This is a genomic window from Novosphingobium mangrovisedimenti (assembly GCF_025153475.1).
Taxonomy (GTDB): Bacteria; Pseudomonadota; Alphaproteobacteria; order Sphingomonadales; family Sphingomonadaceae; genus Novosphingobium; species Novosphingobium mangrovi_A.
Genome location: NZ_JANZXA010000003.1, coordinates 168,965 through 223,075 on the forward strand (window position 1 = coordinate 168,965; position 54,111 = coordinate 223,075).

Annotated in this window: 63 protein-coding genes (2 of these 63 only partly in view); 31 read left to right on the top strand and 32 right to left on the bottom strand. The window is 66.9% G+C overall.

The features are described from left to right. The 8 genes from pheT to NZK81_RS06475 all read left to right on the top strand — a co-directional run. Positions 1–601 carry the 3' portion of a phenylalanine--tRNA ligase subunit beta gene (gene pheT, locus NZK81_RS06440; RefSeq protein ID WP_260045037.1) on the top strand. Its footprint begins 1,838 nt before the window's first position, so 601 of the gene's 2,439 nt are visible here — the last part of the coding sequence; its start codon lies off the left edge, out of view; the stop codon is at positions 599–601. Between the two features lie 32 nt (positions 602–633). Next, positions 634–1,512, top strand: a complete 879-nt coding sequence (locus NZK81_RS06445) for an aldose 1-epimerase family protein (protein WP_260045333.1) — start codon at positions 634–636, stop codon at positions 1,510–1,512. Positions 1,513–1,523: 11 nt separating this feature from the next. Next, positions 1,524–2,273 carry an SDR family NAD(P)-dependent oxidoreductase gene (locus tag NZK81_RS06450; RefSeq protein ID WP_260045039.1) on the top strand — a complete coding sequence of 250 codons (750 nt, stop codon included), beginning with the start codon at positions 1,524–1,526 and terminating at the stop codon, positions 2,271–2,273. Between the two features lie 161 nt (positions 2,274–2,434). Continuing rightward, positions 2,435–3,958: a peptide chain release factor 3 gene (locus tag NZK81_RS06455; protein WP_260045041.1), complete on the top strand. Its 1,524-nt coding sequence runs from the start codon at positions 2,435–2,437 to the stop codon at positions 3,956–3,958. 91 nt (positions 3,959–4,049) lie between these two features. After that, positions 4,050–4,757 carry an endonuclease/exonuclease/phosphatase family protein gene (locus NZK81_RS06460; RefSeq protein ID WP_260045043.1) on the top strand — a complete coding sequence of 236 codons (708 nt, stop codon included), beginning with the start codon at positions 4,050–4,052 and terminating at the stop codon, positions 4,755–4,757. A gap of 151 nt (positions 4,758–4,908) precedes the next feature. Then, positions 4,909–5,247 carry a P-II family nitrogen regulator gene (locus NZK81_RS06465; RefSeq protein ID WP_008832047.1) on the top strand — a complete coding sequence of 113 codons (339 nt, stop codon included), beginning with the start codon at positions 4,909–4,911 and terminating at the stop codon, positions 5,245–5,247. 14 nt (positions 5,248–5,261) lie between these two features. Beyond that, entirely contained in the window at positions 5,262–6,590 is a 1,329-nt protein-coding gene (locus tag NZK81_RS06470) for an ammonium transporter (RefSeq protein ID WP_260045056.1), read from the top strand. A gap of 246 nt (positions 6,591–6,836) precedes the next feature. Further along, positions 6,837–7,175 (top strand): P-II family nitrogen regulator, encoded by a 339-nt coding sequence (locus NZK81_RS06475; protein WP_260045058.1) that lies wholly within the window; start codon positions 6,837–6,839, stop codon positions 7,173–7,175. Positions 7,176–7,216: 41 nt separating this feature from the next. Here NZK81_RS06475 and NZK81_RS06480 read toward each other — a convergent pair whose 3' ends face one another. Beyond that, positions 7,217–7,645 (bottom strand): protein tyrosine phosphatase family protein, encoded by a 429-nt coding sequence (locus NZK81_RS06480; RefSeq protein WP_260045069.1) that lies wholly within the window; start codon positions 7,643–7,645, stop codon positions 7,217–7,219. A gap of 285 nt (positions 7,646–7,930) precedes the next feature. On the opposite strand from NZK81_RS06480, the gene NZK81_RS21610 reads away from it, so the two are divergent. The 6 genes from NZK81_RS21610 to queC all read left to right on the top strand — a co-directional run bounded on the left by NZK81_RS21610 (position 7,931) and on the right by queC (position 13,103). Continuing rightward, the gene (locus tag NZK81_RS21610) at positions 7,931–8,692 is read left to right on the top strand and encodes a cold-shock protein (protein WP_311202069.1); all 762 of its coding nucleotides are present in this window, start codon (positions 7,931–7,933) and stop codon (positions 8,690–8,692) included. 142 nt (positions 8,693–8,834) lie between these two features. Next, positions 8,835–10,025 (top strand): aspartate aminotransferase family protein, encoded by a 1,191-nt coding sequence (locus NZK81_RS06495; RefSeq protein WP_260045071.1) that lies wholly within the window; start codon positions 8,835–8,837, stop codon positions 10,023–10,025. Further along, positions 10,025–10,951: an ornithine carbamoyltransferase gene (gene argF, locus NZK81_RS06500; protein ID WP_260045073.1), complete on the top strand. Its 927-nt coding sequence runs from the start codon at positions 10,025–10,027 to the stop codon at positions 10,949–10,951. Before NZK81_RS06495 ends, argF begins: the two co-directional genes overlap by 1 nt. After that, entirely contained in the window at positions 10,948–11,856 is a 909-nt protein-coding gene (gene hslO, locus NZK81_RS06505) for an Hsp33 family molecular chaperone HslO (protein WP_260045075.1), read from the top strand. The genes argF and hslO overlap by 4 nt, the downstream gene beginning before the upstream one ends. A gap of 122 nt (positions 11,857–11,978) precedes the next feature. Further along, complete coding sequence (locus NZK81_RS06510; RefSeq protein WP_260045077.1) at positions 11,979–12,356, top strand: hypothetical protein; 378 nt, start codon at positions 11,979–11,981, stop codon at positions 12,354–12,356. Positions 12,357–12,407: 51 nt separating this feature from the next. After that, on the top strand, positions 12,408–13,103 hold the full coding sequence (gene queC / locus NZK81_RS06515) for a 7-cyano-7-deazaguanine synthase QueC (RefSeq protein ID WP_260045079.1): 696 nt from the start codon (positions 12,408–12,410) through the stop codon (positions 13,101–13,103). Positions 13,104–13,240: 137 nt separating this feature from the next. Here queC and NZK81_RS06520 read toward each other — a convergent pair whose 3' ends face one another. From NZK81_RS06520 to NZK81_RS06610, 19 genes are all read right to left on the bottom strand, one after another. After that, complete coding sequence (locus NZK81_RS06520; protein WP_260045081.1) at positions 13,241–14,263, bottom strand: OmpA family protein; 1,023 nt, start codon at positions 14,261–14,263, stop codon at positions 13,241–13,243. Between the two features lie 192 nt (positions 14,264–14,455). Next, the gene (locus NZK81_RS06525; protein WP_260045083.1) at positions 14,456–14,914 is read right to left on the bottom strand and encodes a DUF2793 domain-containing protein; all 459 of its coding nucleotides are present in this window, start codon (positions 14,912–14,914) and stop codon (positions 14,456–14,458) included. A gap of 25 nt (positions 14,915–14,939) precedes the next feature. Next, complete coding sequence (locus tag NZK81_RS06530; protein ID WP_260045086.1) at positions 14,940–17,135, bottom strand: phage tail protein; 2,196 nt, start codon at positions 17,133–17,135, stop codon at positions 14,940–14,942. A 1-nt stretch (position 17,136) separates the two neighbouring features. After that, on the bottom strand, positions 17,137–17,547 hold the full coding sequence (locus NZK81_RS06535) for a hypothetical protein (RefSeq protein WP_260045088.1): 411 nt from the start codon (positions 17,545–17,547) through the stop codon (positions 17,137–17,139). After that, a complete protein-coding gene (locus NZK81_RS06540; protein ID WP_260045089.1) occupies positions 17,544–18,368 on the bottom strand; it encodes a DUF2163 domain-containing protein in 825 nt (274 codons plus the stop codon). The genes NZK81_RS06535 and NZK81_RS06540 overlap by 4 nt, the downstream gene beginning before the upstream one ends. Continuing rightward, positions 18,365–20,698, bottom strand: a complete 2,334-nt coding sequence (locus tag NZK81_RS06545) for a DUF2460 domain-containing protein (protein ID WP_260045092.1) — start codon at positions 20,696–20,698, stop codon at positions 18,365–18,367. Before NZK81_RS06545 ends, NZK81_RS06540 begins: the two co-directional genes overlap by 4 nt. A gap of 32 nt (positions 20,699–20,730) precedes the next feature. Beyond that, positions 20,731–21,297 (bottom strand): tail tape measure protein, encoded by a 567-nt coding sequence (locus NZK81_RS06550; protein WP_260045094.1) that lies wholly within the window; start codon positions 21,295–21,297, stop codon positions 20,731–20,733. Then, a complete protein-coding gene (locus NZK81_RS06555) occupies positions 21,287–21,490 on the bottom strand; it encodes a phage tail assembly chaperone (RefSeq protein ID WP_260045096.1) in 204 nt (67 codons plus the stop codon). Before NZK81_RS06555 ends, NZK81_RS06550 begins: the two co-directional genes overlap by 11 nt. Further along, on the bottom strand, positions 21,487–21,798 hold the full coding sequence (locus tag NZK81_RS06560) for a gene transfer agent family protein (RefSeq protein WP_260045099.1): 312 nt from the start codon (positions 21,796–21,798) through the stop codon (positions 21,487–21,489). The genes NZK81_RS06555 and NZK81_RS06560 overlap by 4 nt, the downstream gene beginning before the upstream one ends. After that, the gene (locus NZK81_RS06565) at positions 21,795–22,202 is read right to left on the bottom strand and encodes a phage major tail protein, TP901-1 family (protein WP_260045102.1); all 408 of its coding nucleotides are present in this window, start codon (positions 22,200–22,202) and stop codon (positions 21,795–21,797) included. The genes NZK81_RS06560 and NZK81_RS06565 overlap by 4 nt, the downstream gene beginning before the upstream one ends. A 121-nt stretch (positions 22,203–22,323) precedes the next feature. Continuing rightward, a complete protein-coding gene (locus NZK81_RS06570) occupies positions 22,324–22,713 on the bottom strand; it encodes a DUF3168 domain-containing protein (RefSeq protein ID WP_260045104.1) in 390 nt (129 codons plus the stop codon). Positions 22,714–22,716: 3 nt separating this feature from the next. Beyond that, positions 22,717–22,893, bottom strand: a complete 177-nt coding sequence (locus tag NZK81_RS06575; protein WP_260045105.1) for a hypothetical protein — start codon at positions 22,891–22,893, stop codon at positions 22,717–22,719. Beyond that, on the bottom strand, positions 22,890–23,432 hold the full coding sequence (locus NZK81_RS06580) for a head-tail connector protein (RefSeq protein ID WP_260045107.1): 543 nt from the start codon (positions 23,430–23,432) through the stop codon (positions 22,890–22,892). The genes NZK81_RS06575 and NZK81_RS06580 overlap by 4 nt, the downstream gene beginning before the upstream one ends. 79 nt (positions 23,433–23,511) lie before the next feature. Beyond that, positions 23,512–24,648 (bottom strand): phage major capsid protein, encoded by a 1,137-nt coding sequence (locus tag NZK81_RS06585; RefSeq protein WP_419181657.1) that lies wholly within the window; start codon positions 24,646–24,648, stop codon positions 23,512–23,514. 124 nt (positions 24,649–24,772) lie between these two features. Beyond that, positions 24,773–25,195, bottom strand: coding sequence for an HK97 family phage prohead protease (locus NZK81_RS06590; protein WP_260045337.1), 423 nt, complete (start codon positions 25,193–25,195; stop codon positions 24,773–24,775). Positions 25,196–25,197: 2 nt separating this feature from the next. Then, the gene (locus tag NZK81_RS06595; protein ID WP_260045111.1) at positions 25,198–25,506 is read right to left on the bottom strand and encodes a DUF6127 family protein; all 309 of its coding nucleotides are present in this window, start codon (positions 25,504–25,506) and stop codon (positions 25,198–25,200) included. Further along, positions 25,503–26,660: a phage portal protein gene (locus NZK81_RS06600; RefSeq protein WP_260045113.1), complete on the bottom strand. Its 1,158-nt coding sequence runs from the start codon at positions 26,658–26,660 to the stop codon at positions 25,503–25,505. The genes NZK81_RS06595 and NZK81_RS06600 overlap by 4 nt, the downstream gene beginning before the upstream one ends. A 162-nt stretch (positions 26,661–26,822) precedes the next feature. Then, the gene (locus NZK81_RS06605) at positions 26,823–28,118 is read right to left on the bottom strand and encodes a DNA-packaging protein (RefSeq protein ID WP_260045339.1); all 1,296 of its coding nucleotides are present in this window, start codon (positions 28,116–28,118) and stop codon (positions 26,823–26,825) included. 182 nt (positions 28,119–28,300) lie between these two features. Beyond that, entirely contained in the window at positions 28,301–28,771 is a 471-nt protein-coding gene (locus tag NZK81_RS06610) for a hypothetical protein (RefSeq protein ID WP_260045115.1), read from the bottom strand. A gap of 335 nt (positions 28,772–29,106) precedes the next feature. Here NZK81_RS06610 and NZK81_RS06615 point away from each other — a divergent pair, with 335 nt between their 5' ends. Then, positions 29,107–29,745 (top strand): YqaA family protein, encoded by a 639-nt coding sequence (locus NZK81_RS06615; RefSeq protein ID WP_260045117.1) that lies wholly within the window; start codon positions 29,107–29,109, stop codon positions 29,743–29,745. Here the strand turns inward: NZK81_RS06615 and NZK81_RS06620 are convergent. Beyond that, positions 29,738–30,460: an IclR family transcriptional regulator gene (locus NZK81_RS06620; RefSeq protein ID WP_260045119.1), complete on the bottom strand. Its 723-nt coding sequence runs from the start codon at positions 30,458–30,460 to the stop codon at positions 29,738–29,740. The two genes, NZK81_RS06615 and NZK81_RS06620, sit on opposite strands and share 8 nt — an antisense overlap. Before the next feature lie 83 nt (positions 30,461–30,543). On the opposite strand from NZK81_RS06620, the gene NZK81_RS06625 reads away from it, so the two are divergent. From NZK81_RS06625 to NZK81_RS06640, 4 genes are all read left to right on the top strand, one after another. Then, entirely contained in the window at positions 30,544–31,503 is a 960-nt protein-coding gene (locus NZK81_RS06625) for a TauD/TfdA dioxygenase family protein (protein ID WP_260045121.1), read from the top strand. 86 nt (positions 31,504–31,589) lie between these two features. Continuing rightward, a complete protein-coding gene (locus NZK81_RS06630; RefSeq protein ID WP_260045123.1) occupies positions 31,590–32,456 on the top strand; it encodes an alpha/beta fold hydrolase in 867 nt (288 codons plus the stop codon). Positions 32,457–32,458: 2 nt separating this feature from the next. After that, a complete protein-coding gene (locus NZK81_RS06635; RefSeq protein ID WP_260045125.1) occupies positions 32,459–33,010 on the top strand; it encodes a nuclear transport factor 2 family protein in 552 nt (183 codons plus the stop codon). A 115-nt stretch (positions 33,011–33,125) separates the two neighbouring features. Further along, entirely contained in the window at positions 33,126–33,431 is a 306-nt protein-coding gene (locus NZK81_RS06640) for an usg protein (protein ID WP_260045127.1), read from the top strand. Between the two features lie 22 nt (positions 33,432–33,453). Here NZK81_RS06640 and NZK81_RS06645 read toward each other — a convergent pair whose 3' ends face one another. The 4 genes from NZK81_RS06645 to NZK81_RS06660 all read right to left on the bottom strand — a co-directional run bounded on the left by NZK81_RS06645 (position 33,454) and on the right by NZK81_RS06660 (position 36,223). Continuing rightward, complete coding sequence (locus tag NZK81_RS06645) at positions 33,454–34,227, bottom strand: GDSL-type esterase/lipase family protein (protein ID WP_260045129.1); 774 nt, start codon at positions 34,225–34,227, stop codon at positions 33,454–33,456. A gap of 6 nt (positions 34,228–34,233) precedes the next feature. Then, the gene (spt, locus tag NZK81_RS06650; protein WP_260045131.1) at positions 34,234–35,472 is read right to left on the bottom strand and encodes a serine palmitoyltransferase; all 1,239 of its coding nucleotides are present in this window, start codon (positions 35,470–35,472) and stop codon (positions 34,234–34,236) included. Positions 35,473–35,495: 23 nt separating this feature from the next. Further along, positions 35,496–35,735: an acyl carrier protein gene (locus NZK81_RS06655; protein ID WP_260045133.1), complete on the bottom strand. Its 240-nt coding sequence runs from the start codon at positions 35,733–35,735 to the stop codon at positions 35,496–35,498. A gap of 125 nt (positions 35,736–35,860) precedes the next feature. Then, positions 35,861–36,223: a response regulator gene (locus NZK81_RS06660; RefSeq protein WP_260045134.1), complete on the bottom strand. Its 363-nt coding sequence runs from the start codon at positions 36,221–36,223 to the stop codon at positions 35,861–35,863. Positions 36,224–36,350: 127 nt separating this feature from the next. On the opposite strand from NZK81_RS06660, the gene NZK81_RS06665 reads away from it, so the two are divergent. From NZK81_RS06665 to NZK81_RS06685, 5 genes are read left to right on the top strand one after another with little or no spacing between them, the layout of a single operon-like run. After that, positions 36,351–36,560, top strand: a complete 210-nt coding sequence (locus NZK81_RS06665) for a DUF3572 family protein (protein ID WP_419181658.1) — start codon at positions 36,351–36,353, stop codon at positions 36,558–36,560. Beyond that, a complete protein-coding gene (locus tag NZK81_RS06670) occupies positions 36,557–37,204 on the top strand; it encodes an HAD family hydrolase (protein WP_260045139.1) in 648 nt (215 codons plus the stop codon). The genes NZK81_RS06665 and NZK81_RS06670 overlap by 4 nt, the downstream gene beginning before the upstream one ends. Further along, complete coding sequence (locus NZK81_RS06675) at positions 37,197–37,661, top strand: RidA family protein (protein ID WP_260045141.1); 465 nt, start codon at positions 37,197–37,199, stop codon at positions 37,659–37,661. Before NZK81_RS06670 ends, NZK81_RS06675 begins: the two co-directional genes overlap by 8 nt. Continuing rightward, on the top strand, positions 37,642–38,436 hold the full coding sequence (locus NZK81_RS06680; RefSeq protein WP_260045143.1) for a glycerophosphodiester phosphodiesterase family protein: 795 nt from the start codon (positions 37,642–37,644) through the stop codon (positions 38,434–38,436). Before NZK81_RS06675 ends, NZK81_RS06680 begins: the two co-directional genes overlap by 20 nt. Further along, complete coding sequence (locus NZK81_RS06685; RefSeq protein WP_260045145.1) at positions 38,433–39,575, top strand: GNAT family N-acetyltransferase; 1,143 nt, start codon at positions 38,433–38,435, stop codon at positions 39,573–39,575. Before NZK81_RS06680 ends, NZK81_RS06685 begins: the two co-directional genes overlap by 4 nt. A gap of 18 nt (positions 39,576–39,593) precedes the next feature. On the opposite strand, the gene NZK81_RS06690 is transcribed toward NZK81_RS06685, so the two are convergent. Next, positions 39,594–39,932, bottom strand: a complete 339-nt coding sequence (locus NZK81_RS06690; RefSeq protein ID WP_260045146.1) for a hypothetical protein — start codon at positions 39,930–39,932, stop codon at positions 39,594–39,596. A 297-nt stretch (positions 39,933–40,229) separates the two neighbouring features. On the opposite strand from NZK81_RS06690, the gene dksA reads away from it, so the two are divergent. The 5 genes from dksA (at position 40,230) to NZK81_RS06715 (ending at position 43,521) form a co-directional block, all read left to right on the top strand. Next, on the top strand, positions 40,230–40,688 hold the full coding sequence (gene dksA, locus NZK81_RS06695) for an RNA polymerase-binding protein DksA (RefSeq protein ID WP_260045148.1): 459 nt from the start codon (positions 40,230–40,232) through the stop codon (positions 40,686–40,688). Between the two features lie 165 nt (positions 40,689–40,853). After that, entirely contained in the window at positions 40,854–41,219 is a 366-nt protein-coding gene (locus tag NZK81_RS06700; RefSeq protein ID WP_260045150.1) for a PilZ domain-containing protein, read from the top strand. A 67-nt stretch (positions 41,220–41,286) separates the two neighbouring features. After that, a complete protein-coding gene (locus NZK81_RS06705; RefSeq protein WP_260045341.1) occupies positions 41,287–42,822 on the top strand; it encodes an ABC transporter substrate-binding protein in 1,536 nt (511 codons plus the stop codon). 68 nt (positions 42,823–42,890) lie between these two features. Continuing rightward, positions 42,891–43,280 (top strand): DUF4112 domain-containing protein, encoded by a 390-nt coding sequence (locus NZK81_RS06710; RefSeq protein WP_260045152.1) that lies wholly within the window; start codon positions 42,891–42,893, stop codon positions 43,278–43,280. 34 nt (positions 43,281–43,314) lie between these two features. Further along, on the top strand, positions 43,315–43,521 hold the full coding sequence (locus NZK81_RS06715) for a hypothetical protein (protein WP_419181659.1): 207 nt from the start codon (positions 43,315–43,317) through the stop codon (positions 43,519–43,521). Positions 43,522–43,535: 14 nt separating this feature from the next. Here NZK81_RS06715 and arfB read toward each other — a convergent pair whose 3' ends face one another. Genes arfB through pabB form a run of 4 tightly spaced genes read right to left on the bottom strand, consistent with a single transcriptional unit; the run spans position 43,536 to position 47,603 of the window. Continuing rightward, the gene (gene arfB, locus NZK81_RS06720) at positions 43,536–43,952 is read right to left on the bottom strand and encodes an alternative ribosome rescue aminoacyl-tRNA hydrolase ArfB (protein WP_260045155.1); all 417 of its coding nucleotides are present in this window, start codon (positions 43,950–43,952) and stop codon (positions 43,536–43,538) included. Continuing rightward, on the bottom strand, positions 43,949–44,602 hold the full coding sequence (locus NZK81_RS06725) for an RluA family pseudouridine synthase (RefSeq protein ID WP_260045157.1): 654 nt from the start codon (positions 44,600–44,602) through the stop codon (positions 43,949–43,951). Before NZK81_RS06725 ends, arfB begins: the two co-directional genes overlap by 4 nt. Further along, positions 44,602–45,768 carry a pyridoxal phosphate-dependent aminotransferase gene (locus NZK81_RS06730; RefSeq protein ID WP_260045159.1) on the bottom strand — a complete coding sequence of 389 codons (1,167 nt, stop codon included), beginning with the start codon at positions 45,766–45,768 and terminating at the stop codon, positions 44,602–44,604. Before NZK81_RS06730 ends, NZK81_RS06725 begins: the two co-directional genes overlap by 1 nt. After that, positions 45,768–47,603, bottom strand: coding sequence for an aminodeoxychorismate synthase component I (pabB, locus tag NZK81_RS06735; RefSeq protein ID WP_260045161.1), 1,836 nt, complete (start codon positions 47,601–47,603; stop codon positions 45,768–45,770). Before pabB ends, NZK81_RS06730 begins: the two co-directional genes overlap by 1 nt. 127 nt (positions 47,604–47,730) lie before the next feature. On the opposite strand from pabB, the gene NZK81_RS06740 reads away from it, so the two are divergent. Next, positions 47,731–49,329 (top strand): helicase HerA-like domain-containing protein, encoded by a 1,599-nt coding sequence (locus NZK81_RS06740; RefSeq protein ID WP_260045163.1) that lies wholly within the window; start codon positions 47,731–47,733, stop codon positions 49,327–49,329. Positions 49,330–49,408: 79 nt separating this feature from the next. Continuing rightward, positions 49,409–52,018, top strand: coding sequence for a M1 family metallopeptidase (locus tag NZK81_RS06745; RefSeq protein ID WP_260045165.1), 2,610 nt, complete (start codon positions 49,409–49,411; stop codon positions 52,016–52,018). Between the two features lies 1 nt (position 52,019). Here NZK81_RS06745 and NZK81_RS06750 read toward each other — a convergent pair whose 3' ends face one another. Both NZK81_RS06750 and NZK81_RS06755 read right to left on the bottom strand, forming a co-directional pair. Further along, complete coding sequence (locus NZK81_RS06750; RefSeq protein WP_260045168.1) at positions 52,020–53,447, bottom strand: sensor histidine kinase; 1,428 nt, start codon at positions 53,445–53,447, stop codon at positions 52,020–52,022. After that, on the bottom strand, positions 53,444–54,111 hold the 3' portion of the coding sequence (locus NZK81_RS06755) for a response regulator (RefSeq protein ID WP_260045170.1). 67 nt of this gene lie beyond the right edge of the window; 668 of the gene's 735 nt are visible here — the last part of the coding sequence; its start codon lies beyond the right edge, outside the window; the stop codon is at positions 53,444–53,446. Before NZK81_RS06755 ends, NZK81_RS06750 begins: the two co-directional genes overlap by 4 nt.

Here is a 54,111-nt window from a genome sequence, read left to right on the forward strand (position 1 = left end):
GCCTTTCGATGCCTACGACGCCAAGGCCGAGGCGCTGGCGCTGCTGGCCGAAGCCGGCGCGCCGGTCGACAAGCTGCAGGTCATGCCTGTCCTGAGCGAAGCCGAAGGGGGCGAGGCGGGATCGCAGTTCCATCCCGGCCAGTCGGCCACGCTGCGCCTTGGCCCGAAGAACGTGTTGGCGCGCTTCGGCATGCTGCACCCCAGGCTGGCCCAGCAGTTCGACGTCGAAGGCCCGGTGGCGCTGGCCGAGATCTATCTCGACGCCATTCCCGGCAAGAAGGGCGCGACCACTTTCGCGCGCAGTTCCTATTCTCCGCCCGCGCTGCAGGCGGTGACGCGCGACTATGCCTTCCTGGTCCCGGTGGACCTTGCCGCCGGCGAACTGGTGCGCGTGGTGCGCGGCGCGGACAAGGCGAATATTGTCGCCGCCCGCCTCTTCGACGATTTCCGGGGGCAGGGCGTGCCTGAAGGACAGAAGTCGCTGGCCCTTGAAGTTACGCTCCAGCCGCTCGAAAAGAGCTACAGGGATGAAGACCTCAAGGCGATTGCCGACAAGGTGACCGCCGCTGCCGCCAAGCTGGGGGCGGTTCTGCGAGGCTGAACACGGACCACAGGAGATCGCCGGTGTCGGAAATGGAATTCGTGACCATCAGTTCCGGCGATCTCACGGCCCGGATCAATCCTATGGGCGCCGAACTCTGGTCGCTGACCGACAGCCGCGGGCGCGAGTTCATGACGGATGCCGATCCGGCGTTCTGGAGCGGCCATGCGCCGTTGCTGTTTCCGGTCGTCGGCGGCCTCAATGCGAATCGCTACCGGCTGGACGGCGCCGAGTACGAGCTGCCCAGGCACGGCTTCGCGCGCCATTCGGCATTCGAAGTGGTCGAGGTCGGCGAGAACGAGGCGCGCTTCCGCCTGCGCGACAGCGCCGAGACCCGTGCGGTCTTTCCCTTCGCGTTCGAGCTTGAGGTGGTCTACCGCCTGGAAGACGCCACGCTTCACGTGACGGCCACAGTCCGCAATCCCGGAACGGACCCGCTGCCCTTCAGTCTGGGCTATCACCCGGCCTTTGCCTGGCCATTGCCGGGCGGTGCGGACAAGGCGGACCATGTGATCGCCTTCGCCGAGCCGGAACCGGGCCCGATCCGCCGGCTTGATCCTTCGAGCGGCCTGATGGCGGCCGATGCCGTGCCGACGCCGGTCGAGGGGCATCACTTGGCACTCGATGAATCGCTGTTCGAGGCCGATGCCGTGATCTGGGATGCCTTGGCCAGCCGCGCCCTGACCTTCGGGGCGCCGGGCGGTGCACAGCTGGCCATCAGCTTCCCGGATACGCCGATGCTGGGCATCTGGCAGAAGCCCGGCGCGGCCTTCCTGTGCATAGAGCCCTGGCAGGGCCATGCCGACCCCATTGGTTTCACGAACGATTTCCGCGAAAAGCCGGGGATCGTGCAACTGGCTCCGGGTGAGAGCCGCTCGTTCCGTATGGATGTGACCATTCTGACGGCCTGAAGGAGATTGTCATGAAGACCGCCCTCGTTACCGGCGCCACGGCCGGCATAGGCGAAGCCTGCGTTCGCGCTTTCGTCCGTGCCGGCTGGCGTGTGATCGCCACCGGCCGCCGGGCCGGGCGGCTGGACGCGCTGGTGGAGGAACTGGGCGCCGATCGCGTGCACCCCTGCGTGTTCGACGTGCGCGACGATGCCGCGCGCGATGCGGCGCTCGACGCGCTGCCGGAAGGCTTTTCGAAGATCGATTGCCTCGTGAACAATGCCGGTCTCGCGCTGGGTACGGAAAAGGCGCAGGAGGCGGATCTCGCCGGCTGGAAGACCATGATCGACACCAATGTCACCGCGCTGGTCTCGCTTACCCACAAGCTGCTGCCCGCGCTGATCGAGAGCAAGGCAGTGGTCGTGAACCTCTCCTCGGTCGCGGCGACCTATCCCTACACGGGCGGCAACGTCTATGGCGGGACCAAGGCCTTCGTGCGCCAGTTCTCGCTGGGACTGCGCTCGGACCTGTCGGGCACGGGCGTGCGCGTCACGTCGATCGAACCGGGTATGGTCGAGACCGAGTTTACCCTGGTGCGCACCGGCGGAAATCAGGAGGCGTCGGACAGCCTCTATGCCGGGATGCGGCCGCTGGACGGCCCGGATATTGCCGAAGTGGTCCTGTGGGTCGCCAGCCAGCCGCCGCACGTGAACATCAACGCGCTGGAACTGATGCCGGTCGCGCAGTCGTTCGCGGGCTTCCAGGTGGCAAGAGACGCTTGACCTCACATCGTCATTGCGAGCCGCCGAAGGCGGCGTGGCAATCCAGAGCCGTTGACAGCCGCCCTGGATTGCTTCGCTTCGCTCGCAATGCCTAATTCGGCGGAAGGCTGTAAGTCCGCCAGACATTGCGGTAAGCCCTGCCCGCTACTAAAGGCGCGCGGATGAGTAATTCCCGCCGTACCTTCGCTATCATCTCGCACCCCGACGCGGGTAAGACCACGCTGACCGAGAAGCTGCTGCTTCAGGGCGGCGCGATCCACCTTGCCGGCGAGGTGAAGGCGCGCGGGCAGGCGCGGCGCGCGCGTTCGGACTGGATGAAGATCGAGCAGCAGCGCGGCATCTCGGTGACCAGCTCGGTCATGACCTTCGAGCGTGACGGAATCACCTTCAACCTGCTCGACACGCCGGGCCACGAGGACTTTTCCGAAGATACCTACCGCACGCTGACCGCGGTCGATTCGGCGATCATGGTGATCGACGCGGCCAAGGGCATCGAGCCGCAGACCCGCAAGCTGTTCGAGGTCTGCCGCCTGCGCTCGGTGCCGATCATCACCTTCATCAACAAGGTCGACCGCGAGGGCCGTGCCTGCTTCGATCTGCTCGACGAAGTGGCCGATACGCTCGCGCTCGATGTCTGCCCGATGTCCTGGCCGGTCGGCATGGGCGGGCTGTTCCAGGGCATCCTCGACCTCTCCAGCGGCAAGGTCAGCCGTCCGGAAGGGGGCAGCAAGGAATTTCTCGGCAAGGTCGAGGAAAACGTGACGCTGCCCGACGAGGTCGCCGAGGAAGTGGAGCTGGCGCAGGCGGGCTATCCCGAGTTCGATATCGAAGCCTATCGCGCCGGTGACCTCACGCCGGTCTATTTCGGCTCCGCGCTCAAGAACTTCGGTGTCGTCGAGCTGATCGACGCGATCGCGAATTTCGCGCCGCCGCCGCGGCCGCAGCCCACCGAGCAGGGGCCCGTCGAGCCCGAGAACAAGGAAGTGAGCGGCTTCATTTTCAAGGTGCAGGCCAACATGGACCCGATGCACCGTGACCGCATCGCCTTCATGCGGCTGGTCTCGGGCACCTTCAAGCGCGGCATGAAGCTGACGCCGTCAGGGCTGGGCAAGCCGATCGCCATTCACTCGCCCATCCTGTTCTTCGCGCAGGACCGCGAGATTGCCGACAGTGCCGAACCGGGCGACATCATCGGCATTCCCAACCACGGCACGCTGCGCGTGGGGGATACGCTGTCCGAAAAGAACCAGATCCGCTTCACCGGCCTGCCCAACTTCGCGCCGGAAATCCTGCGCCGCGTGGCATTGAAGGACCCGACCAAGACCAAGCAGCTCAGGAAGGCGCTCGACGACCTGTCGGAAGAGGGCGTGATCCAGGTCTTCTATCCGGAGATCGGTGCGCAGTGGATTGTCGGCGTCGTCGGCCAGCTCCAGCTCGACGTGCTGATTTCGCGGCTGGAGGCGGAGTACAAGGTGGAAGCCATGCTCGAAGCCTCGCCCTTCGATACCGCGCGTTGGATCAAGGGCAGCGACAAGGCGCTCGCCGATTTTGCCGAGTTCAACAAGATGAACCTCGCCAAGGACCGCGACGGCGACCCGGTGTTCATGGCCAAGTCGGCTTGGGACGTGGGCTATCAGCAGGAACGCAACCCGGATCTGACCTTCAGCGCCACCAAGGAGCGCTGAAACGGCGGGAAAAGGTTTTCCCGGCCCGCCTTGGCAATCCGCCGGGAGCTCCTAAGTTGATGGCCGCCATCTGATCGGTCGAGGCGCGCGGTTGCAGATCAAGTTTGCCAGCTACAACATCCACAAGGCGGTCGGTCTCGATCGGCGCCGGGATCACGAACGCATCCTGCGCATCCTGCTGGAGATCGACGCCGATGTCGTCGCGCTGCAGGAAGTGGACCGGCGTTTCGGCCGGCGCATGGCCGTGCTGCCGCTCGATGCGATCCATGCTGCGACCGATTATGTGCCGGTTCCGCTCTCGATGAAGCCCGACAGCCTCGGCTGGCACGGCAATGCGCTGCTGGTGCGCAAGGGCATCGACCTGATCGAGGCCGCACCGGTGCCGCTGCCGGTGCTGGAGCCGCGCGGGGCGATCCGGGCCGACCTTGCCGTGGAAGGGCGGCGCATCCGGACGATCGGCATGCATCTCGACCTGTCGGGGCTGCGTCGCCGCCATCAGGTGCGCAGCGTGCTCGCGCATTGCGGGGACTGCGACGACCATGTGCCGACAGTGATGATGGGCGACCTCAACGAATGGTCTCAGCACGGCGGCTGCCTGCGGGAGTTCGATCACAGGACCTGGCAGGTGCTGGCGCCGGGCCGCAGCTTTCCCTCGCGGCGTCCCATCGCCCGTCTCGACCGAATTATTGTTTCGTCGGAGTGGCAGGTTCTGGGAACCAATGTGCACCACAGCCCGCTATCGGCGATAGGTTCTGACCACCTGCCCGCTTTTGCCACGCTCAAGTTGCCTAAAAAATAGGCAGCTGCCCGCGAATCGGGCGATGTAGCGTGCCCATTCTGCGGTGATCGGGGGGTGAGTGCCCTGAATCTTGCCAATAGGTGAACTGGCACGTCTGTTGCTTACCCTCTTTATCGCCGGCGCTGGGGCCGGTGGCTAACAGGGGATAGGCATGAAGTTCATCATAGCCATCATCAAGCCCTTCAAGCTGGACGAGGTGCGTGAAGCGCTGGGTGGGATCGGCGTTGCCGGCATGACCGTGTCCGAGGTGAAGGGCTTCGGCAGGCAAAAGGGCCAGACGGAAATCTATCGTGGGGCCGAGTATTCGACCAACATGTTGCCGAAGGTGAAGATCGAAGTGGCAGCGCCCGACGATCTGGCGCCCAAGATCGTCGAAACGATCCAGCAGGTCGCCAGCACCGAAGCCATCGGCGATGGTAAGATCTTTGTCCTCGACCTTGCTTCGGCCGTGCGCATCCGCACCGGCGAAGCAGGCGACACCGCGCTTTGAGGAGGCTTTCCACGATGAACCGCAAGATTCTCTGCGGCGCCGGCGCTCTGACTGCGTCCCTGTTCGCCGCTGTGCCTGCTTGGGCCGAGGAAGCGGCTGCCGCCGTTCCCAACCCCGGCAACAACGCCTGGATGATGACCTCGACCGTGCTGGTCCTGCTCATGATCCTTCCCGGCCTCGCACTGTTCTACGGCGGTCTGACCCGCTCGAAGAACATGCTTTCGACCATGACGCAGATCGGCGCCGTCGCGGCGCTCGCGATGCTCATCTGGGTCATGTACGGCTACTCGATGGCTTTCGGGCCGGTGACCTCCGAAGGGTTCATCGGCAACTTCGTCAGCAGCGGCAGCCTGTTCCTTTCCTCGGTTACGCCTGACACGACGGCAGCGACGTTCTCGGATGAAGTCATCTCCGAATATGTCTTCGTCTGCTTCCAGATGACCTTCGCCGCGATCACCGTGGCCCTGGTGCTGGGTGCCACGGTCGAGCGTATCAAGTTCTCGGCCGTGATGGCATTCGCTGCCGTGTGGCTCACGATCGTCTACTTCCCGATCGCGCACATGGTCTGGGCCGGTGGCGGTCTGCTGTTCAAGCTCGGCGCCCTCGACTTCGCCGGCGGTACCGTTGTTCACATCAACGCCGGTATCTCCGCGCTGGTCGCTGCCATGATCCTCGGCAAGCGTACCGGCTACCCGAGCGAACCGATGCCGCCGCACTCGCTGACGCTGACCATGGTCGGCACCGGCCTGCTGTGGGTGGGCTGGTTCGGCTTCAACGCCGGTTCGGAACTCGAGGCTGACGGCACCGCCGGTCTCGCCATGATTAACACTTTCGTCGCCACCGCTTCGGCTGGTCTGTTCTGGATGCTCGCCGAGCGTTTCTCGGGCCACAAGGGTTCGGCTCTGGGCTTCTGCTCGGGTATCGTTGCCGGCCTCGTTGCGGTGACGCCTGCCGCCGGTAACTCCGGTCCGTTCGGCGCGATCGTGCTGGGCGCCATTGCCTCGATCGTCTGCTTCATCTTCGTCTCGAAGATCAAGCCGGCCTTCGGCTACGACGACTCGCTCGATGCCTTCGGTGTGCACGGTGTCGGCGGTATCGTCGGCGCCATCGGCACCGGCGTCGTCTATTCGCCGCTGCTCGGTGGCCCCGGCGACGGTTCGGTCGGCATCGGTGCGCAGGTCTGGATCCAGATCCAGGCTGTCATGGTCTCGATCGTCTGGGCCGGGGTCGGCACCGTGATCGCGATCTTCATCGCCAAGATGATCACCGGGCTGCGCGTCACTCCCGAAGTCGAGCAGGAAGGTCTCGACATCGGCGAGCACGGCGAGCGCGCCTACAACTAAGTCTCACGAGTTTGGCGGCGGCGGGTACTTCCTCCTCTCCTCCCATCCGTCGTCGCCAACCGGTGTTCCTCCTGCGAACACAAACTCAATGGGCCGGAGCCAGCCGCTCCGGCCCTTTTTTCTTGCCCGGCCGGTGCCTTGCGCCGGTTTTTCTTTGTCTGTTCGCTCTTGCTGTGAAAGGCTATACCAAGGTGTCGTCCCGGCCGTTGGCCGCGGACGCGCGAAAGCCAGGGAAGCGGGGGCAGCATGAAATTCATCACCGCCATCATCAAGCCGTTCAAGTTCGTCGAGGTGAAGGACGCGCTTGCCGGACTGGGCGTGTCGGGGCTGACGGTCAGCGAAGTCAGCGGCTACGGCCGGCAGAAAGGGCAGACCGAGGTCTATCGCGGCGCGGAATATGTTTCGAGCATGCTGCCCAAGCTCAAGCTGGAAGTGGCCGTTCCCGATGATCTGGCGGATCGCGTGGTGGAAGTGGTGCGCCAGACCGCGAACAATGCGGAGATCGGGGACGGCAAGATATTCGTCGTCGAACTGGCCGATGTCGTGCGTATTCGCACCGGTGAGCACGGCGAATTAGCCCTGTAGGGGCTTCGTTATCCTGAAGCGGGGTGGGGTCCCGGGGCGAATTACTTGCCGGCCGCAAGCATTTCGATCAACTGGCGTACCGGCGTGACATCGTATCCGGCGCCGGCGGCCTTCGAGGCGATGACCGCAGGATTGTCCCCGGCCTTGGCGCGGGCCAGCGCCCACAGCAGTGTCGAGCGCGTGCCGGAGCGGCAATAGGCCAGGACCGGGCCGCCTGCGCTTTCCAGCGCGTCGTGCATGGCATCGACCTGGGCCTGGCTGAAGCCGGCATGGGTCACCGGGATCGCCAGATAGTCGATTCCCGCCTCGCGCGCGGCAGCCTCGATCGTCGCGCCGGGAATTTGGTCGTCGCTTTCCCCTTCGGGGCGGTTGTTGATGATCCGCACGATCCCAAGCGCCTTGGCCTCGGCGATGGCATCGGTGCCGATCTGCGGGCTGGCGAAGACGGTGTCGGTAATCTGGCGGAACATGGCCTGCATTCTCCGTTGGCGGCGGGGCGAAATCTGATCCCGCGTTGTTCAAGACCGGCTCGAACGAACACGCAAGGCAAATCGCAGGTTAAAAACGAATGTCAAAGGGTGTCCGTTTGAAACGGTAACGTATTTCTGTTCGCTATTGGCTAGCGACTCGTGTAAGAGGCATGGTCGCAGGAGAGGGTTGGGCATTGCCCGGCTTCTTACCCTGGCGCCCGGCACGGTCTCGTCCACGTGTCCGGGCGAATGCTTTTGGGGCGCAGCGAAGGTACGTTCGTAAAGATGGGTTTTGATAGAGGTCGTCGCGGAAGGGGACGCGACAAGCGGGATCGGTTCGGCGAGGACGAGTTCGATCCGTTCTTCGGCGGGCAGGATCGTTTCGGTGGTGGTGATCGCTTCGGTGGCGGTGACCGCTTTGGCGGCGGTGGCGACCGTTTCGGTGGCGGAAGCGGCGGCGATGATCGCGGCGGCTTCGGCGGCGGCCCGCGTGGCGGCGGCGGTGGCCGTGGCGGCTTCGGTGGCGGCCCGCGCGGCGGCGGCGGTGGCGGCATGCCTGCGCAGGTCGTCGGCCAGGGCAAGGGCACCGTCAAGTTCTTCAACGGAGCCAAGGGCTTCGGTTTCATTCAGCGCGATGAAGGCGGCGACGATGTGTTCGTGCACATCAGCGCGGTGGAGCGCGCCGGCCTTGAAGGTCTGGCCGAAGGGCAGGAACTGGAATTCCAGCTCGTCGACCGTGGCGGCAAGATTTCCGCCAGCGACCTCGTGGTCGTCGGCGACGTGATCCCTGTCGCCAAGCGCGAGCCCGCTCCCCAGCGCCAGCTCACCGGCGAAAAGGCAACTGGCACCGTCAAGTTCTTCAACTCGATGAAGGGCTTCGGCTTCATCACGCGCGATGATGGCCAGCCCGATGCCTTCGTGCACATCAGCGCTGTCGAGCGTTCGGGGCTTCAGGGCCTCAATGAAGGTGACCGTGTGGAGTTCGATATCGAGGTCGATCGACGAGGCAAGTACTCGGCGGTTAACCTTGTGCCGCTTCAGGGTTAACCAGCCTGCAAGGACCCCGGTCGTTTGACCGGGGCGCTGCAACATCATAAAAGCGCGCAAATGGCGGTCCGGGAAGGGCCGCCATTTGTCGTTTGCGTATAGAGATTTTCGTTTCACTGATTCGTTTCAAGGAATACCGACCATGTCGATCACACCGCTGATGCCCGTGTACCCCCGGTGCGGCGTTCGGCCCGTTCGCGGCGAACACTGTCACCTGATCAGCGACGACGGCCGTCGATTCCTCGACTTCGCGAGCGGTATCGCCGTCAACGCACTCGGCCATTCGCATCCGGGCCTTATCGGCGCGATCCAGAAGCAGGCCGAAACGCTGATGCACGTCTCGAATCTCTACGGCAGCCCGCAGGGCGAGGCGATCGCCCGGCGGCTGGTCGACCTGACCTTCGCGGATACCGTGTTCTTCACCAATTCGGGCGCCGAAGCGGTGGAGTGCGCGATCAAGACGGCGCGCGCCTATCACCAGTCTGCCGGCGACGAAGAGAAGTACGAACTGATCACGTTCAGCAACGCCTTCCACGGGCGCACGATGGCAACGATCAGCGCTTCGAATCAGGAGAAGATGCACAAGGGCTTCATGCCGCTGCTGCCCGGCTTCAAGTACGTCGAGTTCGACGATCTGGAAGCGGCCAAGGCCGCAATCGGCCCCAACACGGCTGGCTTCATGGTCGAGCCAATCCAGGGCGAAGGCGGCATCCGCGTTGCTTCGGATGAGTTTCTGCAGGGGCTGCGCGCGCTGTGCGACGAGCATGACCTGATGCTGATTCTCGACGAGGTGCAGAGCGGCGTCGGCCGCGCCGGAACTTTCTATGCCTATGAGCAATACGGGATCGAGCCCGACATCATGGCGACGGCGAAGGGTATCGGCGGCGGCTTCCCGGTCGGCGCATGCCTTGCCACCGAAAAGGCGGCGCGCGGCATGACTTTCGGCACCCATGGCTCGACTTACGGCGGCAATCCCTTTGCCATGGCCGCGATCGGCGCGATTCTCGACGTCATCCCCGACGAGACCTTCCTCGCCGAGGTGCGCGCCAAGGGCGACCGGCTCATGTCGCGCATCGGGCAGTTCATCGGCAATTACCCCGATCTGTTCGAGGACGTGCACGGTCGCGGGCTGTTTATCGGCATCAAGCTCAAGGTCGAGCCGCGTCCCTTCGTGGCTCACATGCGCGACAATCATCAGGTCCTTACCGTATCCGCGGGCGACAATGTCGTGCGCGTCCTGCCGCCGCTGGTGATCGACGACAGTCACATCGACGAGTTCATGGAAAAGCTTTCGGCGGCAGCGGCAAGCTACCAGCTCGAGGAGGCCGGCTGATGGCACGCGATTTCCTGAATCTTTCCGATGCGGGTGGCGATGTCGTTGCCGCGATGATCAACGACGCGATCGACCGCAAGGCGGCGCGCAAGTCCTGGCCCAAGGCCCGGCCGGACGCCGATGCGCCGCTGACCGGTCATGTGCTGGCGATGATCTTCGAGAAGAACTCCACGCGTACCCGCGTGTCGTTCGACATGGCGATGCGCCAGCTCGGTGGCTCCGCGCTCATCATGGAAGCGGGCAGCACGCAGCTCGGACGTGGTGAAACCGTCGCGGATACCGCGCGCGTGCTCAGCCGCATGGTCGATGCGATCATGATCCGGACCGACGATCACGCCAAGATCGAGGAACTGGCGCACTACGCCGACGTGCCTGTGATCAACGGCCTGACCGACCTTTCGCACCCCTGCCAGATCGTGGCGGACCTGCTGACGGTGGTGGAGCACGGCTTTGCCCTGCCGGGCCTGCAGCTGGCCTGGCTCGGCGATGGCAACAACGTCGCCAACTCGCTGATCGAGGCGGCCGGACTGATGAAGTTCACGATCCGCCTCGCCGTTCCGGCTGGCTATGAGCCCGATCGCGATTTCGTCGAACGGGCGCGTGCGGCGGGCGGGGAAGTGATTCTCACGCAGGACCCGCGCGAGGCGGCGGCTGGGGCGCAAGTGGTCGTGACCGATACCTGGGTTTCCATGGGCCAGGAAGGCGGCGAGCAGCGCATTGCCGCGCTGGAGCCGTATCAGGTCAATGCCGGGCTGATGGCCGCGGCAGCGCCGGGCGCGAAGTTCCTGCATTGCCTGCCCGCGCACCGCAACGAGGAAGTGACCGACGACGTCATCGACGGTCCGCAGTCGGTGGTCTGGGACGAGGCAGAGAACCGTCTTCACGCACAGAAGTCGGTTCTGCTCTGGGCGCTGGGCAAGCTGTGAGCGAGGACTACCTCCTGCGCACGACCGACACCGGTTTCGACCGCGTGCTCGCTTTCTCCGTGCCTGCGCGCCATGCGCGCGGCCGGATCGTGCGGCTTGGGCCGGTACTCGAGACGGTGCTTTCCGCGCATGACTATCCGCCGCTGATCAAGCACCTGCTGGCCGAGGCCCTGGTACTGACGGCACTGATGGGTTCGCTGTTGAAGGAAGAGGGATCGCAGCTGACGATCCAGGCTCAGTCGGAAGACGCGCCGGTCGACTTGCTCGTTTGCGATTATCGTGACGGGGAAGTGCGCGGCTACGTGCGCCACGATGATGCCGCGGTCGCCGCGCTGGGGGACGATCCGTCGCTCGACGCGCTGTTCGGCAAGGGATACCTTGCGATAACCTTCGACCTCGCGGTGACCAAGGAGCGCTATCAGGGCGTGGTGCCGCTGGAAGGGGCATCGCTGGCCCATGCCTGCGAAAGCTACTTCGCGCGATCCGAGCAGATTCCCTCGCTCATCCGCGTCGCGGTGCGTTCGAACGGTCCGCGCTGCACGGCCGGCGGCATGCTCGTCCAGCACCTGCCGGAGGGCGAGGAAGGCAAGGCCAGGCTGCATGTCGGCGAGGATCATCCGGACTGGGAACATGTCTCGATCCTGGCGGGCAGCGTACAGCGCGAAGAACTTGTCGATCCCGTGCTCACGCTCGAACAGCTGGTCTGGCGCCTGTTCAACGAAGAGAAGGAAGTGCGCGTCGAGCCTCTGGTCCTGCTCCAGCGGGGATGCCGGTGCACGGTCGAGTACTATCAGTCGATTCTTTCGCGTTTTCCCGAAGAGGAACGTGCGGATATGCGTGACGATGACGGGATGATCCCCGTCGACTGCGCCTTTTGTTCGAAAGTGCTTCGAATCCCCGTTTAAGCGCTGCTTCATCCGCGATGTGCTTGAATTGGGCGATCCGGTTACCAATACATGGAAGTGCGTATTCGGAACGGCCGGTATCGCGCTTTTGGGGAACGAAGTTGAGAATTCGGCATGCAGTTTTGGCGATTGCGGTCCTGGGGGCCGTTGCGGTTCCGGCCTATGGCCAGAAGCCCGAACTCGGCATGCTCGATCAGCTCGATCACGGCGAGTGGGTGCTGCGCGAGCGGGGTGATGGCGGAACCACGCATCGTCTTTGCGTGGACAACGGCCGCAAGCTGATCCAGCTCAGGCATCCCGGCCTTGCCTGCAACCGTGTCGTCGTGGTGGATGCGCCGAACCAGGTGACCGTGCAGTATACGTGTCGGGGCCGGGGCTATGGGCGTACCCATATCCGTCGGGAAACCAACGACCTCATTCAGATCGACAGCCAGGGCATCGTTGACGGGCTGCCCTTCTCGTTCGCGGCGGAAGGGCGCAGGGTCGGCGACTGTCGCTGATGCGGCAAGAGGCAGTTGTCAGCGCGGCGCTGGCGGCGTAGCGCATTCTCCATGCAGAAATCTACATCGTCCCAAGCAAGGCAGGCCGTCGTGCTGCTGTCCGGCGGCCTCGATTCGATGGTTTCGGCCGGTCTCGCACGTGAGGCGGGCTTTGCCATCAATGCGCTCACGATCGACTACAACCAGCGCCACCGGCGAGAGATCGAGGCGGCCGGAACGATCGCCCGGCATCTGGGCGCGCTGCGGCACATCGTGCTCCCGCTCGATCTGCGGCAGTTTGGCGGCTCGGCGCTCACCGACGACATCGCTGTTCCCAAGGACGGCGTGGGGCCGGACATTCCGGTGACCTACGTGCCCGCCCGCAATCTCGTGTTCCTGTCGCTGACCTTGGCCTGGGCCGAGGCGCTGGGCGCGAGCGACATTTTCATCGGGGTCAATGCCCTCGACTATTCGGGCTATCCCGATTGCCGTCCTGAATTCATCTCGGCCTTCGAGAACATCGCCGAACTGGCGACCAAGGCCGGGGATCAGGGCCAGCGCATCACCATTCACGCGCCGTTGCAGTACCTCGGCAAGGCCGACATCGCGCGCGAGGCGGATCGCCTGGGCCTCGACGCCGGCATGAGCTGGTCCTGCTACGATCCGCAACCCGACGGGCGGGCCTGCGGCCTGTGCGACAGCTGCCGGCTGCGCAAGGCCGGTTTCGCGGAAGCCGGACTGATCGACCCCACGCCCTACGCGGCCTGAAGCGCCGGGGCTTTCGCCCGGCACCGTGAAGGTGCGCGGCAGGGCTGCACGCGCTTCGCTACCTACTTTTACCGAGAGACAAAAGAAAAGGGGCCCGGATTTCTCCGGGCCCCCAATCTTTACCGTTGCCGGTTCGCTTACATGCCCGAGCCCGGACCGTAAGTGATTTCGACGCGGCGGTTCTGCAGTTCGCGCACACCGTCGGCGGTGGGAACGCGCGGGTTCGCTTCACCGAACGCTTCGCTCGAGATCGCGCCGTCGGGGATCCCGTGACCGGTCAGGTAAGCGCGGACCGAGTCGTTGCGGCGAGCCGACAGGCCGAGGTTGTACTTCACCGTGCCCGAACGGTCGGTGTAGCCAGCCAGCATGATCGGAACGCTGTCGCAGTTGCCATACGCGGTGATCGCGCTGTCAAGAACGGTCGCGGCCTCCGGCGTGATGTCCGACTTATCCCAGTCGAAGAACACGATGTAGGGCCCCTTGTTGCAGACCACCGGCGGCGGCGGCGGCGGGGGCGGCGGGGGAGGCGGCGGCGGGGGAGGCGGCGGCGGCGGCGGGGGCGGCGGCGGAGCAGCCGGTTCGCCGAAGTTGTACGTCAGCGTACCCATCAGCGAGTGCGAGCGCCAGCGCGTGCTCAGGCTTTCGCCCGTCGGCGCGACCAGGTCGACATTGTCGACATTCATGAAGCGGTACTTGAGGCCCGCATCCCAGCGGTCGGTGAGCGGAGCGCGCACACCGGCGATCGCCTGCCATGCGAAGCCGCTGTCGGAATCGTCGAGAGCGGTCGATTCGACGCGACCGACGCCGACGCCGCCACCGACGAAGCCCTGAATGCCGTCATCGGGACCGAAATCGAGCAGGCCGTTGACCATGAACGACAGGTTGCTGCCCTTGCCGCCGGCGTACTTGATGTCTGCTTCGCGATAGCTCGCTTCGGTTTCCAGACGGAAAGGACCGAAGTCGTAGCCAACGACGGCACCGCCATCGAAGCCCTTGCGGAATTCGGTCGTGTCGACGACAGAGCCGTCAACCTTGACGTCGGCATCTTCGACAATCATGCCGCCGAAATCGAGTTCGACATACCAAGCGTCGTCTCGTGCGAAAGCGGGCGTAGCAATGGCTGTAGAAGCCAGCGCCAACCCTATGACGAGTTTCCTCATACGTTTCCCCTAATAATAGAGATATGGAGCCACCGAGTGCATCGGGTGTCTAACTCCTCCGCCAACGGGGTGCAAGCGCACAATGACAGCGACTGTTGCAAGAATGTCGCGTTTTCGTGGGGTTGGGTGCTTGTTTTGACTTGGAAAGACAAGTCGACATTGCCCAAAACACCCCCGTTCATTGCGTGCCCATCATACTGACGGAAAGATACCCAGGCCCCGAAGGGCCATGATCAGATCACCGATCACGGCTCGGGCCTCACTATCAACGGTCGTTCCTCCGATTGGTTCCGAGAGCGATGGCGCTTTTCTCCACGTGCCCAGAAACACCCGGTCCTGGGCCGATGACAGATCGAGTACGCGCAGGCCGTCGCGTGGCGGGATGAAGATCCAGTTTCCCGCCTGGCGGGAGGCCAGTGCCCCTTCATGGCCCGCCCACTCGCCGGTGGCACCGGCGGCCACGAGCCAGTTCTGCCCGTCGGCCGGGGAAGCGGGTGGCGAGGCGGCTTCGCTTTCGATGCTGCAGTGAAGCAAGGCATCCGCGAGGGCGAAGGCCTCGTTCACGAAAGTCTCTTTCTGCGCCTGCCCGGAATAGAGCAGCGGCAGGGCGAATCGCGGGCTGACGCTTGCGAACGTCACGGGATCGGTCATGGAAGTCTCCGGTTTTGAAGGCTTGTCAGGGGAGAGTGCAAAGCAGCAGGGGGGCGGAAAGGCTGTGGGTTCCCTGTTGGCGCACGCGCAGGGCCGTGCCCGGAGCGGTGGCCGAGAGGTCCGAAATTACTTGCGCGGGAATTTCGAGGAGAGGACCGGCGGTGGACCACATCGCGACCGGCGCATCGATGGGACCGAGCGTCACGAGATAGGTTTCGGCCTGTTCGACGAGAGGCATGTCCACGCCGTCCTGCCATTGCCAACCGCCGCGTGCACGGCGTGTCCAGGACAGGCGCCATGTTCCGTCGGCCAGCGTGGCGCAGCGCGGATGGACCGGGGCGAGCGGGCGCAGGGTCACGCCGTCGAGCAGCACGGGTGCCGCGACCGGATCGCTGTCGCCGCGGCCGATCGCGACGACCTGGCGGGCGGGTTCTCTGCCGAGGATGGCGGGATTCAGCGCGACAGGCCGCGCATCCAGCAGGACGAAGGCTTCCCCGGTGCCATGCGTGGCGATCGCCGGCTCCGTGCCGCCCCGTCCGCGCAGGAGGCCTTCCAGTCGCCAGTTTCCGCTCCCGAGCGAGGTCGCCTGCGCGAATTGCAGGATTTCCTCGCCGACGAGAGCCAGATTCGCACCGAAGGCGAGTTGCCGCGTATCGGCCGGGACGAGCTGCATGGCCGGATCGACAAGCGATACGAGGAGTTGCGAGCTGCGGTCGAACAGCAGCGGGCTGGCTGGCGACAGCACCGATGCCGCCGTGCCGATCACGCTGCGTGTCCGGCCGCTCGGACCAAGCGGCAGCAGCGCGCCGTCGCCGCGATCGGCATAGAGCGCGGCACCGCTCCAGTGGGCGCTGGTGCTCGCAACGGCGGCGAAGGGGCGGGGCGCATCGGCTGGCGTACCGGCGGCATCGAGCGGGAGTTCGAAGGCGACAAGGGCGCTCGTGCCCGTCGGATCGTCCGCCGGCGGATTGGCTCGGCCGGGATCGGCGGCGAGGTCGGGCGTGGTATCGGCTCCGGTCGGAAGCATGCGTTCCAGCGACAGTTCCACCCCGCTCTCGCACCATTCCCAGTCGAGGACGCGCCAGTGCCCGGCCACAGCGGGCAGCGTGACGATCGTGCCGGGCGCGACTGCCGGATCGAGTTCGCAGCTTCGCCAGGACATGCGTTCGCGCGCCCAGTCGATGCGGCGCGCGGTCTTCTCGATCAGGGCTCTGGCCGTGGCGGAATCGAGCGCGGCGGGCAGTTCGATCGTGTCCGCGCCGCCCGGGGCTGACCGACCGGAGGCGTGCTGCAGGCTGGGCTGGTAGTCGCGGCCGGTATCGTAATAGCGCAAGGTCGAAGGCGGCCGTTCGGGAGGCGGGGCGCGATGTCGGGTAAAGCCCGACACGGTGCCGAACGCATCGTCGCCGGTCGCCACCGCTGGCTCGGGCAAGGCGATGGTGTCCCCCTGCAGCCGTTCGCGCGCGATCACCAGCGTCTCGGCGCCGGCATCCGCCTGGAGCGGGACGACCTGGCCGAGCGCCTGCAGGCTTTCGAACAGCGGACCATCGCAGGTCCACCCGGCGATGCCCTGGAGGGCAACACCGGCGTCGACGTCTTCCAGGAGATCGCCGATCACGTCCTCGAGGCCGAAGCCCTCGTCGGCGATCACTTCGAAAGTGAGGGCGGGGATGCGGTTGAAGTAGTCCGCCAGGTCGAGATCCTCGAACACGACGTAGGCCAGGTCGCGACAGGCCGGGCAGCTGGCTTCGCCCTCGGCGGAGAGCATCAGCGGATCGGCGGCCTGATCGCCCTCGCCAGTGTGGATTCTCAGGGTGCCGCCCACCTTGAGGTCGCCCGCCTCGCCGCGCAGCAGCTTGCCGTCGGCCCAGATGCGGCCAAGCCCCGAGATCGGCCGGCTGGCGAGCGCGACCGCGAAGCTGGCGGTGTAACTGTAGGCCGTCATGGATGGCGCGCCCTTGCCGCCGCCGCGCGTCTCGCTGTGTTCGACGAGGTCGGCGGCCCAGATGATCGCGCCCGCGACGCGCATGCGGCCGAAATGGCGCGGCAGCAGCTGGCCGTAGCTGGAGGTGGAGACCGCCAGTTCGGTGAGGCGCGGTCCCCGGCGACTGGAGGTGCCGAAAAGCGCGGTGTCGAACTGGCGGCCGAACAGCGACCCGATGGCGCCGCCGATCGGGCCACCCAGGTACGTGCCCACCGCATTGAAGACGATCGTTGCCATGTCAGTTCCTTGGTGAATGCGCGCGCCAGTGGCCGAGGAGGGGCCAGTCGCCGGGGATCGGCCCCTCGACGACGCGGCGCAGGCCTGCGTGGGCGTGGACCATGCGGTCGGGCGCGGTCGCGATGGCGAGGTGGTGCTGGTAGGGCGCCGGCCGCATCAGCAGGACGTGCCCCGCCTCGACCGGCGCCCCGGTTTCCCGCAACCCCGCCTGCGCCGCGAGCCCGGCTGGTAGGGACAGGTCGCGGCAGCGCAGGGCATAGCCGTTGGGAAGGCGCACGGGCGTTCCGCAAGCCGCACAGGCGGCTTCGAGCACGCCGACGCAGTCCAGCCCGGTTCCCGGATCGCGCCCGTGCAGGCGAAAAGGCGTGCCCACCAGTGCCCGCGCGGCGCGCGCCAGTTCGGGCCCGGTCATGACGTGGGGGCGGGGTAGCGCGTAAGCAGGTCGTTGCCGGGCAGGAAGGGCTCGCCCCGGAAATTGACGGCATTGCCGAACCGGGCGGAGCAGGTGCCCAGCGTATGATCGCAGCCCTCGCGCAGCAGGGCGCGGGTGCCGGCGGGGATGCCTGCGTCGAGCGGCGCGTCGAGGACGAGGCCGCTCGCGCCGTCGCCGGCCATCACGCCCATCGCGATCCCGGCTTGTGGTCCGCCGAGCCAGCGCAAGGTACCGCCAGCGTAGAGCGCCGGGTCGGGGCCCCCGGCGAACAGGGCGGAGTTCGCGGTCGTGTCCAGCGAGGACAGCGCGACCTCGCGGGTATGGGCAGCCGGATTGAGATTGCATCCCGGCCCGCAAAAGGGCGCACGACAGGTCGGGCTGGTGCGCGGGACCGGATCGCGCTGCAGCTCGGCCTTGCGTGAGACGAGGTCGGCGGAAAAGCGGCCGTCTTCCTCGGCGACGGTGCCGATGGTGCCGGCGTAGAGTACGTGGCTCTGCAGGGTGTCCCAGTCCACCAGGCCGATGCGCACCTGCGCGCCGTCGAAGCGGCCGGCGGCCAGGTCCTCGCTTGCGATGGAGTCATGCGTCAGCGCTCCGTTCGCTTCGGCGCTGTCCGGCTCGAAGTCTGCGGACTTGCGGATGGAGGAGGGCACCATGCCCGGCGAGGCTCGGTGCAGCACGCCGTCGAACCACAAGTCGCGGTCGTGCGTGGTGAAGCCCAGTGTCACCCCGTCGCGGCGCAATACGCGCCAGAACGTGGCAATGGATTCCAGGTCGTTCGCGAACCAGACCCTGCTCATGACGCTTCCCGGATCTCGACCACGGGCACGCTCGGGGCCTCGCCGGCGGCAAAGGCGGCCCCGGACACTTCGAGCTGGTCCTCGGCAAAGCGCACCGGCACATCGAACAGGAACCCCGCGCGCACCACCGCGCCCGCGGCGGGCGGCGTGTCGAACGCGATCGTGCCGAGATCGCCCGGCGCCCAGTTCCCCGCCTGCATCGCGCCGTCGATGGAAACGAGCAGGGTCGCGACGTCCGGCCGGGTGATCCGGCGGATCTGCGCCGCATTGTCCTCGCCGTATGTCTTTACCAGCGCGAATTCGGTCCTGAGGCCGTCGCCGCTGCCCAGCACCTGATCGAGCGGGGTGGGGCCGCCGGTCATGCCGTTCGAGCTGTGGTCCAAAGGATCGCGTAGCCGGAACCCGCGCGCCGGGCCGCGCCGGGCGCGGTAGAAGGCGATCAGCGTGCCCAGTTCCGCCTCCGATCGCACGCCCGGCCCGACATCGAAGCGCAGCCGCGCGTTGGACCACAGGCTGTTGCGCCGTTCGAACCCGGATGCGGTGACCGCGACGCTGGTCGAGAATTCGGGAATCACGGTCGCGTCCCGCCCCAGGGCCAGGGGATAGGCGATATCGTCGAAGGCCTGCATGGCATCGATTCCTGCGTTGGCGTGGGAAGGGAGGCGGACATATCCATCGCGCGCGATCTGCGGCAGCGCCCAGACCACCACTTCATGCGGGGCGCGGGCCAGTGCCTCGTCGATGCCGGCATCGATGCGCCGCCATTCGTCGCTGTTGACCGGATCGAGCACGAACCCGGCGAGGTAGTCCTGCTCTTCGGGCGGATAACCGAGCCGTTCGTTCACTTCGGCATAGGCCTTGCGGCGCAGGCCGTCGGCCCCGGCGGTTAGCCAGTCGTAGTCCTCCACCTGCAGCCGGTCGAACGCGGGGGAGGCCCAGCCCGTCGGCAGGTTCGCGCGCTTGAGTTCGGGCATGTCGGCGGCCAGCAGCGTGGGTGTGAAGACCAGCGCCAGCGCCTCGACCGGTTCCGGCGCGGCAGCAGCGCGGACCGCATCCACCAGATCGGCGGTCGATTGCGCGAGCACTGCGCCCGCCGCGTCGAGCAGGTCTGTCTGCGCCGTATCGAGCGGTGCGCGCATGTCGGGGATGGCGGGCGGAGCGCCCCCGAAGGCAAGCGTTGCGGCTTCGTCGTAGAGGCAGATGCGCCCGTCGGGGAAGGTCCACCACCACGGCTCGCCGACCTGGAAGCGGACCGGCGCCCCGGCATCGGCCATCAGTTCGGCGAAGGCTGTTGCCACCGATTGCAGCCAGGTCATGGCCTGCGCACTGGCGGGGGAAAGCAGCGTGGAAGGCGGGGCCCATCCGGTCAGCGCCGGATGGCCCAGCCCGTCGCGCTGCTTCCAGTTTTCCGGGCAGTGCTGGTCCAGCAGTTCGTAGGACAGCGAGGCGACGGGGCTGAACCCCATGGCCACGCATTCCGCGAAGAAGGCGCGGTGCCACGCACGGGTTGGGGTATTGAGCGGATCGGCACCCTGCCCGGCCAGATAGGCGCCGGAATCGGCCGTGAGCCGGAAGTAATGACTCATGCCCACATAGTGCACCACCGACCCGCGATAGCCGAGCTGGCGGGTGTTGCGCAGCAGCCGGGCCGGTGTCTGCACGCCTTCGTCGTCGTAGCCGGTGGCGAGAGCGAGGCCGTGCGGGGGCACCAGCAGGTCGCCGATCTCCAGCATGGCGCGGGCGCCGTCGGTGGCAATCCCGCTCATTTCGATCCAGCCTTCCACCTCTGCAGGCAGCGGATCGCCGCTGCCGTCGTAGCCGGGCGGGGCGAAGGAGATGAACATGCGGTCGATGTCGCCGGGCCAGATGGCCTCGCCGGGCAAGGAAAAGCCGGCCTGCAGATCGGAAAAGTTCAGCGTGAGCGCCGCGTCCTCGCCCGTCCCCTGCGCATAGTTCCAGAGCCGCACGTACCAAGTGCGCGCCGCGCCGTGTTCATCGCGCCCCTCGATGGTCAGCGTCGGGCCGTAAACGGCATCGAGCGGAAGCACGCCGCCCGATCGCCAGCGAAAGCGGAACGAGGTGCGGGCGTAGTTGCGGTCGGTCCTGTATGCGAGCAGCGGGTGGTCGAGCCGGTCCTCGCTGGACCAGATCAACCCGCCCAGATCGCCCTTGCGCAGGAAGGACGCATCCACGCGCAGCGAGGCCGGCCCGGTCGAAACGACCGTTGCCACCATCGGGCGGGGGAAGTTCACGGTCCAGAAGCGCGGATCGAAACGCGTGATCCAGTCGCTGGCCTGACCCTGGCGCTTGCTTGCGAGCCAGAATGCCATGGGAATACCTTTTGGTTGAGGGGGCGATGCCTTCAGCCCGAGGTCAGCGCGCGGCGTACCGCGCTGGCTACCTGCCGCGTGGAGCGCCGGAGCGACTGCGGCGTGCTGCTGGTGCGCGGCGCCGTGACGTTGATCGCCACCCGCACGTCGCGGCTGACGGGAGCCGTGCCGGCCTCGACACGCCCTGCGGAGGTGGGCACGAACAGTTCCGGTCCGCGCTCGCCCACTATATAGCCGCGCCCTGGCGAAACATTGCCGCCGGTCGCGCGGCCGGGCAGGCCGAGCACGCTGGAAAACAGCCCGGCGAAATCGAACAGTCCGCCGCCCGGCGTGCTGCCGCCAATGGCCGAAACCAGCGTCTGCGCGGCCTGTGCGGCGATTTCGTCCAGCGTGGAAAGGGCCACGCGTTTGAGATCGTCGAAGCCCAGGCTGCCGCTGCGGATCGCGCTGGCGAGACCTTTCTCCAGCGCGTTGCCCGCCTTGGTGAAGCCGGAGACGAGATCGCCGTCCACCGCGCCGCGCATCGCGGCGATGTCGCGCGCGAAGCCTTCGGTGCTGGCGCGGACGTCCACCAGCAGACTGTCGATTTCATCGGTCATGATCGTGCTCCATCAACCGTTGCAGGGTTTCGCGGTCGAGCCCGGATGGCGCCGCGCCGGGCGTCAGCAGGCCAAGCGCGGCGGCCAGTTCGGCAGGCGTTGCCGCCCAGAACTCGTGCGGGCGCCAGTGCAGCGAGCGGGCCGCGAGCGCGCAAAGCGTCAGCGCGGCCGGGGCGAAGCGCGCCTCGCTCACCCCGTGCCTTTCAGGATCTGCGAGAGCAGCATGCGCAGCGGCGCGGCGCAGGCGGCCAGGCCTTGCGCCATGACCGCCGCGCCCACCGCCTCGCGCGAAACGGCATGGGGATCGGCAAGGCAGTGCCAGAACAGCGCGGCCATCTCGCCGAGGCGCAGTTCGCCCGCGCCCGCCCGCTCGACCAGCGCGAAGAGCGGCCCCAGTTCCTCCTCCGCCGCCGTCAGCGCCGAGAAGCTGGGGCGCAGGACATGGGCCGCGCCTTCGACCACCAGAGTGGCTTCGCCGCGCAGCGGGTTAGGACGGGTCATGCCGCCACCACGGCGCCGGAGCTTTCGAGCTGGAGCGTGTAATTGCGCTCCCCGTTGAAATCGCCCGCATAGTCCAGCCGCTGGACAAGGAACTGGCCATGCAGCTTCTCGCCGTCCTCGAAACTCAGTTCGTAGGCGTCGATCGTCCCGGCCAGGGCATTGGCGCGGATCTGCGCTTCGGCGGCGCTGCCGAGGAAGATCCCCGCCGCGCTCACCGAAACCGCGCGCACGCCCGCGCCCGAAAGCAGCTCGCGCCAGCCGCCGCTGTCCTTGCTGGTGACGACGACCGTCTCGCCCGTCACCGACATCTGCGTGGTCCGCAGCCCGGCGACGGTCTGGTAGGCGGCGGGCGAACCGCCATCGGAAATCTTGAGGAGGAAGGCACTGCCTTTCTGGGCGGTCATGACGGGCTCCTTGGAAATGGGCTTTTACGAGGGGGCTTCGACAAGCTCAGCCTGAGCGGGAACAGGACGCGGGAACATCAACCCCGCTCATCCTGAGCCCGTCGAAGGATGGTTCGCCGCTTCACACCGCCATCAGGCGGAAGCGGTATTCGAGCAGGATCGCGCGGCGGCTTTCGCCGCGCTGTTCCACGCGGGCGCGCAGGAACTGCACGGTGGCCACGGCAAAGCCCGCCTGCGCGCGCGGCAGGCTCTCGATCCGGGCCTCGATGGCCGAAACCAGTGCGGCAGCGGCGTCGGGGGTATCGCCCCGGCACTGCAGTTCGAGCGCCACGCGCACTTCGCGGCCGGCCGAGGTCTTGCAGCTCCAGTCGGCGCTGGCGCTGGCGGAGATCGCGAGCCAGGGCAGGCTGGTGCGCGAGGGTGCTTCCTCGGCGATCGCGTTGAGCTGGCCGGAGAGCGTGGCGTCGGCCGCCAGCCAGCCGAGCAGGGCGGCGCGCAGGGCGATTTCCATGGGCTAACCTTTCGTGAAGAGCGGCCAGAGCAGGCCCGCCCGGCGCCAGCGGGTTTCGTCGTTCCGCGCAGCCAGAGCGCGGGTTTGCAGATGCGCGTTTGCGAGCGTGCGGGCGTGTTGTATCAGCCGCGCGGCGAGGGCGCCGAAATCCGCCGAGGCCTCTATCAGGCCGCCGCTCATGTCAGATGCACCCGCCGCCACGGCCGCCACAGCGCTGCGACCGAGGCGGGCGGCAGCGGTGCCGCGCCCGCGCTTTCACGCTCGCGGTGCTGATGCGCGGCAAGGCGGATCAGCCCGTGGCGCAGCGCTTGGGGCAATGCGTCCCAGTTCGCCGCCAGCCCGGCCGTGAAGCGCACGGCAACGCGGGCATTGCCGCCGGGCAGGCGGATACGCCCGGTGCCATCGGCCTGCAGATCGATGGCATAAGCAACGGCATCGAGTGCGGTGCGGGTGCCGTCAGGCGCGATGGTTTCGGCGGTGCTGATCGCCTGTACCGGGCGCGTGCCGAGCGTGTGCCAGCCCGCCGTGGCGGGGAGCACTTCCTCGCATTCGGCCTCCAGCGGCATCTGCCCGGTAAAACCCTCGCACACGTCGAGCGTGGCGGCGAGCAGCGAAAGCAGCGGTGCGTCGTCCGCCGTGGTGGTGATCCCGAGCCATTGCTTGAGTTCGGCCAGCGCCGTGCCGGGCAGCACCGGCGGGGTAAGGATGACCCGGTTCATGGGCGTCTCCGATGAAGGATGAAAGAAGTGCGCCCGCGTCGCCGAGGGGAAGGGCAACGGCGCGGGCGCAATCGCAGCGTCAGGCCGCGATTTTCAGCAGCTTGATTGCATCCGAATCGAGCACCTGCCCGCCGATCCGCTTGGTAGCGTAGAAGTGGACGAAGGGCTTGTTGGTGAAGGGATCGCGCAGGATCGCGGTCGCGCTGCGTTCGGCGATCAGGTAGCCGGCGCGGAAGTTGCCGAAGGCGATCGGGCACTGCCCGGCGGCGATGTCCGGCATGTCCTCGGCCTCGACCACCGGATAGCCGAGCAGGCGGTCCGGCTGGCCGTCCGTCAGGCCCGGTTGCCACAGGAAGGCGCCGTCGGTGGTCTTGAGCTTGCGCACTTCGGCCAGCGTCGCCGAGTTCATCACCCAGCTCGCACCCTGCCGGTGCCCGGCTTTCAGCGCATGGACAAGGTCGATCAGCACCAGTTCGATCACGTTGCCGAGGCCGGCCGCATTGCCGGAGGCCAGATACTGCAGCGTGCCGAAGGCGCGGGCGGCATCGTCCTCGGCGGTGTTCGCGGCGGCAAGGAAACCCTTGGGCTGGTTCGTGCCGTTGCCGTTCACGAAAGCCGCGCCTTCGGCCCGCGCGAATTCCATCGCGATCTCGTCCGCCAGCCAGGACTGCACATCGAACAGGGCATCGTCGAGCATCGCCTGGCTTGCCGCCGGGTTGGCGTAGAGTTCGCCCGAGGGCGGGGCGATCTCGCTGAAGGACGGGGTGGCGGTTTCGGGGCGCCCGGCCGTCTCGCTCACCCAGCCCGATGCGGTGCCGCCGGTGGTGATGAGCTTGCGGTATCCGGCGCTGCCGGTCTGCACCACCTGGGCGATCGCGCGGATCGGGCTGATGCTTTTGAGCCGCGCGGCGATCAGCGCGTCGATTTCCTGCGGCACGGCATAGCCGCCCTCGGCAGGCACGGCGCCGTTCAGGGACTTCAGCTCGGTCTCGCGGCCCCGGCGCAAGTAGCCTTCGACGAAGCCTTTCACTTCGAGGCTGGGCACGGCGCTGCCGTCGAGCGCGGGGCGGGCGGCGGCGCGGCTGACGCGGTCGAGGCGGGCCTTCACGTCGTCGACGTCGCCGCGCAGCGCCTCGACTGCCTGCTCGGTGGCGTCCTGCCGGGTGACGAGATCGAACGAGGCGTCGAGCGGCTGGGTAGGGGTATCCATGGGCATAGACCTTTCGTGTGGGAAGAGGAGAAATCCTCCCCCGTCGGGGGAGAGGGACCGCCCGCGAAGCGGGTGGTGGAGCGGAGTCTCGGCACGGCGCGAGGCTGCGTGAGGCGGAGAATCCCCTCCGTCAGCCCTGCGGGCTGCCACCTCCCCGAAACGGGGAGGACAGGAGGTGCACCCGGGCGCCGTGCTGCATCGGGTGAGTGACGAGACTGACTTCGAACAGATCGACCGCGATCAGCTCGCGCCCCTCGGCCGTGCGCAGACTGTCCCGCGCGCGGTAGCCGAACGAGAGGCCGCTCACGTCGCCGCGCGTCAGGGCCAGGCCCGCCGCGCCTTCGGGATTGTCGACAGAGGCGATCACCCTGAGGCCGCGTTCGTCCTCGGCCACGGTTTCCACCCAGCCCACGCGCAAGTCCGCGCGGTGCTGCCAGAACAGCGGCAGCGGATCGCGGCGCTCGGCTAGCGTGCGGGCGAAGGCGCCGGGCCGGATCACGTCGCGCCCGGCATCGCGCTGGCCGAACAGGGCGGCGTACCCGGCGAAGCGCAGGTTCACCGCAACAGTTCCGTCGCGCCCAGCCGTACGGCGAGGCCCAGCAGCAGCAGCGCCAGCAGCGCGCGCACGATCCAGCCGATCGCGGCGGCCTGCGCGCTCGCCTTGGCATCGCGCCAGGCCTGCAGCAGCTCGCGCAGTTCGGAGAGGTCCTGATGCGCGGTCTCGTCGTCGAGGCCGATGCGTTCGAGCGTGCGCGCCGCGCCCAGTTCGCTCGCTTCCTCGACGATCGCGCGCAGCGTGACGAGATCGCCGCTCTCGCCCATCGCCTGGGCCAGAAGCCCGGCGAGCATATCATCAGTGTTCATGAAATGTTCCCTTCGTTTTTCGCGGGAAGGCCGAGCAGAGCGCGCTTTTCCTGCGGATCGAGGAAGTCCGCCGCGCTCACTTGCGCCCAGAGCCGCTCGCGGTCCTCGGCGAGCGCGGGCACGCGGTCGAGGTCGATGGCAAGCGCGGCATCGGGAAACCACGGGGCCAGTCCCTCGCCCAACGCGGCGAAGATCTTCGCGGCCAGCGGCAGCAGCGTGAGCCGCCAGAGCGCGCGGTTGGCCTCGCGGTAATTGGCGTAAGTCGAATCGCCCGGCAGGCCGAGCAGCATCGGCGGCACCCCGAAGGCGAGCGCGATGTCGCGCGCGGCAGCGGCTTTGAGCGTGGCGAAGTCCATGTCCGCCGGGGTCAGCGCCATGGCCTGCCATTTCAGCCCACCTTCCAGCAGCATCGGCCGTCCCGCATTGCCCGAGCCTGCAAAGGCGCTCGTCAGTTCCTCGCGCAGCCGGTCGAACTGGTCGCTGGTGAGGCCGTTGCCGTCCCCGGTTTCGTAAACCAGCGCGCCGGAGGGCCGCGCCGCGTTTTCGAGGAGCTGGCGGTTCCAGTTCGCGGCGGCGTTGTGGGTGGCGACGGCCTGATCGGCGGCGGCGAGACACCCCGCGCCATAGTGATCGTCCGCCGGGTGGAAATGGCGGATGTGAATCAGATGGGGCGAGGCGTCCTCGTCCAGCAGCGGGATCGAGAGGCGCCGCCCGGCCACGTCATAGGCATAGGCGGCGGGCCAGCCGTCCTCGCCCGCGATCACCGAGACCCGCTCGGGCCGGAGGGCGAACAATTCGGCGGGGCGCCCGCGTGCGTCTTTCAGCACCTGCACATAGGCATTGCCGTGCAGCAGCAGATGCGCGGCGAGCGTTTCCAGCAGCGATTGCCCGGCGCTGGTTTCGGTGACGAGCGCGGTGAGCGCCGCGTCCGCTGGCTTCAGGGGCGCGCCGCCGATTCCTTCGGCCACCAGCCGCACCGCGCGCTGCGCCACCGGGTTCTCCAGATAGGCGCGGCGCACGGCGGTGTTGTAATCGAACGGCGCCCGCCCGCCTCCGCTATCGGCGAAGAACCAGGGCGAAGCCGGTCCGCGCGCCAGCGGCACACGGGCACTCGCGCCCTTGAAGGCGGCGAGGAGCGATTGGATGAAGGACATGGGGTTCCTTTCGTGTTCAGTCCTCCCCGGCACGGGGAGGGGGACCGCCGGGACGGCGGTGGAGGGGATTCTCGCCCCGGCGCAGCGTCGCGAGAGGACGCGAATCCCCTCCGTCACGCCCTTCGTGCGCGCCACCTCCCCGAACCGGGGAGGACAGGGGGCTTACGTCATGCGAATCTTCGGCTCGGCGCTCCGGCCCAGCATCAGCTCGCTCAAGGCCCAGACCAGGGCATCGGCCCGGTCCGGCGAGCGGCCCGGGCCCTGATAGGCCCCGCCCGCCACCAGCCCGCACAGCTCGTCCTCCAGCGCGGGAAAGGTCCCGGCGTGGCGCACGCGCCCGGTCTCGTAGAGCGCGGCGACGGGTTCGGCGCGGGCCGCCTTGCCCCGGCTGGCGTGGACCAGCTTGAGCGGCAGGGCCAGTTCGGCGGCGCGCAGCACGCTTGCCACCATGGCTCCGCCCTGATTGGCCTCCGCCACCACTTTGTCCGCGTGCCACAGCCCGGCGGCGCGGGCGGCGGCGCGGGCCCAGCGTTCGGGGCTGGCCCGCTCCACCGAGGCATCGGCGAGGATGTGGGCAGAGCCGTCCTCGGCCCGTCCGGCGACCACGATCCCGCAGGCATCGCCATGGCTCGACGCGGGCGGATCGACGGCGACGACCACGCGCACGAGTTCGGGCGCTTCGGTCTCGCGGCATTGCTCGATCAGTGTGCGGGTCCACAGCGCGCCTTCCACGTCCTCCAGCAATTCGCCGTCGAGTTCCTGACGGCCCAGCAGCGACTGGCCGAACTGGCGGCGGATATCGCGCAGGAAGCGTTCGGGCAGGTTCGCGGTATTGTCCTCGGTCCGGCCGCGGGTCAGGGCCAGATCGTCTCCGGCCTCCTCCAGCAGGCGCCGCAGCAGCGGCACCGCGCGCGGCGTGGTGGTGGCCATCATGCGGGGCCGTTCGCCCAGCCGCAGGCCGAACAGCAAGTTGTCCCAGGCGCGGGCGGCCCGCTGCGAGGCATTGTCCCACTTGGCGATCTCGTCGCACCAGGCGTGGCTGTGCTGGGGGCCGCGCAGCGATTCCGGCTCGCCCGCCGAATAGAGCAGCGCCTGCGCGCCATTGGGCCAGACCACCCGGCGCAGGCTGGGCTCGTAAAGAGGCCGGTGCCGCAGCGGGCAGACGGCGAGCAATCCGCTTTCCCCCTCCACCATCACTGCGCGCACTTCGGGCAGTGATGCGCCAACCAGCGCGATGCGCGCGTCCGGATCGGCATCGGCCACCGCGCGGACCCATTCGGCCCCGGCGCGCGTCTTGCCGAAACCGCGCCCGGCCATGACCAGCCATGTGCGCCAGTCCCCTTCGGGCGCAAGCTGTTCGGGGCGGGCCCAGAGCTTCCAGTGGGTCCGCACTTCCTGCTGCTGTTCCGCCGTCAGCTTGCCGAGACCGGCGAGCAGCTCCGCGCGTGGCAGGCCCATCAGATAGGTCAGGCGTTCGGAGAGGTTCAGTTCGGCGAGGAGCCGGCTGAGCTTGGAAAGCCCCTCCCCTTCAGGGGAGGGGTTGGGGTGGGGCCCCTCGGTTGGCACTGTGCCTGGCGGAGAGCCCCCACCCCTCGATCCCCTCCCCTGAAGGGGACGGGAGGATGCAGTGCTATCCGGCATTATCCGTCCTGCTCCGGCGTGGGTCTGGGCGCGGAGAGGGCCTTGAGGCTGCGTTCGCGCATCTTGTCGATCTGGGCGTCGATCGCCGCCAGGATCGCTTCGGAATTGCGGTTCTCGTAGATCGCGCGCTGGCGGGCTGCCGTTTCGCGGTGGGCGGCGAGCAGGCGCAGGGCGGTGGCATTGTCGAACACGCGCGTGCCGCGTTTGGCGCCGGGCGCGGGCTTGATCTCGCCTTCGCGCAGGCGCTGGAGCAGGCTCATTTCCAGATGGTCGTAGCCCTCGCACAAGGCTTCCTGCCATTCGCGGTAGAATTCGGGATCGGCGCGGCGCAGGGCATAGGCGGTGGATGTGCTGGTCCCGGCCTTGCGTGCGGCGGCCGAGACGTTGGACGTGGCCGCCAGTTCGGCAAGGAACGGCTTGCGCCACTGGCGCTGCGACAGGCGTGCCGGGGCCTGACTCTGCTTGGCCATGGGGATCTCCATGAGACGGGGTTCAGGGCAACGTCCTCCCCGGAACGGGGAGGGGGACCGCCAAAGGCGGCGGAGGGGATTCTCGTTACGAAGCGAGGTCGCGGGAGATTGTTGGTCCCCACGGCCGACGCGTCACGCTGCCACCTCCCCGTGCCGGGGAGAACAGCCTGCGCCTGGCGACTCGGACCTTCGCGATGTTCCTGATATATACCTAAATAGCGTAACGATGTCAACAAAAATAACCAAATGGGTTATTTCTAGTGTCCATGCATGCCGCTTGCCGCGACGCAGCATGCCCGGTAAGCAGCGCGCACAGGGATATTCCGGAGACATCGATGCTGCGCCGCCTCTACGACTGGACCATGGAGAAGGCGGCGCATCGCCACGCGGAATGGTGGCTCGCCGCCTTCGCATTCATGGAAGCGAGTTTCTTCCCGGTTCCGCCGCATCCTCTGCTCGGCCTGATGTGCCTTGCCGAACCGAAGAAGGCGGTCCGCTTCGCCGCGGTCGCCACGTTCGCCTCGGTCGTGGGCGGCATGCTCGGCTATGCGATTGGTCACTTCGCCTACCAGGCCTTCGGCGAGGCGCTGCTGCGCGCGCTGGGGCTGGCCGAGAGTTTCCCGACCGCTGCCTGCTACCTGCGCGAATATGGCGCGGAGATCATCGTGGTGAAGGGCGCGACGCCGATTCCCTTCAAGCTGCTGACGATCACCGCCGGCTTCATTCACATGAACATGCTGGTCTTCATCGGCGCCTCGGTCATCTCGCGCTCTATCAGCTTCATGATCGTGGGCGTGCTGTTCCGCCTGTTCGGTGCCCCGATCAAGGCGGTGATCGACAAGCACCTGGGCAAGGTGACGGCGGCCTTCGCGCTTCTCGTGGTGCTCGGCTTCCTCGCCATCGCCTTCATGGGCGGCGGCGCGGAGAAGACCAACGAGAAGTGTGTTCCGCCGGCGAGCGTCGCGCTCAACTGATCTCCGCGGCGAGCTGGCGCGCGCCCTCGCGCAGCATCGCGCCCATGGCCTCGCGCCGTTCGGGCGTCAGCCGTTCGGCCGGCCCGGTCAGCACCAGCGTTCCCAAGGGCACGCCGCGCGGACCGAGAACCGCCGAGGCCATGGCGACCGCGCCGACCTGGATCTCTTCGTCGTTGACGGTAAAGCCGCGCGCGCGGGTCCGCACGAACTCGCGCTGCGTTTCCGCGTCGGGAACCGTGCCGAGCAGGCGCTGCTGCTCTTCGTCCGGCAGGTAGGGCAGGACCGCGCGGGCGGTGGCGCTGCCTTCCATGGGGATGACGATTCCGATCGCGGGCACCATGCGCAGCAGGTGGTGGCTCTCGGCGGCAGCCATGACGACGAAGTGATCGCTGTCGGGCACCGCCAGATAGGCGGTCTCGCCCGTTTCGGTGCGCAGCCTTTCGAGAATCGGTCCGGCGCGCAGGCGCAGGCTTTCGTTGCTGTGTGGCGGACGGGCGAGCGTGAGGATGTGCGGCGAGAGCTCCCACTGACCCGCAAGGCCCGGCGCGGGCCGGATCCAGCCGGCGTCGGCCAGCGTCATCAGGTCCCGCTGCACGGCGCTCTTGTCCGCTTCCAGTTCCCGGGCGAGCGCGCTGACGCCGACCGGCTGGGTTCGGGCGATCTCCTCGAAGACCGACAGCATCCTTGTCGCGCTGCGGCTACGCTTGACGGCCATGGGTCCCTCGGCATATCATATTACTATGCAATAAGATGTATTACTAAGTAATACAATTTGCAACAGGTTTCGGGAGATTGGATATGCCTCTGACCGACGTCAGGCCCCTTCAGGAGAGACTTCCCTTCGGTATCCGCATCGGCGGCCTCACGCGCGAAATGCTCGAGGACAAGGCGCTGCGCGACGAGATCGACGCCCTCTTTATCAAGCACGGCATGATCGTGTTCGAGGACGTCGAGCAGTCCGATGAAATGCAGCTCGCGCTCAGCAGCTGTTTCGGCCCGCTCAAGGAGCACCCGGTCAAGGGCGTCGCCCGCGTCGATAGCGACCGGCTTCCCGGCGTGATCGAGATCCGCAGCAAGCGCGGGCGCGGCATCGTCGAAGTCGACGGCAAGCAGGTCTCGCACTGGCTGCCCTGGCATTTCGACCATTGCTACAACGATGAACTCAACCGCGCCGGCGTGCTGCGTTCGGTCGAGCGGGTGGAGGATGGCGGCATCACCGGCTTCCTCGACGGCGTGGCGCTCTACAAGGCCTTCCCGAAGGACCTGATCGAACGGATCGAGGGCAAGGAGATCGTCTACCGCCTCGAGACGCAGTACGACGATCTCAAGTTCGGCCGCCCGGCGCAGTACCGAATGATCGAACCCAAGCCGATGCCCGACAGCTTCAAGGAGCAGGTCGCCGCCATGTCGCGCGCGATCCACCCGGCGGTCTGGACGCGCCCGACCGGCGAGAAGTGCCTCCACGTCTCGGCCTACATGGCGAAGGGTATCCTCGGCGACGAAACACCCGAAGGCGACGCGCTGCTCGAAGACGTCTGCCAGGAGATCAACCGCCTGGCGGAGACGTGCAGCTACCATCACAAGTGGAGCCCCAACGACATGGCGATCTGGGACAACCTGCGCATGCTTCACTGCGTCTCGGGCAACAACCCGGACGAGGAACGCCTGATGTATCGCACGACCATCAGCGGCGATTACAAACTCGGCCGCTGGGAAGAGACCCCGCGCGAGGCGGTCAGCGCCGACGCGATGGCTTGAAGTCCATGGTTGCGGCCTGACGGGATTGCCCGCAGGCTGGGCACGATACGCGACGCCTCGGACGAGGCGATGCCGGGGAGAGGCAATTGGCGAAGATCGACGTGAACGGGCTGACGCTCGACTACGAACTCATTGGCGATGAGGGCGCGCCGCCGCTCGTGCTGACGCCGGGCGGCCGCTACCCGCGCGACACTGCCGGCGTGCCCGAGTTGGGCGCGAAGCTGGCCGAGGGCGGATACCGCGTGCTGCTGTGGGACCGCCCGGGCTGCGGCGCCTCCGACATCGCGTTCACGGCACCCAGCGAATCGGTGATGAACTGCGAGGCGCTGGTCGGGCTGGTCGATGCGCTGGGCATGAAGGACGTCACGCTGGCGGGCGGCTCGGCCGGTTCGCGCATCAGCCTGATGGCCGCCGCGCGCATGCCCGACAATGTGCGCAAGATGACGATCTGGTGGATCAGTGGCGGACCGGTCGGACTGGCGGGCCTTGCGTGGTTCTACTGCGGCGACCAGATCGCGGCGGCCTCGAAGGGCGGCATGGAGGCCGTCGTCCAGCTTCCGAGCTGGGCGGACCAGATCTCCCGCAATCCGAAGATCCGCGACATCCTGCTGGCGCAGGACCCGGACGAGTACATCGCCACCATGCAGAAATGGGGTAAGGCTTTCGCCTATTCCGACGACACGCCGGTGCCGGGCATGGACGAGGCCGACTTCGCGAAGCTGACCATGCCGGTCCTCACCTTCCGTTCGGGCAAGAGCGACATGGCGCATACGCGCGAGACTTCGGAATGGGTGCACCGCCTGCTGCCCAATTCGACCATGGTCGAGCCGCCGTGGGGTGATCAGGAATGGAACTACGTCTCCACTTTCCCGGTCGATACCGCCAAGCGCCGCGGCCGCTTCGAGCGCTGGCCGCTGATCGCGCCGATGTTGCTCGATTTCCTGAAGGACTGACCATGAGCCTCGATGCCAGACTGGCCGAACTGGTCGATCGCCACGAGATCCACCAGGTGCTGCTGCGCTATGCCCGCGGGCTCGACCGGCTGGACAATGCGCTGGCCCGGTCGTGCTACTGGGACGACGCGATCGACGACCACGGCCATTTCGTCGGCAAGGCGGACGACTTCATCCCCTGGGCCGACCAGACGACGCTGATGTTCGAATCGACCCAGCACGCGGTCATGAACCACTTTTGCGACCTGCAGGGGGACGAGGCGTTCTGCGAGACCTACTACCAGTTCTCGGGCGTCACGGCCGAGGGGCCGAACTTCGTGTCGACCGGGCGCTACATCGATCACCTCCAGAAGCGCGCCGGAAAGGATGGGCCCGAATGGCGGATCGCCAACCGGGTGACGATCGTGGAGGGGACCTACGATGTTCCCAAGGCGGCGCAGGCGCCCTCGCCGATGACCGCCTATTCGACGGAGGAACCCTGCCAGGCCACGCGCGACGGCAACGATGTGAGCTATCATCGCCCGCCCGTGCCGCGGTGGCCCAGGGCAGGCTGACAGCAGGCACCGCGCCATGGATTTCCCGGCGTCCGCAGGTACTTGACTGCCTTCACCGTTGTGTCATTCTTTCGTTGCTGCACCGCAATATGCGTGCGGTGCCGAAAGGAGGGCTATGGCTGGTCGACTGGACGGAGCATCATCGGATTTCCACGCATCGCCTGATTTCATCAGGCAGATGGAAGGCTACGGCCTCACGACCGTAGAGATCCACTACTTCCTTCCCGACCACCCCAGGCTCCTGCAGCTTTTCGCCTTCCAGCAATACGACGAGGCCCCGGCCTTTCCTGTCCTGCGCAAGTTTCTCGACTACTGGGCCCGCGAAATCGAAGGACCGCTGCATTCGGTACGCGTCGCGCACAAGCGGCTGATCGGACCGCAGGAATGGCGGGCGGTGAACGGCGTTATCTCGATCCATTGAACGGCGCGCCGGTTCGGCGGCGCTATTCCTGCGGAGCCTTGTTCCGGGCCTCGGAAAGGGCCTTGTCGAACACGGCCTGCACGATCTCGTAGCCTTCTGGCGTCAGGTGAATTCCATCACCCAGAAACAGGTCCTTGCGCATCGTGCCGTCGGGCCGGACGAGGGCTGCGTGGTAGTCTGCCAGGATGAGGCCATGGTCGGCTGCCAGCGTGCGCAGGGCGGTGTTGAGCCGGGACAGGGCCGGCGCGGGATCGCTTGGCTTGAAACCGGCGTAATCGCGCATCGGCGGGATCGTGCCGAGGATCACGGTCTCGCCGTGAAACTTCGCCAGTTCCGCCATGTCGAGCACGTTTCCTTCGAACTCTTCGAGGGTGAAGGGACCGCCCAGGCCGATCAGGTCATTGGAGCCGACAAGGATGTGGACGATGCGCGGGCGCAGCGACAGTGCGTCCTGCCGGAAACGCAGGAGCACCTGCGCGCTCGTCTGCCCGCCGGCGCCGCGTTTGACGATGCCGGGGGCACTGTCGGGCCAACGCCCGGTCAGCGAATCGCCGATCATGACGACGTCTGGCCGGGTGCCGGCGGCGGCCAGCCGGCGGTTCTCCTCGCGCCAGGCGCACAGCGCGGCCCAGTCGTCGAAGTCGCTGCCGGTCACGGACCGTCCCTCGGCTGTGCAGGGCCGGTCGTTCAGCCCGACGAGGCCCGCCCGCCGGTGGTCGTTCCAGAACAGGATGCCGATATAGACCGCGAGCGCCAGCGCCAGTCCGGTCAGGACGACGCGGCGGCGTACTGCCACGGGCTCTCAGCCGAGAATGCCGACCGCCTTGCCCGCGCGGGTGAACATGCCGATGATCTGCTGGACCTGCTCGGCCGAGTGTTCGGCGCAGAGCGAGCAGCGCAGCAGCGTCATGTTCGCGGGCGTTGCCGGCGGACGGGCGAGGTTCACGTAGAGCCCTTCATGCAGCAGCGCTTCCCACATGGCGGCGCCGCGCTCCAGATCGGGCATGATCACCGAGATGATCGCGCTCTGCGGCGCGTCGGTGCCGAGCTGGAAGCCCGCGTCCTTGAGGCCCTTGTGCAGCGTGCGCGAATTTTCCCAGAGGTGCGCCCGCTTCTTGCCTGCATGCATCAGCTTGCGCACCGATGTCGCGGCGGTGGCTACGACGCTCGGCGGCAGGCTGGCGGTGAAGACGTAGGGGCGGCAGACCAACCGCATGATCTCGAACTTGGGGTGGTTCGAGACGCAGAAGCCGCCGACCGTGCCGACCGACTTGGAGAAAGTGCCGATGACGAAATCGACCTGGTCGAGGCAGCCCTGATCCTCGGCTACGCCGCGCCCGTTGGGGCCGATGAAGCCCATCGAGTGTGCCTCGTCCACCAGCACCATCGCGCCGTACTTCCTGGCGATCGCGATCATTTCCTTGAGCGGGGCAATGTCGCCCAGCATCGAATAGACGCCTTCGAGCACGACCAGCTTGCCCGCTTCGGCGGGGATGCGGCGCAGGCGGTTTTCCATTGCCACGATGTCGTTGTGCTTGAAGGGCACCACTTCGGCGTCGCCCATCTTGCACCCGTCCCAGATCGAGGCGTGGCTGTCGATGTCGAGGACGATGTAGTCACTCTTGCCGGCGATCGTGGAGATGATGCCGAGGTTGGCCTGATAGCCGGTAGAGAACACCATGGCATGGTCCATGGCGTAGAAGTCGCACAGCGCCTGCTCGACCGCCTTGTGCCCGGCATAGGTGCCGTTGAGCACGCGGCTGCCGGTGGTGCCCGAGCCGAAGTCCTCCAGCGCCTGCTTGCCCGCCTCGATCACGTCGGGATCGAAGGTCATGCCCATGTAGTTGTAGGTGCCCAGCAGGATCGTCTCGCGCCCGTTGCACACCGCGACGGTGGGCGAGAGCACGCGTTCCATGACGAGGTTGAAGGGGTCTTCCACGCCCGAGGCCAGCAGGTTGCGGCGCATTTCGATCAGGGGATCGAACTTGCTGAACAGGTCCACGTGGGCTTCGGTCTCGTTTTCGCTGAGCATGTCGGTCATGGCCGTGTTTCCCTTGCCCGCCTTCAGTCCTGGAGCTTCACGACGGCATCGACGAGCTGCCCGTAGTTTTCGATCTCGGCCTGCTGGTTCATCGAGATGATGATGTCGAATTCGTCCTCGATGGCGGCGACGAAGTCCATCACCGTCAGGCTGTCGAATTCCAGGTCGTCGGTGAAGCGGGTCGCGTCGGTGATCGCCACGCCCTTCTTGTTGAAGGGTTCGATCAGCGCGGCGATGCGGGCCGAAGTCTGTTCGCGATCCATGGTCTTTTCAACTCCGATAGGTACGGACGGCTCTCTGGCCGGGAATTGCGGCGCAAAAGCGGCGGAAGCGTATCATGTCAAGCATGTCGGCACGTTCGGTGGCATGTTCGCGGCCGGACGTGGCATCAGATCAACGCCTTTACCGCCTGCATGAACGGGCCGATCGAAACCGGCTTGGCAAGGTATCCTTCGGCGCCGGCCTCGCGGATCCGTTCCTCGTCGCCCTTGCCGGCATAGGCGGTAACGGCGAGCATGGGAATGGCCCGCAGCACCGGATCGTTCTTGGCCGCCTCGATCAGGTCCAGACCCGAGACATTGGGAAGCTGGATGTCCATGATGACCAGGTTCGGCACGAATTCGCGCGCCCGGTCGAGCGCGTCGAGGCCGTCGGCCACCGGCTCCACCGCGTAGCCCTGGCTCTTGAGCACATCGCAAAAGAGCTTCCGATTGAGGTCGTTGTCCTCGACAACGAGGATTCGCTTTGCCATTCGACGCCCGAGCACCATGTTAGGGTGTGAAACGCTCTATGCCAGGCAAGCGAGACTGACAATTCTTCGAGAGCCCCCATCCCCATCTGCAGATCCCCAGGCTCTGGCCCTGAACGCGCTCGGCTGGGTGCTGGGCGACAGTGACCGGGCCGACCGGTTCCTGTCGCTGACCGGCCTTACCCCCGACGAACTGCGCGTTTCGCTGGGCGAATCGGCCACGCTCGTCGCCGTGATCGATTTCCTTTGCGCGCACGAGCCGGATCTGCTTGCCGCAGCCGATGCCCTTGGCGTCATGCCGAAGGATCTTGCCGACACGCGCGAAAGGCTGGGCGCATGAGCCGGCCGCTGCTGATCACCGACTGCGACGAAGTGCTGCTCTACATGATCTCGCACTTTCGCGACTGGCTTGCCGAGGACGAAGGCATCGTCTTCGACATGACGGGGGGCAACTTCTACAAGTCGATGCGGCACGTCGACACGGGTAAACCGGTTGAGCAGGACGTGATGTGGGCGCTGCTCAACAAGTTCTTCGACGGGCAGATGCACCGACAGACGGCGGTCGAAGGGGCTGCCGCGGCAATCGCGGCGATCCGCGAGCATGCCGATGTCGTCGTTCTCACCAATCTCCTGGATTTTCGGCAGGAGGCCCGCCGCAGGCAACTGGCCGATCACGGCATCGACCTGCCGGTCTTTACCAACCAGGGTCCGAAGGGACCGGCGCTGCAGGCGATTCTCGATGAGTACCGGCCCGGCCGTGCCGTCTTCATCGACGATCTTGCGCACCATCACGGGTCGGTCCTCGAGGTTGCGCCGCAGGTGCGGCGTCTCCATCTTTGCGCCGAACCGCAAATCGCCCCGCACATTCCCTGCGCGCACAAGGCTGGCCACGCCCATGCGCGCATTGACGATTGGGCAAACGCGTTGCCCTGGCTGATCGAGACCCTGACTTGCGAAGAAAAGGACCTGCAAGCGAATGACTGAGATCGATGACCGTATTGCCGCACTCGGCCTGACCTTGCCCGAACCGGCGGCGCCGGTTGCGGCTTATCTTCCGGTCGTCGTCGCGGGCGGGCTCGCGCACGTGTCGGGCCAGCTTCCGTTCGTTGGCGGCAAGCTCGTTACCGGCCGGCTCGGCGAGGATGTCTCGCTGGAGGATGGCGTCGTCGCGGCGCAGGCCTGCGGGGTGATGATCCTGGCCCAGCTCAAGGCCGCGCTGGGCTCGCTCGACCGGGTCGAGCGCGTGGTCAAGCTCGGGGCCTTCGTCAATTCCACCGGGGCCTTCACCGATCAGCCCAAGGTCGCCAACGGCGCATCCGAGCTGATGGTTGCCGTTTTCGGCGAGGCCGGAAAGCATGCCCGCAGCGCCGTCGGCGTGCCGGTGCTGCCGCTCGGCGCCGCTGTCGAAGTGGACGCAGTCGTTGCCGTTCGCCCTGATTGACCGCTGGCTTTCGCCGCCCCCCGATCCGCGCAAGGTCGAATGGGTCGGCGGCCATAGCTATGCCCATCGCGGGCTGCATGGTGCAGGCGTGCCGGAAAACTCGCGCGCGGCCTTTGCCAGGGCCATGGCGGCGGGATGCGGGATCGAGCTCGACGTTCAGCGATCGAGCGACGGCCTGCCGGTGGTCTTCCATGATGGCGTGCTCGACAGGCTGACGGCCGAGACCGGTCCGCTCGATCGGCGCAGTGCCGCGCAACTGGGCGGGATCGCGCTTGCCGGCTCGCGCGAGACGATCCCGACGCTGCGCCAGGTGCTGGCGGACGTCGCGGGCCGCGTGCCGGTACTCATCGAGGTCAAGTCCGAGCGCGATGCGCGCGTGGCGGCGATATGCCTGGCGGTGCGCCGCGTGCTGGAAGGGTACACTGGCCCGCACGCGGTCATGAGTTTCGATCCGCGCGTCGGGCGCTGGTATGCGAAGCATTCGCCGCATACGGTGCGCGGGCTCGTCGTTTCCGAAGGCGAGGACCGGGCACTGCCCGGTGCCGTGCGCCGGCGCCTTGCGCTTTGGCATGCCCGGCCGGACTTCCTCGCCTACGACGTCAGGGACCTGCCCAGCCGCTTTGCCGCCGGGCAGCGCCGCCGGGGCCTGCCCGTCGTGACCTGGACCGTGAAGGACGCCGAGCATCGGCAACGCGCGGCAGACCATGCCGATGCCGGCATTTTCGAAGGTCCCGTCCCGGCAGTCGCGGCAAGAGGAGCAGTCGAGCAGGCGTGAGCGAGGACGCATTCATCGCGAAGATCCACGATTCGGTCGGTGCGCTTCCGGCCGATGAATGGGACGCCCTGACCTCAACCGGCAATCCCTTCGTCAGCCACGCGTTCCTCAAGGCCATGGAGGATTCGGGCAGCGTCGGAGGGCGCAGCGGCTGGACGCCGGTGCCGATCGTGATCGAGGGGCCGGACGGGCGGCTGGCGGCCGCGCTGCCCTCCTACCTCAAGGAGCATTCGCAGGGGGAATACGTCTTCGACCATGCCTGGGCGGACGCTTTCCAGCGTGCCGGCGGGGCCTATTATCCCAAGCTGCAGATTTCGGTGCCGTTCACGCCCGCCACGGGCCCGCGGCTGCTAACTCCCCATCCCGAGCTGGCCTTGCCCCTGCTGCGGGCGGCAGAGACATTATGCCGCGAGCACGGCTTGTCCTCGGCCCATGCGACGTTCATCGAGCCGGAGCAGGTGCCGCTGTTCGAGCAGGCCGGCTGGCTGCTGCGTCAGGACATCCAGTTCCACTGGGAAAATCGCGACTATCCCGGTTTCGACGCGTTCCTGGCGGCGCTTTCCTCGCGCAAGCGCAAGGACTTGCGCAAGGAGCGGGCCCGGGCACAGGAAGGCGTGGAAATCCGGATGCTGCGCGGCAGCGACATCAAACCGGAGCACTGGGATGCCTTCTGGTGGTTCTATCAGGATACCGGCGCCCGCAAGTGGGGCAGGCCCTACCTGACCCGCGAGTCCTTCACGCTGCTGGGCGAAACGATGAGCGACAGCATCCTGCTGGTCATGGCGTTCATGGATGGCGAGCCGGTGGCAGGCGCGCTCAATTTCATCGGTGGCGATGCGCTCTATGGCCGCTACTGGGGCGCGCGCATCGACAAGCCGTTCCTGCACTTCGAACTGTGCTACTATCAGGCGATCGATGCCGCGATCGCGCTCGGTCTCTCGCGTGTCGAGGCGGGGGCGCAGGGCGGGCACAAGCTGGCGCGGGGCTATGAGCCGGTGCGCACGGTCTCTGCGCACTATATCGTCTACGAAGGGTTGCGCGCGGCCATTGCCGATTATCTCGATCAGGAACGGGCCGGGATTGCCCGCGACCAGATCTGGCTTGGCGAGCGGTCGCCGTTCCGCAAGGGCGAGGCCTGAGGCCTCTCGTCCGCAGAGTCAGGCGGCCTTGCGATTCGAGGCGGCCAGCCACTCGCGGGCGCGACGCTGGGCTTCGGAGATTTCGCGCGCGGTCATGTCGTCGGCGACTTCCGAGCGGCAGGTATTGGCTTCCTCGAAGCCCGCGACCGCGGCGAGGTTGAACCACTTGTGCGCCTCGATCAGGTCGCAGGTGGCGCCGTGGCTGCCGGTCGAAAATGCGACGCCGAGGTCGAAATAGGCAGAGCAGTCCCCTTGCGCCGCAGCGGCAAGGCATTCCGCGACAAACATGTCTTCGGCCGTGAAGTCGGCGGCAGTCGCCGGCATTGCGCGGTATTCGTTGTTCCAGGCAGTTCCCATGATCTGTTACCCCCTGTCTTCGAACCGTGTCCTTGGTTTTCCGATGCGGTCACGCTGGGGCAGGTGTGGTCAACAAATGGTTAACGCTCTCCGGAAAACTTTTCGAAACCATGCCGACAACAGGTTGAACCGAAAGCGGGTTCAGGATTTTTGTGGACGGTTGAACATAACGGCTTGTGCCCGGAAATCTGCCGACCTATAGGCCGCCGCAAACCACGGATTGTCGTATGGCTACCGGGAAAATCCGGGGCTGCAGGGCGATGGCAATTCGCGTAGACACGTGCGGAGTTTCTCTGGATGGCAACGGCCCTATCTGACGAAATTGATGTGCTCGCCAAGGCGAAGCGGGCAATTGGCGGCGGTTACGTACCCGCCGGTGACGAACCGTACATGAGCGAAGCGCAGCAGGACTACTTCCGAAAGCTGCTTCAGGCCTGGAAGCGTTCGATCCTCGATGCTGCCGCCGGTACGCTGCAACAGCTTCAGGACGGTCCGATTCGCGAACCGGACCTCAACGACCGTGCCTCCAGCGAAACCGACTGGGGTATCGAACTGCGTACGCGTGATCGCCAGCGCAAGCTCATCGCCAAGATCGATTCGGCGCTGCGCCGCATCGAGGAAGGCGAATACGGCTATTGCGAGGTGACCGGCGAGCCGATCGGCCTCGGTCGTCTCGAGGCGCGTCCGATCGCGACCATGACGGTCGAAGCGCAGGAAGCCCATGAGCGCCGCGAGAAGGTTTCCCGCGACGACTGACGCGAGCGGCCGTTCCGACCCGGATTTGCCTGCGTATTACTGGCCTGTTAAGCATTTGTTTGCCACCACGGTGCTAGGTGCAAGGGGCAGGACGTTTCCACTCGCCCGTTCGCATTTGGCAGGCGTGGATGCGACATGCGCAGGTGCGAACGCCGGACGGAGCTCATGAACGAAGGTGACAATCGGCAGATCGCGCGCGACAGCCTGTTCCTCATGGCTGATCTGCGCGTCGATGGCCTTCAAGACGAATACCGCATCAAGGTCCGCAATCTGTCTCCCGGCGGGATGATGGGCGAAGGATCCGTGCGTGTCGTTCGCGGTACCATCGTTGAGGTGAACATCCGCAATGTCGGCTGGGTCGAAGGCTCGGTGGCCTGGGTTCAGGATACCCGCTTCGGCGTCGCCTTCCGCGACGATATCGATCCCAAGCTGGCCCGCGCTCCGGTCGGGCAGGCAGAGGATCCCTCGCCGCGCTTCACCCGCAATCATCCGGCCTATCAGGCCGGCGGATCGACGCTCCGCAAGATCTGACCCGTTCCTGCGAAAATTTGCATGGCGTGCATTTGCGGCGCTGCGCGAATGGGCTAGTCCCTTGGCCATGCATGCGAAGCGCAAAGTCCTCCAGGTCCTGTCCGTCCTGACCGCGCTTCCGCTCGTCTCGTGCGGCTCGCTCGACAATTCCGCGCTGGATGTTGCCGTCATCGGGACACCCGAGGACCCGTTCCAGAGCGGCATCAGGCTGTCCATGGCGGGCCAGCTTGTTCGCGCGGCGACGGCCGAGGGGCTTGTCGCCTTCGACGAGCAGGGCCGCGTCATTCCGGCGCTGGCCGATCGCTGGATCGTCACCGACGATGGCCAGAGCTATATCTTCCGCCTGCGCGACGGCGATTGGGCCGATGGCGATCCGATCACGGCCGATTCGGCCAGGCGAGCGCTGCAGACGGTGCTCAGGTCGCTCAAGGGAACTGGGCTGGCGCTCGACTTGTCCGGCATCGATGAAATCCGCGTCATGGCCGGACGCGTCATCGAAATCCGCCTGAACCGGCCGATGCCCTATCTGCTGCAGTTGCTCGCCCAGCCCGAACTGGGGCTGTTCCACGACAAGCGCGGCGCGGGGCCGATGGCGCTCGAAAAGGCGGATGCTGTGGCCCGGCTCACCCCGATCGAGCCGTCGACTCTGGGGCTTCCCGCGATAGAGGGCTGGGAACAGCGTACCCGCCAGATCGAGCTTCATGCCCTCGGGGGAGCGGAAGCGGTCGCGAAGTTCAACGATGGCGATGTCGACCTGGTGCTCGGCGGCCGGATTCAGGACTTCATGCTGACGCGGTCGGTGGGCATCCTGCGCGGGACGATCCAGCTCGATCCGGTCGTCGGGCTGTTCGGGCTGCAGGTAATGAACGATCGCGGCTTCCTGGCCGATCCCGCCAATCGCGAGGCGCTGGCCATGGCGATCGACCGCGATGCGCTGATCTCGCCTTTCGGCGTCGGCGGCTGGGCGCCGACCACGCGCATCGTCACCCCCAGTCTCGACGGCGATCTCGGCACGATCGGCGAGCGCTGGGCGGGGCAGTCGCTCGAACAACGGCGGCAGGTCGCTGCGGCGCGCGTGCGCGGCTGGCAGGCCGGCGGGAAAGGGACGGGCGAAGGCGCGAAGGGCCCCGCCAGCGAAAAGGCTGATTCGGCTGATCCGCCCGTCACGGTCCGCCTGCAGGTTTGGTTGCCCGAAGGCGATGGATCGCAAGTGCTGTTCGAGAAGCTGTTGGCGGACTTCGGCACGATCGGCGTCACGCTCGAACGCGCGAAGGACGAGCAGGCGGCCGACCTGACGCTGGTGGACGACGTTGCCCGCTATCCGCGTGCCGCGTGGTTCCTCAATCGCCTGTCCTGCACGGCCCGGCGCGGCCTGTGCTCGCAGGAGGCCGATGACCGGGTGGCCGAAGCGAGCGAGGCACCTACCCCGACCGATCGCGCCGCGCTCCTTACCGAGGCGGAAGCCGAACTGACCACCGCCAATGTCTTCATCCCGTTCGGCACGCCGATCCGCTGGTCGCTGGTGCGCGGCAGCGTCACCGGCTTTGCCGCCAACTCGTGGGACTGGCACCCCTTGATGCCGTTGGCCTGGCTGCCCAAATAGAACGAGGCGACAGACGCCGGCAGCAGTGAGTCAAGGTATTGGTGACAAGTCGGAATTCCGCGCGGCGCATGGATATGGAGTTGCCTCTGGGCAACGATCCGGTGTCGATCCGGCGCCGTGTTGAGGCGATGGAGCGGGTTCTCGAACGCTCGTTTGTCCTGCCGGGAACCAACCAGCAGTTCGGCCTCGATGCGCTTCTGGGGCTGGTGCCCATCGCAGGCGACGTGATCTCCGCGATGCTGGGGCTCTATATCGTGTGGGAAGCGCGCAATCTGGGCATGTCGAAATGGCAGATCGCGCGCATGACCGCCAATGTCGGGTTCGATGCCGTGGTCGGCGCGGTTCCGGTCGCGGGCGATCTGTTCGACTTCGCGTTCCGGTCGAACAGCCGCAACCTCAGGATCATCCGCAAGCACCTCGACAAGCATCACCCCCACACGCGGGTTATCGACGGCTGATCCGTTTGCGCCTAGGTTCGCGCGCATGAAGCGAATGTCCCTTCTTCTCGGCCTGTTGGCGCTCGGAGCCTGCGGCAAGGCGGATACCGATCCGGGTCCGGGCGGCGTCACCGTGGGCGAGGCGCGCGCGCTCGACGAGGCCGCGGCCATGCTGGATGAACGCCGTCCTCCGGCCGAGGCCCTGGCACCGTCGCAGGCACTGGAACCGTCCGCCGATGCAAGCGGGGCGCCGCAGCGGTAGCGGATGGCGCTTCGTCAGTCGAAGTGCACCTTGCCGCGTCCGGCCTTGACCGCGCCGCGCAGCTTCTTTCCCTTGAGCCGCTGCTCCTTGCCGACCCGGTTGAGCCGGCTCTTGGCGCGCTTTTCGGGCAGCTTGTGCGCTTCTTCCAGCAACTGCGCCAAACGCTCCCGCGCATCGGCGCGGTTGGCTTCCTGCGTGCGGAACTTGCGCGCCGTGAAGACGAGTTCCCCGTGCGAGGTCATCCGGCTGCCCGCCAGTTCCTTCAGCCGCGCGAAGACAGGTGGCGCAAGGCGCAGGGCATAGACGTTGAGCCGCAGCTGGACGGCGGTGGCAACCTTGTTGACGTTCTGCCCGCCCGGCCCGGCAGAGGCGATGAAACTTTCGCTGGCAAGGGCCTGGGCGCGGCCGATGATGTCTTCAACCGACGTCATGCATCCGTGAAGCCGAGCGCGGCGAAATCGGCCGGTATCGGGCTCGTGGCAACGATCGGCTCCTTCCCTTCGCGCGGCACGGTGAGCCCGGCGGCGTGGAGCATGGTGCGCGGCGCGCCCTTGCCGGTGCCGTAGACCGGATCGCCCAGCAGCGGCGTGCCGAGCCCCGAGGCAGCGTGCACGCGGATCTGGTGGGTGCGGCCGGTCTCGGGACGGAACTCCACCAGTGTCAGGCCATCGCGGCTGTCGAGCTTGCGCCAGTGCGTTACCGCCGGCTTGCCCTTGCGGGCCGGGATCATTCGCCAGCCGTCCTTCGCGGTGCTCACCTTGGAGAGCGAGAGCGCGATGGTCCCTTCGTCCTCCGCCAGCTCTCCCGCCACGATTCCGAGGTAGCGCTTCTCGACCAGTCGCGCCTCGAAAGCGGCGGCAAAGCGCTTGAGAGCCTTTGGGTTGCGCGCCAGCAACAGGCAGCCCGAGGTGTCGCGATCGAGCCGGTGCACCGGCGCCGGCAGGCGCTGGAAGCCGAGCTTGAGGTTCTCGAGGTGGTCTTCCAGGCACGGCCCGCCCGCACGTGGCCGGTCGAGCGGCAGGCCGCCCGGCTTGTCGATGACGAGGGCTTCGCCGTCTTCGAAGAGGATGTCCAGTTCCATCAGGCCAGCGCCCCCGCGATCCGGCGGCAGGCTTCCGCCAGCTTGGCATCGTCGGCCGCGAAACTGATGCGAAAGCCGTTGCGCCCGCCGAAGGCCGAAGCCGGGACGATGGCCACGCCGTGTTCGAGCAGGTGCAGCGCCAGTGCCTTGTCGTCCTCGAACCGCGCCATCAGCGGCGCGGCATCGACCATGCAGTAGAAGGCGCCGTCGGGCGTCGGCGTGGAGAGGCCGGGGATGGCGTTGATCGCCGAGACCACGAGGTCGCGCCGCACGCGGAAGCGCTCCCGCCATGCGTCGAGGAAATCCTGCGGTCCTTCGAACGCGGCGACGGCGGCGGCCTGGCTGATCGAGCACGGATTGCCCGAGGAATGCGATTGCAGCCGCTCCATCGCCTTGATCAGCCATTCGGGGCCGGCGGCGACGCCGATGCGGAAACCGGTCATCGCATGGCTCTTGGAGACGCCCGAGATGGTGAGGATGCGGTCGGCAAGGTCGGGGCAGAGGTTGGCCAGCGTGGCATGCGGCGCGCCCGTGTAGTTGATCGGCGCGTAGATGTCGTCCGACAGCACCATGATGCGTGGATGGTGGCGCAGCACTTCGCCGATCCCCAGCAGCATGTCCGCCGGATAGCAGGCACCGGTGGGATTGCCGGGGCTGTTGAGCATGACCCACTGGGTGCGCGGCCCGATCTGCGCTTCGAGATCGGCGGCGGTGAAGCGGAAGTTGTCCTTCGCGTGGGTATGCAGCGGGATCACCTTGCCGCCCGCGAAATGGATGATTTCCGGATAGCTCACCCACCAGGGCGAGGGCACGATCACTTCATCGCCTTCGCTCACGGTTGCGAGCATAGCGTGGAAGATTGCCTGCTTGCCCCCGGCGCTGACGGTAACCTGCGAGGCCGGCACTTCGATCCCGAGGTCGCGCGCGAAGTGCAGCGCGGCGGCCTGCTTGAGCCGGGAGGTGCCGCCCACGGGCGTGTACTTCGTCTGGCCCGCATCGAGCGCGGCCTTGGCGGCGGCCACGACTTGCGGCGGCGTATCGAAATCGGGCTCGCCCACCGACAGCGAGATGACGTCGCGGCCTTCCTCGCGCAGCTGGGTGGCGCGGTCGGTCATTGCCGTCGTCTGCGAGGGCGCGATACGGGAAAGGGCAGTGGATATGTGCATCAGGTGAGCAACCGGGCTGGGATCAGGCCGCGCAGGGCATTGCCGATCAGGAAGCCGCCGGCAAGATCCTCGAGGGTGAGTTCGGCTTCGACGGCGCGGCCTTCCTCGATCAGCGAGCGGCGCAGGACGCCGGGGAGAAGGCCGAGATTCGCGGGCGGAGTCAGCAGCCTGCCGTCGCGCTCGACGAACAGGTTGGTGAAAGTGCCTTCGGTCACGAGCCCGTCGTCGCGCAGGAACAGCGCCTCCTGCGCGCCGGCCGCCTTCGCGGCGGCGAGGCCTGCCTCGTAGAACCCGCGGTCGCTGGTCTTGTGCGCAAGCCGCCAGTCGCCGGAATCGACCGGCATGCGCAGCACCGCGACCGTTGCCGGTTCGGGCAGGTCTTCGGGCACGTCCGAGAGCTCGAGAGCATAGGCGCCGCTGCGGGCGACGACGAGACGCAGCTTCGACGGGCGCTCGGCATCGAAGCACAGCGCCTGGATCGCATTGCGCACCGCGTGGCGGTCGAAGCTGAAGCCCAGCGTGGCGGCGCTCGCCTTCATGCGTTCGAGGTGGAATTCGAGCAGCGCGATTCCGTCGTCGGGCGTGAAGCGCATGGTTTCGATCAGATCGAAACTGGCGGGCGAGGCTGCCTCTCCCGATTGCCGCGCTTCCGATTCTCGCACGAAACCCCCTTTGATCAGGCATTCCCGCCACTCGGGAAGTGCTTGTGAATCCGCGACGATGGCCGATCCTACCCCCAGAACGGCTCTGCCGCCGCCATTTCTAGCGTCTGCGTCCCCGCCCGGTGACAGGTGCAGGGTGCGGATTGCCACATTAAACGCAGCATCGCCAGAGGGTTCGATATAGCCGATCGAGCCGCAATAGACGCCGCGCGGCGCGGTTTCGACCGCGGCGATCAGTTCCATCGCCCTGATTTTCGGCGCGCCGGTGATCGAGCCGCAGGGAAACAGGGTGCGCAGCATGTCCACCGCGCCCTTGTCCGGGGACAGGGCGGCATGCACCGAGGACACCATCTGGTGCACGGTGGGATAGGTCTCGATGCTGAACGGCTTGTCCACGTGCACGGAGCCGGCCTCGGCCACGCGCGACAGGTCGTTGCGCATGAGATCGAGGATCATCAGGTTCTCGGCGCGGTCCTTCGCGGAAGTGGCGAGTTCCTCGCGCAGACGCGCATCTTCCACCGGATCGCGGCCACGCGGCCGCGTGCCTTTCATCGGCCGCACCCGCGCCGAACGGCCGCGAAGCGAGAAGAACAGCTCGGGTGAAAAGCTCAGGTGCCAGTGCGCCCCGTCATGGATCATGCCGCCATAGCCGGCCGCCGCGCTGGGCCGGATCGCGGCATAGAGCGCCAGCGGATCGCCGCGCCAGGGGCCTGCCAGCGGGAAGGTCAGGTTGGCCTGATAGATGTCGCCGGCCTTGATGGCGGCACGCAGGGTGTCGAAGGCCTGCGCGTATTCGCCCGTGGAGATCTGGGGTTCCAGCGGGCCGATGGCGGGGCTGCCGGTGCCGGCTTCGGCGGCGAGCCATTGCGGCACCTTCCCGGCGGCGATCCGCTCGCAGTCGGCGAAGGCGCCGAACCAGACAAGCGGGCCGGATGCGCCGGTGCGCGCGGGCAGCAGGCCGGCCAGCCGTGGCTCCAGCGCCAGGCCGGCTTCGTAGGCGATGTATCCGGCAAGGTGATGGCCCTCGCGCGAAAGCGCTTCGATCCGATCCAGCGCGGGCACGACATCTTCCGGGCGCCTGGCGACGACGACCTGCGACGGGTGGCGGTACAGCCGGGCAGGAGCGGGGCCCTGTGTGCGGGCGTCATCGAGGAGGACGAAGGGGTCTGACATGCGTATCGGTTCGAGACCCGCCCCTTAGCGCCATGGAACGCGGCTGGCAAAAACACTCTCGCGCTGCCGGCCCCGCCTCTCTATCAACGTTTGCGGCAGTATCCGAAGACAACGGGACGGGTGGGTGATGAGCGAGATTTACCTGGGGCTGGGCGGCAATGGCGAGAAGCAGGTGCTGCGGCTTGAAAGGGCCAACCGGCACGGGCTGATCGCGGGTGCCACCGGCACCGGCAAGACGGTGACGCTGCAGACCATTGCGGAACAGTTCTCCGCCGCCGGCGTGCCGGTTTTCCTCGCGGACGTGAAGGGGGACCTTTCGGGCATCTCCATGGCGGGAAGCCCGACCTTCAGGAACGCGGACAAGCTGGAGCAGCGGGCCAGGGACATCGGTCTCGATGACTATTCCTATGCCGACAATCCGGCGGTTTTCTGGGACATCTACGGGGAGCAGGGGCATCCCGTGCGCACCACGATCTCGGAGATGGGGCCGCTGCTGCTCGCGCGGCTGCTCGACCTGAACGACACTCAGGAAGGCGTGCTCAACATCGTCTTCCGCTTTGCCGACGAGCAGGGCCTGCTGCTGCTCGATCTCGACGACCTGCAGTCCATGCTCGCCTATGCGGCGGAAAACGCCGCCGATCTTTCGGCGAAATACGGCAACATCACCAAGGCCAGCGTCGGCGCGATCCAGCGCCAGTTGCTCTCCTTCGACAGCCAGGGCGCGGCGCAGTTCTTCGGCGAGCCGGCGCTGGAGATCGAGGATTTCATCACCTGCGACGAACAGGGGCGGGGCTACATCAACGTGCTTGCCGCCGACAAGCTGATGCGCAGCCCCAAGCTCTACGCCACCTTCCTGCTCTGGCTGCTGTCGGAGCTGTTCGAGGTGCTGCCCGAAGTGGGCGATCCGGAAAAGCCCAAGCTCGTGTTCTTCTTCGACGAGGCGCACCTGCTGTTCGACGATGCCCCCAAGGCCTTGCAGGATACGGTCGAGCAGGTCGTGCGTCTGATCCGCTCGAAGGGCGTGGGCGTCTTCTTCGTGACGCAGAACCCGATCGACATTCCCGAGGACATTGCCGGTCAACTCGGCAACCGCGTGCAGCATGCGCTGCGCGCCTTTACGCCTCGCGACAAACGGGCGATCAAGGCGGCGGCCGACACCTTCCGTATCAATCCCGATCTCGACGTCGAGGAGGCGATCACCGAGCTCAAGGTGGGTGAGGCGCTGGTTTCGACGCTCGATGAGGACGGCGCGCCAGGCGTGGTGCAACGCACGCTGATCGCTCCGCCGCGCTCGCGGCTGGGGCCGGTCACGGCCAAGGAGCGCGCGATCATCGGTTCGATCAGCCCGTGCGACGGAAAGTACGATACGCGCATCGACCGCGAGAGCGCGGAGGAAGTGTTGGCGGCCAAGGCCGCCGATGCCGCCGCGACGGCCGAGGAAGTGGCGGAAAAGGGCGAGGAGGAAGTGCGCAAGCGCGAGCGTCTGAACCCCAGCCTTTGGGATAGTCTGGGGGGCAAGGTCGCCAAGGCGGCGGCCAGCGCGGCGGCGGCGAGTGCCGGATCGATTCTCGCGCAGACCATTCAGGGCAAGAAAAGCCGGGCCAATCCCACGGCTTCGGCCGCGAGCGCGGCTGCGGGTACTATCGGCACTACGCTCGGCCGGGCCATCGGAATCCCGGGCCTTGGCCGCTTCGCCCGCAATCTTATCGGGGGGCTGATGCGCTAGGCGGATGGGGCCCCTGCGCCATCTTGTTCTTTTCGCTGTCTTCCTTGCGATATTTCCCGGCATCGGCCGGGCGCAGCAGGTGCCTGCGGCAGATGCCGCACCTTCCGCGGAAATCACTGTCTCGTCCAGTCGGCAGGTTCCGCTGGGGCGTCTGGGCGATGCTGTGCGGCCGCGCGCCTATCGTCTCGATCTGACCGTCGATCCCGCCGCGCCGCGTTTTTTGGGTCACGTCGAGATCGACGTGACGCTGGCAGCCGCGACGGAGACAATCGACCTGCACGGCAGGGGGCTTTCGGTCTCGCGCGTGTTTGCGAAAGCCGGGGGGCGCAGCATCGAGGGGCACTGGCGCGAGAGCGATCCCAGCGGGGTCGCGCGGCTGTCCTTCGACGAGGCCCTGCCAGCAGGCGAGGCAACGCTGGCCTTCGACTACGACGCGGCCTTTGCCGACAGCCCCACGGGCATGTTCCATATCGAAGTCGAGGACGCGTGGTACAGCTGGACCCAGTTCCAGTCGATCGATGCCCGTGCCGCGTTTCCGTGCTTCGACCAGCCCGGTTTCAAGACGCCCTTCACCGTGACGCTGCGTACGCCGCCCGGGCTTGCCGCGATCAGCAATGCCCCCGAGCAGGTGCCCGCGAGGATCGAAGACGGGCTGGCCGTCCACCGTTTCGCGCCTACCCTGCCGCTGCCGACTTACCTCGTCGCCATGATGGTCGGCCCTTTCGCCAGTCTGGAGGGGCAGGCGGCGCCCAATGCGCTCCGGCCGGAACCCTTGCCCGTGCGGATCGATTCCACCCGCCAGAATGCGGGCAAGCTCACCTTTGCGCTCGAAGGCAGCCGGCAGATCGTCGGGCTGCTTGAAGAGTACTTCGGCGAGCCATTTCCCTTTCCCAAGCTCGATCAGGTGACCGCGCCGGTCCTGCCCGGGGCGATGGAAAACGCCGGAGCCGATCTCTACCGCGACGACATTCTCGTTCTCGATGCCAGCTCGCCGGTCATACAGCAGCGCGATTTCGGCACGATCGTCGCCCATGAACTGGGACACCAGTGGTTCGGCGATCTGGTGACGCCGGACTGGTGGGACGATATCTGGCTGAACGAGAGCTTCGCCAACTGGATCGGCTATCGCATCGGAAACGCCTGGCGGCCGGACCTCGGAATCACGGGCGATGCGCTCAATGCCGGCTACCGCGCGATGGAAACCGACGCGTTGCTTGCCGGGCGCCCGGTCCGGCAGGAGATCGACGCGAGCACGCAAGTCGATTCCGCCTTCGATTCGATCACGTACGGCAAGGGCGGGCACGTCGTCGGCATGATTGCCGCCTGGCTGGGCGACGACAAGTTCCGCGAAGGTGTGCGCCGCTACATCGCCGCGCACCGGTTCGGAACCGCGACCAGCGATGATTTCTTCTTGGCACTGGCGGACGTTGCCGGCGATCCCCGGCTGGTGCTGGCGATGCGCAGTTTCGTGGAGGAGCAGGGCGTGCCGCTGCTGGCGATCCGGCAGAGGGGCGAAAAGGTGACGATCACCCAGCTGCGCTACACGACGGCAGGCGTGGCACCGCCGGAATCCTATTGGGTCATCCCCCTGTGCCTGCGTCGCGGAGCCGTGCGCCGGTGCTTTATGATGGACAAGCGGACCGAGACGTTCACGATCGAAGGCGAGGGCGCGGTATTCCCGAACGCGGGCGGAACCGGGTACTACCGCTTCGAGCTTACGGGGCGGCACTGGAACGAGCTGATCGTGGGGGCGAGCAAGCTGCCCGGGGGCGAGGCGCAGGCGCTGGTCGATTCGCTCTGGGCCTCGATCCGGGCGGGACGCGGGACGATCGAAGAAATGGCCAGGCTGGAGCGCAAGCTGATCCGCCATCCCGATCCGCATGCCGCCGATGCACCCGACAAGGCGCTGAGCCGGCTGGTTCGCGAAGGACTGGTCCATGCACAGGGCCGGCGCAGCTTCCGCCGGTTTCGCGAGCAACTCTACGGGCCGCTGCTCAAGCGGTACGGCTTCGATCCGCGTGCCGGGTTCTACGCGCACGAAGCGCCTGCCCGCACGCAGCGCCGGGTGCAGATCGTCGCGGCCATGATCGGCACGGGGCGCGGCCGCGAACTGCGCCGGCAGGTGGGAGAGGCGACCATGGCCTATCTGGCCGGAGACAAGGGTGCTTTGGACCCGGCGTGGTTCGATCACGCATTCGACCTCTACCTGTTCGAGCGCGACGAGGCCGCGGTTCGCGATCTGGTCGAAAAAGCGCTCGAATCGGAGGACCCGGTGTTCCGTCCCGCCGCGCTGGGGGCAGCGGCCCGCAGCGGCGACAAGGCGATGGCGGCCTGGCTGCTCGCACTCGCCGATCCGCGCCTGCGTGAAAGCGAGAAGCGCGATTTCCTGGACGGCATCATGGCGCGCCGGGACACGCGCGAATTCGGGTACGAGTGGGTGGTCGCGCATATCGATCGGCTGCTCGCCAGCAGCGACGGTCAGTTCTTCTCCACACGCCTGCCGCAGGCACTCGGCCATTTCTGCTCGGTCGAATGGGCAGGGCGCATCGCGCGCGACTTCAAGGACAAGCTGGCGGATACGCCCGGTGCGCTGGAACTCGACCGCGCGATCGAGCGCGTGCGCAACTGCGGTCTGCTCGACGACATGATGGGCACGCAGATCGACGCCGAATTCATCAAGCTGCGCTAGGTCACGATGCCTGCACGGGTATCTCCAGCCGCGCGGTCAGCCCTTCCACTTCACCCGTCGCCGAAAGCCGGTTGGTGAGCTTCAGTGCGCCGCCGTGCTGGTCGGCAATCGCGCGTGCCAGGGCGAGGCCCAGGCCGGCGCCGCCGGTTGCCGAATTGCGCGAGGGATCGCCCCGGGTGAACGGGTTCATCATGTCCTCGATCGTATCCGTCGGGATGCCCGGACCGTCGTCGTCGATCAGGACGACGGCGTTCCTCCCTTCGCGTTTCAGCGAGACGCGGGCGCGCTGGCCATAGCGCACGGCATTGCCGATCAGATTGCGCAAGGCCCGCCGCAGCCAGGTCGGCCGCAGTTCGAGCACGATCCGTTCGGTATCGCCCAGTTCCACCGGCTCGCCCATGTCCTCGTATTCCTCGACGACCGATGCGACGAGGGCCGAGAATTCGGTACGTTCGAGCGGGTCTCCCGGCCGGCCGACGCGGGCAAGCGAGAGGATGTCGTCGAGCGTGCGCACGATGTCCTCGATGGTCCCGGCCATGCGCGCCCGCTCGCCTTCGTCCTGTACCGATTCGATGCGGACGCGCAGGGCCGCCAGCGGTGTCTTCAGGTCGTGGCCGATCGCGCCCAGCATCACGTTTTTCTCGTCGAGCATGGCCGCGATGCGGCCTTCCATGGCGTTATGTGCCACGATCAGGCGACGCATATCCTCGGGGCCGGACGGCATGAGCTGGCCATCGGTATCCGCCGTGTTCGCGAAGCGCTCGACGCGCCGCGTCAGCGCCGCCAGCGGCCGGGTGATGCGGCGCAGGATCAGGGCGACGGCGCCCACCAGCACGATGTAGATGAGCAGCGTCTGCAGCACGAGCGGCGTCAGCAGGATGTGCTCGGCCCGCGGCGACCGTACGCGGGCGACCAGCCAGCCTTGCTGGTCCAGCGGGCGCACGCCAACCACCAGCAGGTGGTTGTGCAGCATGTCGTCGATGTCCAGCTTGTTCATCTGGTGGGCCACGGCCCTGCGCAGCGCGTTGTGCCGCGCGACCGGGTCGCCGCCGATCGCACGATGGACTATGACGACTTCCGATTGCGGGAAATTCTGTTCTTCCAGAATGGCTTGCAGGCGACTTTCGGCGCGAGCGTCGCGCGCCTCGCCCTTTTCGACCGGCGACCGGGTGGCGAATTCGAGGGGGAAGGATCGCGGCGGCGGGCTGCCGATCGGTCCTCTCGGCGTGCGCGCGGTTGCGGAGAAGGCGCCGGGCCCGCGCGTGTCGACGATCAGCCGGAACGCGGCGACGTTGAGCATGCCGGCCTCGTAGGCTTCGCGCTGGGCCTTGTAGATGAGGAACGAGCCCAGTCCCTGCACCAGCAACAGTGCCGCTGCCACGGCGAGCAGCATCTGGCCCATCAGGCTGCGGGGTTGCGGGATCTTCATTCGGCTTCGAGCGGAACCCGCTTCACTTCGGTGGCGAGCATGTAGCCGCCGCCCCAGACCGTCTGGATGAGCTGCGGGTTGCGGCTGTCGACCTCGATTTTGCGGCGCAGCCGGCTGACCTGGTTGTCGACCGCGCGGTCGAAGAGATGCGCTTCGCGCCCCTGCACCATGTCGAGCAGGCGGTCGCGGTTGAGGACCTGGCGCGGATGTTCGAGGAAGGCCATGAGCAGCCGGAATTCGACCGAGGAGATGGCCACCACCGCGCCTTCCGGATCGATCAGGCGGCGCTTGAGCGGATCGAGCCGCCAGCCCTCGAACTCGAAGGCCTCGTTCTCGGTCTGCGGGGCTGCGCTGCGCGAAGCGCGGCGCAGCACGCTGCGGATGCGGGCGACCAGCTCGCGCGGTTCGAACGGCTTCACGACATAGTCGTCGGCGCCGATCTCAAGCCCGACGATGCGATCGGTGGCCTCGCCGCGCGCGGTCAGGAAGATGACCGGGATGTCCTGCGTCTCGACGAGGTGGCGGCACAGCGACAGGCCATCCTCGCCGGGCATCATGATGTCGAGAAGGACGAGGTCGAACCTGGTCTCGCGCAGACGGCTGCGGGCCTCCGCTGCGCTCGACGACTGCACCACGTCGAACCCCTGGCGCGAGAGGTATTCGC

Bases quoted from the DNA above. Each gene is read 5' to 3' on its own strand.
- NZK81_RS06445 (WP_260045333.1), top strand. From the start codon at position 634: ATGGAATTCGTGACCATCAGTTCCGGCGATCTCACGGCCCGGATCAAT.
- NZK81_RS06450 (WP_260045039.1), top strand. From the start codon at position 1,524: ATGAAGACCGCCCTCGTTACCGGCGCCACGGCCGGCATAGGCGAAGCC.
- NZK81_RS06455 (WP_260045041.1), top strand. From the start codon at position 2,435: ATGAGTAATTCCCGCCGTACCTTCGCTATCATCTCGCACCCCGACGCG.
- NZK81_RS06465 (WP_008832047.1), top strand. From the start codon at position 4,909: ATGAAGTTCATCATAGCCATCATCAAGCCCTTCAAGCTGGACGAGGTG.
- NZK81_RS06470 (WP_260045056.1), top strand. From the start codon at position 5,262: ATGAACCGCAAGATTCTCTGCGGCGCCGGCGCTCTGACTGCGTCCCTG.
- NZK81_RS06475 (WP_260045058.1), top strand. From the start codon at position 6,837: ATGAAATTCATCACCGCCATCATCAAGCCGTTCAAGTTCGTCGAGGTG.
- NZK81_RS06480 (WP_260045069.1), bottom strand. From the start codon at position 7,645: ATGTTCCGCCAGATTACCGACACCGTCTTCGCCAGCCCGCAGATCGGC.
- NZK81_RS21610 (WP_311202069.1), top strand. From the start codon at position 7,931: ATGGGTTTTGATAGAGGTCGTCGCGGAAGGGGACGCGACAAGCGGGAT.
- NZK81_RS06495 (WP_260045071.1), top strand. From the start codon at position 8,835: ATGTCGATCACACCGCTGATGCCCGTGTACCCCCGGTGCGGCGTTCGG.
- argF (WP_260045073.1), top strand. From the start codon at position 10,025: ATGGCACGCGATTTCCTGAATCTTTCCGATGCGGGTGGCGATGTCGTT.
- queC (WP_260045079.1), top strand. From the start codon at position 12,408: ATGCAGAAATCTACATCGTCCCAAGCAAGGCAGGCCGTCGTGCTGCTG.
- NZK81_RS06520 (WP_260045081.1), bottom strand. From the start codon at position 14,263: ATGAGGAAACTCGTCATAGGGTTGGCGCTGGCTTCTACAGCCATTGCT.
- NZK81_RS06525 (WP_260045083.1), bottom strand. From the start codon at position 14,914: ATGACCGATCCCGTGACGTTCGCAAGCGTCAGCCCGCGATTCGCCCTG.
- NZK81_RS06530 (WP_260045086.1), bottom strand. From the start codon at position 17,135: ATGGCAACGATCGTCTTCAATGCGGTGGGCACGTACCTGGGTGGCCCG.
- NZK81_RS06535 (WP_260045088.1), bottom strand. From the start codon at position 17,547: ATGACCGGGCCCGAACTGGCGCGCGCCGCGCGGGCACTGGTGGGCACG.
- NZK81_RS06540 (WP_260045089.1), bottom strand. From the start codon at position 18,368: ATGAGCAGGGTCTGGTTCGCGAACGACCTGGAATCCATTGCCACGTTC.
- NZK81_RS06545 (WP_260045092.1), bottom strand. From the start codon at position 20,698: ATGGCATTCTGGCTCGCAAGCAAGCGCCAGGGTCAGGCCAGCGACTGG.
- NZK81_RS06550 (WP_260045094.1), bottom strand. From the start codon at position 21,297: ATGACCGATGAAATCGACAGTCTGCTGGTGGACGTCCGCGCCAGCACC.
- NZK81_RS06560 (WP_260045099.1), bottom strand. From the start codon at position 21,798: ATGACCCGTCCTAACCCGCTGCGCGGCGAAGCCACTCTGGTGGTCGAA.
- NZK81_RS06565 (WP_260045102.1), bottom strand. From the start codon at position 22,202: ATGACCGCCCAGAAAGGCAGTGCCTTCCTCCTCAAGATTTCCGATGGC.
- NZK81_RS06570 (WP_260045104.1), bottom strand. From the start codon at position 22,713: ATGGAAATCGCCCTGCGCGCCGCCCTGCTCGGCTGGCTGGCGGCCGAC.
- NZK81_RS06575 (WP_260045105.1), bottom strand. From the start codon at position 22,893: ATGAGCGGCGGCCTGATAGAGGCCTCGGCGGATTTCGGCGCCCTCGCC.
- NZK81_RS06580 (WP_260045107.1), bottom strand. From the start codon at position 23,432: ATGAACCGGGTCATCCTTACCCCGCCGGTGCTGCCCGGCACGGCGCTG.
- NZK81_RS06585 (WP_419181657.1), bottom strand. From the start codon at position 24,648: ATGCCCATGGATACCCCTACCCAGCCGCTCGACGCCTCGTTCGATCTC.
- NZK81_RS06595 (WP_260045111.1), bottom strand. From the start codon at position 25,506: ATGAACACTGATGATATGCTCGCCGGGCTTCTGGCCCAGGCGATGGGC.
- NZK81_RS06600 (WP_260045113.1), bottom strand. From the start codon at position 26,660: ATGTCCTTCATCCAATCGCTCCTCGCCGCCTTCAAGGGCGCGAGTGCC.
- NZK81_RS06605 (WP_260045339.1), bottom strand. From the start codon at position 28,118: ATGGGCCTGCCACGCGCGGAGCTGCTCGCCGGTCTCGGCAAGCTGACG.
- NZK81_RS06610 (WP_260045115.1), bottom strand. From the start codon at position 28,771: ATGGCCAAGCAGAGTCAGGCCCCGGCACGCCTGTCGCAGCGCCAGTGG.
- NZK81_RS06615 (WP_260045117.1), top strand. From the start codon at position 29,107: ATGCTGCGCCGCCTCTACGACTGGACCATGGAGAAGGCGGCGCATCGC.
- NZK81_RS06620 (WP_260045119.1), bottom strand. From the start codon at position 30,460: ATGGCCGTCAAGCGTAGCCGCAGCGCGACAAGGATGCTGTCGGTCTTC.
- NZK81_RS06625 (WP_260045121.1), top strand. From the start codon at position 30,544: ATGCCTCTGACCGACGTCAGGCCCCTTCAGGAGAGACTTCCCTTCGGT.
- NZK81_RS06635 (WP_260045125.1), top strand. From the start codon at position 32,459: ATGAGCCTCGATGCCAGACTGGCCGAACTGGTCGATCGCCACGAGATC.
- NZK81_RS06640 (WP_260045127.1), top strand. From the start codon at position 33,126: ATGGCTGGTCGACTGGACGGAGCATCATCGGATTTCCACGCATCGCCT.
- spt (WP_260045131.1), bottom strand. From the start codon at position 35,472: ATGACCGACATGCTCAGCGAAAACGAGACCGAAGCCCACGTGGACCTG.
- NZK81_RS06655 (WP_260045133.1), bottom strand. From the start codon at position 35,735: ATGGATCGCGAACAGACTTCGGCCCGCATCGCCGCGCTGATCGAACCC.
- NZK81_RS06660 (WP_260045134.1), bottom strand. From the start codon at position 36,223: ATGGCAAAGCGAATCCTCGTTGTCGAGGACAACGACCTCAATCGGAAG.
- NZK81_RS06670 (WP_260045139.1), top strand. From the start codon at position 36,557: ATGAGCCGGCCGCTGCTGATCACCGACTGCGACGAAGTGCTGCTCTAC.
- NZK81_RS06675 (WP_260045141.1), top strand. From the start codon at position 37,197: ATGACTGAGATCGATGACCGTATTGCCGCACTCGGCCTGACCTTGCCC.
- NZK81_RS06690 (WP_260045146.1), bottom strand. From the start codon at position 39,932: ATGGGAACTGCCTGGAACAACGAATACCGCGCAATGCCGGCGACTGCC.
- dksA (WP_260045148.1), top strand. From the start codon at position 40,230: ATGGCAACGGCCCTATCTGACGAAATTGATGTGCTCGCCAAGGCGAAG.
- NZK81_RS06700 (WP_260045150.1), top strand. From the start codon at position 40,854: ATGAACGAAGGTGACAATCGGCAGATCGCGCGCGACAGCCTGTTCCTC.
- NZK81_RS06705 (WP_260045341.1), top strand. From the start codon at position 41,287: ATGCATGCGAAGCGCAAAGTCCTCCAGGTCCTGTCCGTCCTGACCGCG.
- NZK81_RS06710 (WP_260045152.1), top strand. From the start codon at position 42,891: ATGGATATGGAGTTGCCTCTGGGCAACGATCCGGTGTCGATCCGGCGC.
- NZK81_RS06715 (WP_419181659.1), top strand. From the start codon at position 43,315: ATGTCCCTTCTTCTCGGCCTGTTGGCGCTCGGAGCCTGCGGCAAGGCG.
- arfB (WP_260045155.1), bottom strand. From the start codon at position 43,952: ATGACGTCGGTTGAAGACATCATCGGCCGCGCCCAGGCCCTTGCCAGC.
- NZK81_RS06725 (WP_260045157.1), bottom strand. From the start codon at position 44,602: ATGGAACTGGACATCCTCTTCGAAGACGGCGAAGCCCTCGTCATCGAC.
- NZK81_RS06730 (WP_260045159.1), bottom strand. From the start codon at position 45,768: ATGCACATATCCACTGCCCTTTCCCGTATCGCGCCCTCGCAGACGACG.
- pabB (WP_260045161.1), bottom strand. From the start codon at position 47,603: ATGTCAGACCCCTTCGTCCTCCTCGATGACGCCCGCACACAGGGCCCC.
- NZK81_RS06740 (WP_260045163.1), top strand. From the start codon at position 47,731: ATGAGCGAGATTTACCTGGGGCTGGGCGGCAATGGCGAGAAGCAGGTG.
- NZK81_RS06750 (WP_260045168.1), bottom strand. From the start codon at position 53,447: ATGAAGATCCCGCAACCCCGCAGCCTGATGGGCCAGATGCTGCTCGCC.